The organism is Streptomyces sp. NPDC014889, from assembly GCF_043081205.1.
Lineage (GTDB): Bacteria > Actinomycetota > Actinomycetes > Streptomycetales > Streptomycetaceae > Streptomyces.
On the sequence record NZ_JBIBWH010000011.1, the window covers coordinates 57,672 to 115,342 of the forward strand.

General features: G+C 72.0%; 47 protein-coding genes and 2 pseudogenes (2 of these 49 cut by a window edge). 38 read left to right on the top strand and 11 right to left on the bottom strand.

Annotation, left to right across the window (positions count from 1 at the left end; translation table 11 throughout):
- A protein-coding gene (locus ACF09J_RS22580; protein WP_392307238.1) for a DUF4190 domain-containing protein crosses the window boundary here: on the top strand, positions 1 to 31 show its 3' portion. It extends 263 nt beyond the left edge of the window; 31 of the gene's 294 nt are visible here — the last part of the coding sequence; its start codon lies beyond the left edge, outside the window; it ends in the stop codon at positions 29 to 31.
- 58 nt (positions 32 to 89) lie between these two features.
- A complete protein-coding gene (locus tag ACF09J_RS22585) occupies positions 90 to 1,259 on the top strand; it encodes a cysteine desulfurase family protein (protein ID WP_392307239.1) in 1,170 nt (389 codons plus the stop codon).
- A gap of 19 nt (positions 1,260 to 1,278) precedes the next feature.
- On the opposite strand, the gene ACF09J_RS22590 is transcribed toward ACF09J_RS22585, so the two are convergent.
- Positions 1,279 to 1,938, bottom strand: a complete 660-nt coding sequence (locus ACF09J_RS22590; RefSeq protein ID WP_392307240.1) for an N-acetylmuramoyl-L-alanine amidase — start codon at positions 1,936 to 1,938, stop codon at positions 1,279 to 1,281.
- Positions 1,939 to 1,997: 59 nt separating this feature from the next.
- Between ACF09J_RS22590 and mnmA the strand changes: the two genes are divergently transcribed.
- Positions 1,998 to 3,134 (top strand): tRNA 2-thiouridine(34) synthase MnmA, encoded by a 1,137-nt coding sequence (gene mnmA, locus ACF09J_RS22595; RefSeq protein ID WP_392307241.1) that lies wholly within the window; start codon positions 1,998 to 2,000, stop codon positions 3,132 to 3,134.
- Between the two features lie 52 nt (positions 3,135 to 3,186).
- Here mnmA and ACF09J_RS22600 read toward each other — a convergent pair whose 3' ends face one another.
- From ACF09J_RS22600 to ACF09J_RS22615, 4 genes are all read right to left on the bottom strand, one after another.
- On the bottom strand, positions 3,187 to 3,720 hold the full coding sequence (locus ACF09J_RS22600; RefSeq protein ID WP_392307242.1) for an SRPBCC family protein: 534 nt from the start codon (positions 3,718 to 3,720) through the stop codon (positions 3,187 to 3,189).
- Between the two features lie 87 nt (positions 3,721 to 3,807).
- Positions 3,808 to 4,755 carry a ketopantoate reductase family protein gene (locus ACF09J_RS22605; protein ID WP_392307243.1) on the bottom strand — a complete coding sequence of 316 codons (948 nt, stop codon included), beginning with the start codon at positions 4,753 to 4,755 and terminating at the stop codon, positions 3,808 to 3,810.
- 127 nt (positions 4,756 to 4,882) lie between these two features.
- Entirely contained in the window at positions 4,883 to 5,662 is a 780-nt protein-coding gene (locus tag ACF09J_RS22610; protein ID WP_392307429.1) for an alpha/beta fold hydrolase, read from the bottom strand.
- A 56-nt stretch (positions 5,663 to 5,718) separates the two neighbouring features.
- Entirely contained in the window at positions 5,719 to 6,042 is a 324-nt protein-coding gene (locus ACF09J_RS22615; RefSeq protein WP_392307244.1) for a DUF427 domain-containing protein, read from the bottom strand.
- Between the two features lie 75 nt (positions 6,043 to 6,117).
- On the opposite strand from ACF09J_RS22615, the gene ACF09J_RS22620 reads away from it, so the two are divergent.
- The 16 genes and pseudogenes from ACF09J_RS22620 to ACF09J_RS22695 form a co-directional block, all read left to right on the top strand.
- Complete coding sequence (locus ACF09J_RS22620; RefSeq protein ID WP_392307245.1) at positions 6,118 to 6,657, top strand: TIGR00730 family Rossman fold protein; 540 nt, start codon at positions 6,118 to 6,120, stop codon at positions 6,655 to 6,657.
- A 15-nt stretch (positions 6,658 to 6,672) separates the two neighbouring features.
- Positions 6,673 to 7,371: an SDR family oxidoreductase gene (locus tag ACF09J_RS22625; protein WP_392307246.1), complete on the top strand. Its 699-nt coding sequence runs from the start codon at positions 6,673 to 6,675 to the stop codon at positions 7,369 to 7,371.
- A 102-nt stretch (positions 7,372 to 7,473) separates the two neighbouring features.
- Complete coding sequence (locus tag ACF09J_RS22630; protein ID WP_392307247.1) at positions 7,474 to 8,481, top strand: methionine synthase; 1,008 nt, start codon at positions 7,474 to 7,476, stop codon at positions 8,479 to 8,481.
- Between the two features lie 15 nt (positions 8,482 to 8,496).
- Complete coding sequence (gene ligA / locus ACF09J_RS22635; protein WP_392307248.1) at positions 8,497 to 10,692, top strand: NAD-dependent DNA ligase LigA; 2,196 nt, start codon at positions 8,497 to 8,499, stop codon at positions 10,690 to 10,692.
- Between the two features lie 260 nt (positions 10,693 to 10,952).
- Positions 10,953 to 13,199, top strand: a complete 2,247-nt coding sequence (locus ACF09J_RS22640) for a putative bifunctional diguanylate cyclase/phosphodiesterase (RefSeq protein WP_392307249.1) — start codon at positions 10,953 to 10,955, stop codon at positions 13,197 to 13,199.
- Positions 13,200 to 13,322: 123 nt separating this feature from the next.
- On the top strand, positions 13,323 to 13,814 hold the full coding sequence (locus tag ACF09J_RS22645; RefSeq protein WP_392307250.1) for a cupin domain-containing protein: 492 nt from the start codon (positions 13,323 to 13,325) through the stop codon (positions 13,812 to 13,814).
- A 105-nt stretch (positions 13,815 to 13,919) separates the two neighbouring features.
- Entirely contained in the window at positions 13,920 to 14,216 is a 297-nt protein-coding gene (gene gatC, locus ACF09J_RS22650; protein WP_392307251.1) for an Asp-tRNA(Asn)/Glu-tRNA(Gln) amidotransferase subunit GatC, read from the top strand.
- A gap of 5 nt (positions 14,217 to 14,221) precedes the next feature.
- Positions 14,222 to 15,724, top strand: coding sequence for an Asp-tRNA(Asn)/Glu-tRNA(Gln) amidotransferase subunit GatA (gatA, locus tag ACF09J_RS22655; RefSeq protein WP_392307252.1), 1,503 nt, complete (start codon positions 14,222 to 14,224; stop codon positions 15,722 to 15,724).
- Complete coding sequence (locus ACF09J_RS22660) at positions 15,721 to 15,963, top strand: hypothetical protein (RefSeq protein WP_392307253.1); 243 nt, start codon at positions 15,721 to 15,723, stop codon at positions 15,961 to 15,963. The genes gatA and ACF09J_RS22660 overlap by 4 nt, the downstream gene beginning before the upstream one ends.
- Before the next feature lie 16 nt (positions 15,964 to 15,979).
- Complete coding sequence (gene gatB / locus ACF09J_RS22665) at positions 15,980 to 17,491, top strand: Asp-tRNA(Asn)/Glu-tRNA(Gln) amidotransferase subunit GatB (RefSeq protein WP_392307254.1); 1,512 nt, start codon at positions 15,980 to 15,982, stop codon at positions 17,489 to 17,491.
- Between the two features lie 120 nt (positions 17,492 to 17,611).
- The gene (locus tag ACF09J_RS22670) at positions 17,612 to 18,082 is read left to right on the top strand and encodes a hypothetical protein (RefSeq protein ID WP_392307255.1); all 471 of its coding nucleotides are present in this window, start codon (positions 17,612 to 17,614) and stop codon (positions 18,080 to 18,082) included.
- Between the two features lie 255 nt (positions 18,083 to 18,337).
- A complete protein-coding gene (locus ACF09J_RS22675) occupies positions 18,338 to 20,575 on the top strand; it encodes an MMPL family transporter (protein WP_392307256.1) in 2,238 nt (745 codons plus the stop codon).
- A complete protein-coding gene (locus tag ACF09J_RS22680; protein ID WP_392307257.1) occupies positions 20,553 to 21,116 on the top strand; it encodes a GNAT family N-acetyltransferase in 564 nt (187 codons plus the stop codon). The genes ACF09J_RS22675 and ACF09J_RS22680 overlap by 23 nt, the downstream gene beginning before the upstream one ends.
- A 230-nt stretch (positions 21,117 to 21,346) precedes the next feature.
- On the top strand, positions 21,347 to 21,532 hold the full coding sequence (locus ACF09J_RS22685; protein WP_392307258.1) for a hypothetical protein: 186 nt from the start codon (positions 21,347 to 21,349) through the stop codon (positions 21,530 to 21,532).
- Between the two features lie 113 nt (positions 21,533 to 21,645).
- Positions 21,646 to 24,701 (top strand): annotated as a pseudogene (locus ACF09J_RS22690) (AAA family ATPase).
- Positions 24,702 to 24,734: 33 nt separating this feature from the next.
- Positions 24,735 to 24,890: pseudogene (locus tag ACF09J_RS22695) on the top strand (DUF6191 domain-containing protein); the annotation flags it as partial.
- Positions 24,891 to 25,355: 465 nt separating this feature from the next.
- On the opposite strand, the gene ACF09J_RS22700 reads toward ACF09J_RS22695, so the two are convergent.
- Entirely contained in the window at positions 25,356 to 26,513 is a 1,158-nt protein-coding gene (locus ACF09J_RS22700) for a PQQ-dependent sugar dehydrogenase (protein ID WP_392307259.1), read from the bottom strand.
- 150 nt (positions 26,514 to 26,663) lie between these two features.
- Positions 26,664 to 27,662 (bottom strand): aldo/keto reductase, encoded by a 999-nt coding sequence (locus ACF09J_RS22705; protein ID WP_392307260.1) that lies wholly within the window; start codon positions 27,660 to 27,662, stop codon positions 26,664 to 26,666.
- Between the two features lie 78 nt (positions 27,663 to 27,740).
- Between ACF09J_RS22705 and ACF09J_RS22710 the strand changes: the two genes are divergently transcribed.
- The 6 genes from ACF09J_RS22710 to serA all read left to right on the top strand — a co-directional run bounded on the left by ACF09J_RS22710 (position 27,741) and on the right by serA (position 37,857).
- The gene (locus ACF09J_RS22710; protein ID WP_392307261.1) at positions 27,741 to 28,691 is read left to right on the top strand and encodes a 2-hydroxyacid dehydrogenase; all 951 of its coding nucleotides are present in this window, start codon (positions 27,741 to 27,743) and stop codon (positions 28,689 to 28,691) included.
- A gap of 372 nt (positions 28,692 to 29,063) precedes the next feature.
- The gene (locus ACF09J_RS22715; RefSeq protein ID WP_392307262.1) at positions 29,064 to 32,201 is read left to right on the top strand and encodes a putative bifunctional diguanylate cyclase/phosphodiesterase; all 3,138 of its coding nucleotides are present in this window, start codon (positions 29,064 to 29,066) and stop codon (positions 32,199 to 32,201) included.
- 242 nt (positions 32,202 to 32,443) lie between these two features.
- Positions 32,444 to 34,291 carry an acetolactate synthase large subunit gene (locus ACF09J_RS22720; RefSeq protein WP_392307263.1) on the top strand — a complete coding sequence of 616 codons (1,848 nt, stop codon included), beginning with the start codon at positions 32,444 to 32,446 and terminating at the stop codon, positions 34,289 to 34,291.
- A 20-nt stretch (positions 34,292 to 34,311) separates the two neighbouring features.
- Positions 34,312 to 34,836 (top strand): acetolactate synthase small subunit, encoded by a 525-nt coding sequence (gene ilvN, locus ACF09J_RS22725; RefSeq protein ID WP_392307264.1) that lies wholly within the window; start codon positions 34,312 to 34,314, stop codon positions 34,834 to 34,836.
- A gap of 117 nt (positions 34,837 to 34,953) precedes the next feature.
- Positions 34,954 to 35,952 (top strand): ketol-acid reductoisomerase, encoded by a 999-nt coding sequence (gene ilvC, locus ACF09J_RS22730; RefSeq protein WP_141358082.1) that lies wholly within the window; start codon positions 34,954 to 34,956, stop codon positions 35,950 to 35,952.
- Between the two features lie 315 nt (positions 35,953 to 36,267).
- The gene (serA, locus tag ACF09J_RS22735; protein WP_392307265.1) at positions 36,268 to 37,857 is read left to right on the top strand and encodes a phosphoglycerate dehydrogenase; all 1,590 of its coding nucleotides are present in this window, start codon (positions 36,268 to 36,270) and stop codon (positions 37,855 to 37,857) included.
- Between the two features lie 107 nt (positions 37,858 to 37,964).
- Here serA and ACF09J_RS22740 read toward each other — a convergent pair whose 3' ends face one another.
- The gene (locus tag ACF09J_RS22740; RefSeq protein ID WP_392307266.1) at positions 37,965 to 39,536 is read right to left on the bottom strand and encodes an MFS transporter; all 1,572 of its coding nucleotides are present in this window, start codon (positions 39,534 to 39,536) and stop codon (positions 37,965 to 37,967) included.
- A 97-nt stretch (positions 39,537 to 39,633) separates the two neighbouring features.
- Here ACF09J_RS22740 and ACF09J_RS22745 point away from each other — a divergent pair, with 97 nt between their 5' ends.
- Positions 39,634 to 40,227 (top strand): TetR/AcrR family transcriptional regulator, encoded by a 594-nt coding sequence (locus tag ACF09J_RS22745; protein WP_392307267.1) that lies wholly within the window; start codon positions 39,634 to 39,636, stop codon positions 40,225 to 40,227.
- Here ACF09J_RS22745 and ACF09J_RS22750 read toward each other — a convergent pair.
- The gene (locus tag ACF09J_RS22750; RefSeq protein ID WP_392307268.1) at positions 40,224 to 41,600 is read right to left on the bottom strand and encodes a PucR family transcriptional regulator; all 1,377 of its coding nucleotides are present in this window, start codon (positions 41,598 to 41,600) and stop codon (positions 40,224 to 40,226) included. The genes ACF09J_RS22745 and ACF09J_RS22750 overlap by 4 nt on opposite strands.
- Positions 41,601 to 41,781: 181 nt before the next feature.
- Here ACF09J_RS22750 and ACF09J_RS22755 point away from each other — a divergent pair, with 181 nt between their 5' ends.
- From ACF09J_RS22755 to ACF09J_RS22775, 5 genes are all read left to right on the top strand, one after another.
- The gene (locus ACF09J_RS22755; protein WP_392307269.1) at positions 41,782 to 42,708 is read left to right on the top strand and encodes a proline dehydrogenase family protein; all 927 of its coding nucleotides are present in this window, start codon (positions 41,782 to 41,784) and stop codon (positions 42,706 to 42,708) included.
- Between the two features lie 50 nt (positions 42,709 to 42,758).
- On the top strand, positions 42,759 to 44,399 hold the full coding sequence (gene pruA / locus ACF09J_RS22760; RefSeq protein WP_392307270.1) for an L-glutamate gamma-semialdehyde dehydrogenase: 1,641 nt from the start codon (positions 42,759 to 42,761) through the stop codon (positions 44,397 to 44,399).
- Positions 44,400 to 44,791: 392 nt separating this feature from the next.
- Entirely contained in the window at positions 44,792 to 44,923 is a 132-nt protein-coding gene (locus ACF09J_RS22765; protein ID WP_107469616.1) for a hypothetical protein, read from the top strand.
- A gap of 98 nt (positions 44,924 to 45,021) precedes the next feature.
- Positions 45,022 to 46,065, top strand: coding sequence for a 3-isopropylmalate dehydrogenase (locus tag ACF09J_RS22770; RefSeq protein WP_392307271.1), 1,044 nt, complete (start codon positions 45,022 to 45,024; stop codon positions 46,063 to 46,065).
- A gap of 252 nt (positions 46,066 to 46,317) precedes the next feature.
- Positions 46,318 to 47,406 carry a branched-chain amino acid aminotransferase gene (locus ACF09J_RS22775; protein ID WP_392307272.1) on the top strand — a complete coding sequence of 363 codons (1,089 nt, stop codon included), beginning with the start codon at positions 46,318 to 46,320 and terminating at the stop codon, positions 47,404 to 47,406.
- Between the two features lie 119 nt (positions 47,407 to 47,525).
- Here the strand turns inward: ACF09J_RS22775 and ACF09J_RS22780 are convergent, their stop codons facing one another.
- Positions 47,526 to 48,962 (bottom strand): cytosine permease, encoded by a 1,437-nt coding sequence (locus ACF09J_RS22780; RefSeq protein WP_392307273.1) that lies wholly within the window; start codon positions 48,960 to 48,962, stop codon positions 47,526 to 47,528.
- A gap of 143 nt (positions 48,963 to 49,105) precedes the next feature.
- Between ACF09J_RS22780 and ureA the strand changes: the two genes are divergently transcribed.
- The 7 genes from ureA (at position 49,106) to ACF09J_RS22815 (ending at position 57,054) form a co-directional block, all read left to right on the top strand.
- Positions 49,106 to 49,789, top strand: a complete 684-nt coding sequence (ureA, locus tag ACF09J_RS22785; RefSeq protein WP_392307274.1) for an urease subunit gamma — start codon at positions 49,106 to 49,108, stop codon at positions 49,787 to 49,789.
- Entirely contained in the window at positions 49,786 to 51,474 is a 1,689-nt protein-coding gene (locus ACF09J_RS22790) for an urease subunit alpha (protein WP_392307275.1), read from the top strand. The genes ureA and ACF09J_RS22790 overlap by 4 nt, the downstream gene beginning before the upstream one ends.
- Before the next feature lie 28 nt (positions 51,475 to 51,502).
- A complete protein-coding gene (locus tag ACF09J_RS22795) occupies positions 51,503 to 52,552 on the top strand; it encodes an agmatine/peptidylarginine deiminase (protein ID WP_392307276.1) in 1,050 nt (349 codons plus the stop codon).
- A gap of 110 nt (positions 52,553 to 52,662) precedes the next feature.
- A complete protein-coding gene (locus ACF09J_RS22800; RefSeq protein ID WP_392307277.1) occupies positions 52,663 to 53,289 on the top strand; it encodes a TetR/AcrR family transcriptional regulator in 627 nt (208 codons plus the stop codon).
- Between the two features lie 64 nt (positions 53,290 to 53,353).
- Positions 53,354 to 54,655: an MFS transporter gene (locus ACF09J_RS22805; protein WP_392307278.1), complete on the top strand. Its 1,302-nt coding sequence runs from the start codon at positions 53,354 to 53,356 to the stop codon at positions 54,653 to 54,655.
- A gap of 285 nt (positions 54,656 to 54,940) precedes the next feature.
- Entirely contained in the window at positions 54,941 to 56,545 is a 1,605-nt protein-coding gene (cimA, locus tag ACF09J_RS22810; RefSeq protein WP_392307279.1) for a citramalate synthase, read from the top strand.
- Positions 56,546 to 56,598: 53 nt separating this feature from the next.
- Complete coding sequence (locus ACF09J_RS22815) at positions 56,599 to 57,054, top strand: VOC family protein (protein ID WP_392307280.1); 456 nt, start codon at positions 56,599 to 56,601, stop codon at positions 57,052 to 57,054.
- A 14-nt stretch (positions 57,055 to 57,068) separates the two neighbouring features.
- Here ACF09J_RS22815 and ACF09J_RS22820 read toward each other — a convergent pair whose 3' ends face one another.
- Positions 57,069 to 57,671, bottom strand: partial view of a GPP34 family phosphoprotein gene (locus tag ACF09J_RS22820; RefSeq protein ID WP_392307281.1) — the 3' portion only. The gene runs 3 nt beyond the window's last position; the window shows 603 of its 606 coding nt (coding positions 4–606); its start codon lies off the right edge, out of view; the stop codon is at positions 57,069 to 57,071.

The window sequence follows — 57,671 nt, forward strand, 5'->3', positions numbered from 1 at the left end:
GGCGGACCACACGCTGTCCTGGAGCGTGTGACACCTGGCCCGTCCTGACCTCCGGGCCGGCCGCGGGCGCCCGTAGAATCGGCCTCACCATGGCTTACCTCGACCACGCCGCGACCACCCCGATGCTCCCGGAGGCGGCAGAGGCCCTGACCGCGGCACTGGGTGTCACCGGCAACGCCTCCTCCCTCCACGCGTCCGGGCGCGCGGCCCGCCGCAGCGTCGAGGAGGCCCGCGAAACCCTCGCCGAGGCCCTCGGTGCCCGTCCGAGCGAGGTCGTCTTCACCTCCGGCGGCACCGAGGCGGACAACCTCGCCGTCAAGGGCCTGTACTGGGCGCGACGTGCCGCCGACCCGGCCCGCACCCGCGTCCTGTCCAGCCCCGTCGAGCACCACGCCGTCCTCGACGCCGTGCACTGGCTCGGCGAGCACGAGGGCGCGACCGTCGAGTACCTGCCGGTCGACTCCTGGGGCCGCGTCCACCCCGAGGCGCTGCGCGAGGCCATCGCCCGCGATCCCGGCGACGTGGCCCTGGCCACCGCCATGTGGGCCAACAACGAGATCGGCACGCTGCTGCCGGTGCGCGAACTGGCCGCCGTGGCAGCCGAGTTCGGGGTCCCGCTGCACTCCGACGCGGTGCAGGCCTTCGGGCAGGTCCCGGTCGACTTCGCCGCCTCGGGACTGGCCGCGATGACGGTCTCCGGCCACAAGATCGGCGGGCCGTACGGTGTCGGCGCGCTGATCCTGGGCCGCGAGTACGCGCCCGTGCCCGTCCTGCACGGCGGCGGCCAGGAGCGGCACGTCCGCTCCGGCACCCTCGACGTGCCCGCGATCGCCTCCTTCGCCGTGGCCGGCCGGCTCGCCGCCGAGCGGCGCGAGTGGTTCGAGCGTGAGATCGGCGCGCTGCGCGATGAGTTGATCGCCGCCGTGCGGTCGGCGGTCCCGGACGCGATCCTCGGCGGCGACCCGGCACCCGAGGGCCGCCTTCCGGCCAACGCCCACTTCACCTTCCCCGGCTGCGAGGGCGACTCCCTGCTGCTCCTGCTGGACGCCCAGGGCATCGAGTGCTCGACCGGCTCCGCCTGCACCGCGGGCGTCGCCCAGCCCAGCCACGTCCTGCTCGCCACCGGCACCGACCCGGACCTGGCCCGCGGCACCCTCCGCTTCACCCTGGGCCACACCTCCACCCGGTCCGACGTCGACGCGGTCGCCAAGGCCATCGGCCCGGCGGTGGAACGGGCCCGCGCGGCGGGACTGACGTGACGCGCCGGGGCCGCGTGCTTCAGGTCCGGGCGGTTCCGGCCGCGCGGACCAGACGTATGTAGCGGTCCCAGTCCCAATGGGGGCCCGGGTCCGTGTGGTCGGTGCCCGGGACCTCCACGTGTCCGATGATGTGCTCCCGGTCGACGGAGATGCCGTACCGGCGGCAGATCCCGGCCGTCAGCCGCGCCGAGGCGGTGTACATCGCGTCGGTGAACGAGGAGGCGTCGTCGACGAAGCCCTCGTGCTCTATGCCGATGCTCCGCTCGTTGTACGCCCGGTTGCCCGCGTGGAAGGCCACGTCCAGCTCGCGGATCATCTGTGTGACATGCCCGTCCGCGCCCACTATGTAGTGCGCTGCGGCCCCGTGCCCCGGGTCCTGGAAGACCTTCACCGCGCTCGCGTAGCTGCCCTGCGTGACGTGGATGACGACCCGGTCGATCCGGTAGTCGTCCGGGCGGTCCGCCGGCCGGTAGTTCGCCGGGGAGGCCGCCACCCACCGGGCGCCCGCGAAGTCGACCGCGCCCTCCACCCGCGGCTTCTGCGCGCCGGGCAGCCGCCACCACAGCCGGGCCAGCCCGCTGCGCTCCACCGCGGCGCCGCCCACCACCAGCGCCACCCCGCCGAGCAGCAGGGCCCGCCGCCCCGTCCGCCGCTGCCCGTCCGCCTTCTTCTCCCCCATGCGATCTTCAACGCATCCCGGGCTGCCCTGGTTCCCGCGCCCCGTACCCTGGAAGGGCTATGACTGACACCCCGCAGCGCTCCCGCCCCCTCCGCGTCCTCGCCGCCATGTCGGGCGGGGTCGACTCCGCCGTCGCCGCCGCGCGCGCCGCGGAAGCAGGCCACGACGTCACCGGCGTCCACCTCGCGCTCTCCGCGAACCCGCAGTCCTTCCGTACGGGCGCGCGGGGCTGCTGCACCATCGAGGACTCGCGCGACGCCCGCCGCGCCGCGGACGTCATCGGCATCCCGTTCTACGTGTGGGACCTCGCCGAGCGCTTCCGCGAGGACGTCGTGGAGGACTTCGTCGCCGAGTACGAGGCGGGCCGCACCCCGAACCCGTGCCTGCGCTGCAACGAGAAGATCAAGTTCGCCGCGCTCCTCGACAAGGCGCTGGCGCTCGGCTTCGACGCGGTCTGCACCGGCCACTACGCCAAGGTGATCGTGCACGAGGACGGCACCCGCGAGCTGCACCGCGCCTCCGACATGGCCAAGGACCAGTCGTACGTCCTCGGCGTCCTCGACGACCAGCAGCTCGCGCACGCCATGTTCCCGCTCGGGGACACGCTCACCACCAAGGACGAGATCCGCGCGGAGGCCGAGCGCCGGGGCCTGGCCGTCGCCAAGAAGCCCGACTCGCACGACATCTGCTTCATCGCCGACGGCGACACCCAGGGCTTCCTGGCCCGCCGCCTGGGCAAGGCCGAGGGCGACATCGTCGACGAGTCGGGAGCGGTCGTCGGCAGCCACGAGGGCGCGTACGGCTTCACCATCGGCCAGCGCAAGGGCCTGCGCATCGGCACCCCGGCGCCCGACGGCAAGCCGCGCTACGTCCTGGACATCTCCCCGGTGGACAACACGGTGACGGTCGGCCCGGCCTCCGCCCTGGACGTCACGGCCCTCACCGCGATCAGGCCCCGCTGGTGCGGCACCGCGCCCTCCGGCCCCGGCGTCTACACCGCCCAATTGCGCGCCCACGGCGGCGAGACCGAGGTCACCGCCGAACTCGTCGGCGGTGAACTCCGAGTCGCCTTCACCGAGCCGGTCCGCGGCGTGGCCCCCGGCCAGGCGGTCGTGCTGTACGACGGCACGCGCGTCGTCGGTTCGGCGACCATCGCCACGACGATCCGGGCGACGGAGCCGAGCACGGCGGTCTGACGCACGGACCGCCCCAGGACCGGGGACGGGGCGGGCGGCGCCGGTCGCCCGGCTAGGACCGGCCTTCCGCCGTCTCCTTGATGCCGGTCAGGGTGGCGTCCATGCCCTGGCCGAGCTGGTCCAGGCGGTAGGCGATGATCGCCTCCTCCTTTTCGGGGGCCTGGTCGATGAACGCGCTGAGGCCGGAGCGGCCGGGGCCGATCGTGACCGACTGGCGCACGACGGTGCCGCCCTCCGGTGCCGGGGTGAGGGCGAAGGACCAGGTGGCCATCCGGTCCGCCGGGTCTTCGGATGCCTTGCCGTACCGTCCGGTCGGGTCCATCACGCACCAGGTGAGGGTACGGTCCGGGACCGCCTCCGTGATGTGGGCGAGGGTCCGCCACTCGCCCACGAACGGATTCTGGTTGTGCCCGACGTAACGGGCGCCCGGCGCCGGCCGGTCGGCGCCGTCCTGCCACTCCACGCGCACCAGCTCCGGACTCCAGCCGGCCATCGCCTCGACGTCGGTGACGACTTCCCATACCCGCGACGGTTCGGCCGCGATGTGCACCTCGCGGTGGGTACCGGGCTGATCGGCGTAACGCATGGCTGCTCCCCGCGCGGGCACGGTCGTTCGCCGCCCCCGCGCAGGGATTCTAGATACGCCAACTCCCCCTGAAAGATGTTGAGTCGGTCACACGGGGGCCAGTTCGGACACCAGCCGGGCGGCCGTCGGCGCCGGCACGCCGTACCGCTGGGCGGCACGCAGCACGGCGCCGCCGATCGCGTCGAGTTCCAGGGCGCGGCCCGCCTCGGCGTCACGCTGCATCGAGGACTTCATCCCGGCCGGAAGAGCGTCGTACATCGCCAGGGTCCGGTCCGCGTCGAGCGGCGCCCCGGCCGCGCGGCCGACGGCGCTGATCTCGCCGACGAGGGCGCGCAGTTCCTCGCGGTGGCCGGTGCGGACCGTGCCGATGGCGGCGTCGTGGCGGGTGGTGAGCAGGGCGAAGGGGGCGAGGAAGGCCAGCTTCGCCCAGAGGACGGCGGTCTCGGACTCGGCCACACGGGTCCGCACCCCGGCCGACTCCAGCACGGCGGCCAGGCCGGTGAGCTGGTGCGCCCTCGCGCCGGCCAGGTCGATCTCGGTGAACGGGCTGCCGTGCTCGATCACCCCGGGCGCGACGCGGGTCGACTCGACGCGGATGACGCCCGCGGCCACCCGGTCGTCGCCGTAGCGGCGGCGCAGGGTCCCGGGGTGCTCGACGCCGTTGAGGAGCGGCAGGACGAGGCCGTCCGCGCCGAGCACGGCCGGCGGGACCCGATCGAGGGCGGCGTCCAGGCTGGTGTGCTTGACGGCCACCACACACAGGTCGACCGGTTCCCGCAGCTCGGTGTCCGCCTCGACCTTGGCGGTGAAGTCCCCGAACTGGCCGCTGCGCACCTGTATCCCGCCCTCGCGCAGGGACCGCGCCGTCGCGTCCCCGGCCAGGCAAATCACCCGGTGACCTGCCCGGGACAGCAGCGCGGCGAGCAGTCCTCCGACGCCGCCGGGGCCGAGCACGGCCACGGTCCAGGGGCGGGGAGCGTTCTTCTTGGAGGTGGCTTCGGTGGCTTCGGAGGCGTCGGGCGCGGTGCTGGGCATGGCTGCGGTGTCCCTTCCGGTCGCGGCGAGCGGCACCCGTGGCGGGCCCGTCTCGGTGGAGGCCAACAACGCGGTGGCCCGGCGCATTTCCGGCCCCGGCCGGGACAGGGACCCGCAGCCGTCCTGTTCAGGAGGCGAAGAACTCCGCCAGCACCGGCGCAAGCGCCTCCGGTTCCACGGCGTGGGTCTGGCCCTCCAGGGTCCGGTACGTGCCCCGTGGCGTGGCCTCGGCGACCGCTCTGGCGGCCTCGCGCAGCCAGGACGGGCTCGCGCCGCCCGCCACGGACAGGACCGGCACGGTCACCGAGGCCAGCAGGCCGCGGGGGACCAGCCCGTCGCCCATCACCGCGTCGTCATGGGCGAGCGTGGGCGCGATCGCCTCCATGCCCGCCCACATGGGGGACTGGCGGGCGCTGGCGATCATCTGCGGGGCCAGCCCGGTCAGCAGCAGGAACAGCTCCACCGCGTCCCCGCGCCGGCCCTCGGCGAGCGCCGCCGTCAGCTTGGAGGTGTACTCGGCGCGCTCCCGTGCGCCGCCCTCGTACACGGCGAACGGCGGCTCGTACACGGCGACCTGACGGACCGCCAGCCCGCTCGCCGCCGCCCGCAGGGCCAGCGCGCCGCCGGAGGAGACGCCGTACAGCGCCGCCTCGCCGCCCACCGCGTCGATCAGCGCGGCCAGGTCCTCGACCTCGCGTTCCACCGCGTAGGGCGCCGTGTCCCCGCTCCCGCCGCGGCCCCGGCGGTCGTAGACGACGGTGTCGCAGCGCCCCGACAACACCGCCGCCAGCGGCGCCAGCGTGGCCCCCGCCGACATAGCACCACTGACGAGGACGACCACCGGGCCCTGCCCGGTGCGGTGGTAAGCGAGGGAGGTGCCGTCACGCGAGACGGTCTTCTTGTCCATGCCCGACATGCCAGTCATGCCACTGAAGACTGCCACGCGGCGGCGGCCTCATCGGGTCAAAACACCTCCACGTCGTAGAAGCACAGGTGGTCCTTGATCTCGGCGACACCCGGCTTCGGGTCCGGGTAGGCCCACACCAGGTCCGCCGCGCCGGGCAGGGACCAGTAGGACGCCGTGCCCTTGAAGGGGCAGTACGTCTGCGTGTCGGACGCCGTCAGGAGGTCGCGGCGCACGTCCTCGGGCGGCAGGTAGTAGCGCGGCGGGCACCCCGTCTCGCGCAGTACCAGGGCGCGGCCGCTCTCCGCGAGGACCTGGCCGTCGCGCACCACACGCACGCGTTCGTCGCTCTTGTCGATCGTGATCGTGTGTCCTTGGGTCATAGCCGGTACAGCACCCGCGGGACCCCGCTTCTTCCCGCCCCCGGGGCCGGTGTCCGCGCCGCGTACCGTGGGCGCATGAACATCTGCGTCTTCCTCTCCGCCGCCGACCTCGACGACCGCTACACCCGCCCCGCGCGGGACTTCGCCCGGCTGATCGGCAAGGGCGGGCACAGCCTGGTCTGGGGCGGGTCCGACACCGGTCTGATGAAGGTGGTCGCGGACGGTGTGCAGGAGGCGGGCGGGCGGCTGATCGGGGTGTCGGTCGACTTCCTGTCGGCGAAGGCGCGGCCCGGCGCGGACGAGATGGTGATCGCCCGGGATCTCGCCGAGCGCAAGAAGCTGCTCCTGGAGAAGGCCGACGCGGTCGTGATCATGGTGGGCGGCACCGGGACGCTCGACGAGGCCACCGAGATCCTGGAGCTGAAGAAGCACGGCAGGACCGAGAAGCCGGTGGTGCTGCTGAACACCGACGGCTTCTACGACGGCCTCAAGCAGCAGTTCCGCCGGATGGAGGAGGACCGGTTCCTGCCCCGGCCGCTCGCCGAGCTGGTGTTCTTCGCCGAGGAGCCCGCGGGCGCGATGACGTATCTGGACGACGCGCTCCGCGCGGGCTGAACCGGTGATGCGAGCATGGCGGGCATGGCTACTCATGTGATCACCGGGGCCGGCTCCGGCATCGGCGCGGCCGTCGCCCGCCGCCTGCACGCGCGCGGGGACGAACTCGTGCTGCACGCGCGCGACGCCGGACGGGCCAAGGAACTGGCCGCAGCGTTCCCCGGCGCCCGGACGCTCGTCGGCGACCTGGCCGAACCCGACCGGCTGAGCTGGGCGTTCTCCCACCAGACGCTGCCCGACCGGGTGGAATCCCTGCTCCACATCGCGGGCGTGGTCGACCTCGGTCCGGTCGGCGAACTCACCCCGAAGACCTGGCGGCACCAGCTCGACGTCAACCTGATCGCCCCCGCCGAACTCACCCGCCACTTCCTGCCCCAGCTCCGCGCCTCGCGCGGCCACGTGCTGTTCGTCAACTCCGGCGCGGGCCTGAGCGCCCACGCCGACTGGTCCGCGTACGCCGCCTCCAAGCACGGCCTGAAGGCGCTGGCGGACTCGCTGCGCCACGAGGAGCACGGCAACGGCGTCCGGGTCACCTCGGTCTACCCGGGCCGCACCGCCAGCCGTATGCAGGCCAAGGTCCACCAGCAGGAGGGCAAGGAGTACGACCCCGGGAAGTGGATCGACCCCGACTCCGTCGCCACGACCATCGTCATGGCGCTCGACCTGCCGCGGGACGCGGAGGTGAACGACCTGACGGTGCGTCCGGGCCGCTGACGCCGGGCCGGGGGCGCCGGTGACGCGAGGCCGGGGGCGGTCCCCGGGGGCCGCGGCCCCCTGAGGCGGCCCCGCCCCCGGCGGGTTGCGTAGGCTTCCCGGGTGAGCGACAACAGCCAGTTCAGGTTCGGTGCCGCCACCGGCGTCGGATCCATGCCCGGTGGGGACGCCCGGGAGGCGGTCAAGACCGTCACCGGCACCTTCGAGGACTTCCCCTTCCTGCCCGAGCTGCCCGCACGCGGCCCCGGCGCCGACATGATCGGTCGCACCGCGGGGATGCTCGTCGAGCTCTACGCGCGCGTGGAGCCCAGCGGCTGGCGGCTCGGGGACCGGCCGGGCCGGGACACCCGGCGGGCGCGGTCCTGGCTCGGGGAGGACCTCGACGCCCTGGAGGAGTACACCCAGGGGTACGAGGGTGCGCTGAAGGTGCAGGCGGTCGGGCCGTGGACGCTCGCCGCCGCCCTGGAGCTCAGGAACGGCGAGGCGGCCCTGTCCGACCCCGGCGCCTGCCGGGACCTGGCCGGCTCCCTAGCCGAGGGACTGCGGCTCCATCTCGCGGAGGTGCGCCGGCGCGTTCCCGGCGCCCGGCTCGTCCTCCAGCTCGACGAGCCGTCCCTGACCGCCGTCCTGCGCGGGCAGGTGCGCAGCGCCAGCGGCTACCGGACCCACCGCGCCGTCGACCGGCAGATCGTGGAGGCCACCCTTCGGGACGTCTTCGGGGCGCACACCGAGGGGCCCGTCGTGGTCCACTCGTGCGCTCCGGAGGTCCCGCTCGCCCTGCTGCGCCGCGCGGGCGCCGCGGCGGTCTCCCTCGACGTCTCGCTCCTCACCGAGCGTGACGACGAGGCGATCGGGGAGGCGATCGAGGCGGGCACCCGGCTCTTCGCCGGTGTCGTCCCCGGCACGGACGGCCCGTTGTCGGACCCTGCCGGTAGCGTCATGGGTGTCAGGACGATGTGGCGCAGGCTGGGGCTGCGGCCGGAGCTTCTCGCCGAGGCGGTCACGGTCACCCCGGCGTGCGGACTCGCGGGCGCTTCCCCCGCGTACGCGCGCCAGGCGCTCGCCCACTGCGTCCGGGCGGCGGGATCGCTCGCGGACAACCCAGAGTAACGGGAGGACAACACGGTGGCCGGCGACAAGCAGCAAGCGGAAACAGCGGTACCCGTCGAGGCACGGGAGAAGCACGCGCGGCTCGCGGAGCAGGTCGAGGAGCACCGCTTCCGGTACTACGTCAAGGACGCTCCCGTCATCAGCGACGCCGAGTTCGACCAGCTCCTGCGCTCACTGGAGGCGCTGGAGGAGGAGCACGCGGAGCTGCGCACGCCCGATTCGCCGACCCAGAAGGTCGCCGTGGCGTACGAGACCGACCTCGCCGAGGTCGAGCACCGGCAGCGGATGCTCTCCCTGGACAACGTCTTCGACGACGAGGGGCTCGCCGCCTGGGCGGACCGGGTCGCCAAGGACGTCGGTACCACCGGTCACCACTTCCTGTGCGAGCTCAAGGTCGACGGCCTCGCGGTCAACCTGACGTACGAGGACGGCAGGCTGACCCGCGCGGCCACCCGTGGCGACGGCCGCGTCGGCGAGGACATCACGCCCAACGTCAAGACGATCGCCGAGATCCCGCACCGGCTGAACGGCGACCGGGTGCCGAGCCTGGTGGAGATCCGCGGGGAGGTCTACTTCCCGATGGAGGCATTCCAGGGCCTCAACGCCCGCCGCGTCGAGGCCGGCGAGAAGCCCTACGCCAACCCCCGCAACTCCGCCTCCGGTTCGCTGCGCCAGAAGGACCCCAAGGTCACCGCGACGCTGCCGCTGCACATGGTGGTCCACGGCATCGGCGCCCTGGAGGGGTACGAGGGACTGACCCGCCTCTCCGAGGCCTACGACCTGCTCAGGTCCTGGGGCCTGCCCACCTCCCGGCACAACAGGGTCGTCGACGACCTCGACGGCGTCCGCGCGTTCATCGCCCACTACGGCGAGAACCGCCACTCCGTGGAGCACGAGATCGACGGCGTGGTCGTCAAGCTGGACGAGATCCCGCTCCAGGGCCGGCTGGGCTCCACCTCCCGCGCGCCGCGCTGGGCGATCGCGTACAAGTACGCGCCGGAGGAGGTCAACACCAAGCTCGTCAACATCCGGGTGGGCGTGGGCCGGACCGGCCGGGTCACGCCGTACGCGCAGGTCGAGCCGGTCACGGTGGCCGGCTCCGAGGTGGAGTTCGCCACCCTGCACAACCAGGACGTCGTCAAGGCCAAGGGCGTGCTCATCGGCGACACGGTGGTGCTGCGCAAGGCCGGTGACGTCATCCCGGAGATCCTCGGACCGGTCGTCGACCTGCGCGACGGCAGCGAGCGCGAGTTCGTGATGCCCTCCGAGTGCCCCGAGTGCGGTACGCCGCTCAGGCCGATGAAGGAGGGCGACGTCGATCTGCGCTGCCCCAACGCGCGTGCGTGCCCGGCCCAGTTGCGTGAGCGCCTGTTCTACCTGGCGGGCCGCAAGGCACTGGACATCGAGCACTTCGGCTATGTCGCCGCGGCCGCCCTCACCAAGCCGCTGGAGCCCGCCGGGCCGCCGCTGAAGGACGAGGGCGACCTGTTCGACCTGACGGTGGAGCAACTCCTCCCCATCAAGGCCCACGTCCTCGACCAGGACAGCGGTCTGCCCAAGCGCGACCCGAAGACCGGCGAGGAGAAGGTCGTCACGGTCTTCGCCAACCAGCAGGGCGAGCCGAAGAAGAACGCGCTGGCGATGCTGGAGAACATCCGGTCCGCCAAGCAGCGCCCGCTCGCCCGCGTCCTCACCGGCCTGTCGATCCGTCATGTCGGACCGGTCGCGGCCCAGGCGCTGGCCCGGGAGTTCCGCTCCATCGACCGCATCGAGCAGGCCGGTGAGGAGGAGCTGGCGAACACGGAGGGCGTCGGCCCGATCATCGCCGCCTCGCTCAAGGAGTGGTTCGCCGAGGAGTGGCACCAGGAGATCCTGCGCAAGTGGCGGGAGGCCGGCGTCCGCATGGAGGAGGAGCGCTCCGGCGAGGACGAAGGCCCGCGCCCGCTTGAGGGGTTGACGGTCGTGGTGACCGGCACCCTGGAGCAGTTCACCCGCGACGGGGCCAAGGAGGCGCTGCAGACCCGCGGCGCGAAGGTGACCGGTTCGGTGTCGAAGAAGACCTCCTTCGTGGTCGTCGGCGACAACCCCGGTTCGAAGTACGACAAGGCGATGCAACTCAAGGTGCCCGTCCTGAACGAGGACGGTTTCCGCGTCCTTCTGGAGCGCGGACCGGACGCGGCGGCCGAAGTCGCGCTTCCGGCCGACGAGTAGCGGTTGAACTCCGCCTGTTCGGCGCATACCAGATGCATACGGGTGGCCGGGGCGCATTCGGGCAACCGTCGACGACCGCTGCCCGTGGAAGCCTTCTGCGGCCTACTGTTGAGCTGTGCGCCCGCCGTGCCCAACCGCGGCCGGGGCATTCCCGTGCTCGTCAGGAGTGCGTGGAAGGTTTTCCAGCGCGGTGCCGTCCAGGGGTCGTGGGGCATCGGGCCGCGTGGCGTGGGCAACCGCCGGCTGTGAGAGGGACGGGAATGGAACCGACCGAGAGCGCCGCCCCGCACTCACGGCTGCGCCGGATGGCCGGCGCATGGCGGGGGAGACAAGAGCGGACACCGGCGCGTCCGGGCGCGACGGAGCACCCCGGACGCGTTGCGGGACAGTACACCGTCGCGCGCGCCCGCGCCTCCGCACACACGGCCGTCGAACGCTTCTCCGGGCTGCACGGCGCCGAACCCGAACGGCACCTGCCCGGCGTCATGTTGCCCGCGGCGATCGTCGCGGCGGCCGCCTCCGAGCTGGGCGTCGGCGTGTACCGGGCGTTCACCGACCACCACGCGCTCTTCCCGTCCGGCACGGCCGGCTGGTGCCTGGCCCTGCTCACCGGCGTCATCGTCGGTCACCTGGTCATGCTCGGCCGGGCCCGCTGGTGGGGCGGCACCGGCTCCGGCGCCACCCTCACCGTCGCCGTGCTGCTGCTCTACGGCTGGGTGCCCGCCGGCATGGTCAGCCTCACCGTCGTCGTCCTGGTCGCGGCGGCCCGGCGCCACCGCTGGCGGCAGGGCGTGCTGCACGGGGCGGTGGACATCCTCGGCATCGGCGCCGGCGGCCTGGTGCTGGGCGCCTTCGGCCGCGTACCGACCGTGGAGAGCCCCTGGAGCCCGGCTGGTTGGACCACCTCCACCGCGGCCCCGGTCGTGCTGGCGGCCGGTGCCTACCTGCTCGTCACCCGCGGCCTGCTCTGGTTCGTGCACCACTCCCGCGGCCCCGGAGTGGCCACCGTCGCCCGCACCGCCGTGATCAGACAGGGCCTGGTCGCCGTCGCCCTGCTCGGCATCTCGCCGCTGGTCTGCGTCGTGGCCGTGGCCAAACCCGTCCTGCTGCCGCTGTTCGCCGTTCCGCTCATCGCCCTCGACTCCACCCTGTGGATAGCCCGCGCCCGGGCCGAGGAGCAGCTCCGCGACCCGCTGACCGGACTGCCCAACCGGCAGTGGCTCCTCGAACGCATCTGGACCGCTCTGGACGACGCCGAACGGATCGGCGCCCGGTCCGCGCTGATGCTGATCGACCTGGACCGGTTCCGTTCGGTCAACGACACGCTCGGTCATCTCGCCGGGGACCGGCTGCTGTTGCAGATCGCCGACCGGCTGCGGCAGGCACTGCCGCGCGGTGCGGAGGCGGCGCGGCTCGGCGGTGACGAGTTCGCCGTGCTGCTGCCGGTCGCCGACTCCACGACGTCCGCCACCCGGATCGCGCGCGCCCTGGTCACCGTCCTCAGCTCCCCGCTCGACCTCGACGGACTCACCCTGGTGCTGGAGGCAAGCGCGGGCGTCGCCGTCTTCCCCGACCACGCCCTGGACGCCGAAGGCCTGCTGCGCCGGGCGGACGTGGCGATGTACCAGGCCAAGCGGGACCGCACGGGCGTGGAGGTCTACGAGTCCAAGCGGGACTCCAACACCCCCGACCGGCTGGGGCTGCTGGGCGATCTGCGCCGGGCCCTCGACGCCCACGAGGTCCAGTTGCACTACCAGCCGAAGGTCCGCTTCGACGGACAGGTCGCCGGCCTGGAGGCGCTGGTCCGCTGGGTGCACCCCGAGCGCGGCAAGGTGCCGCCGGACGAGTTCATAGCGATCGCCGAGTCCTCGGGCCTGATGCCCCATCTGACGGAGTACGTGCTGGAGACCGCGCTCGCGCAGGTCGCCCGGTGGCGGGCCCAGGGACTGTACGTCCCGGTCGCGGTCAACGTCTCCCCGCGCGATGTGCACATACCCGGGTTCGCGGGTTCGGTGGCCGCGCGGCTGGCGCGGCACGGCGTGCCGGCCGGGGCGCTCCAGCTCGAGATCACCGAGCACGTCCTGCTGGAGGACCCGCAGCGGGCCGCCGACACCCTGCACGCCCTGACCGGGCACGGCGTGAAGATGTCGCTGGACGACTTCGGCACCGGCTACTCCTCGCTGGTGCACCTGCGCCGGCTGCCGGTGAGCGAGCTGAAGATCGACCGCTCGTTCGTGGCCCGGCTGGCGGTCGACACGGAGGACGCCGAGATCGTGCGCTGCACGGTCGACCTCGCGCACTCCCTCGGCCTGCTGGTCGTCGCGGAGGGCGTCGAGGACGACGAGACCTGGGAACGGCTGCGGGACCTCGGCTGCGACGCCGTACAGGGCTGGCTCGTCGCCGCCGCGATGCCGCCGGAGGAGACGACGGCGTGGCTGCGGGCGCGCGGGTCGCGCGGCTGGCAGCGGCCCGCCGCGGCGCTGCCCGCGGCGGCGGCCGACGAGTGACGGTCCTCTCCCGCCGTCCACCCGCTCGTCTTGCCGGGTGCGAGGGCCGGAGGGTTGTGTGGAGACGTCCGCTCACCGATCGCGTCGGTCCGCATGCGTACGCAAGGGCCAGGGGGTTTGGAGATGTCTCTGTTCGTCCCGAAGTTCGACGGCACCGTGCTCGTGCGCGACGCCGAGGCCGAGGTGGTCGGCGGGGACCCCGTCGGCGTCAGGCTGCTGGCCGACAGCAGCGCGACCGGCGGCGCGCTGTCCACCGTGCGCGTCACCCTGGCCGAGGGCGCCGACGGGGCCCGGCCCCACTGGCACGACGACTCCGCCGAGATGTTCTTCGTCCTGGACGGGACCGCGGAGCTGCTCTCCGGCGACGACGTGATCACCGCCGAGCGCGGCGGCCTGGTCGTCGTCCCGCCGGGCCGGCCCCATGCCTTCGCCGCCGCCCCCGGCCGCGGGGCCGACCTCCTCATCGTCATCACGCCGGGCGTCGAGCGCTTCGCGTACTTCCGCCACCTCCAGCGCATCCGCCTGGGCGAGGTCGGTCCGGAGAGCCTGCTGGAGGTGCAGGACCTGTACGACAACCACTTCCTGAGCAGCCGCGTGTGGGACGCGCGCCGCTGAACGCCGGCCCCGTGGGGCGGGGTCAGGGAAACCGTTTCACGGCCACCCCGTCCGGCCCCCTAGGATTGGGCCAAAGCACACACACTCACCCCAGAGGATCGCTGCATGCCTGGCATCACGCGCGAGGAGGTCGCCCACCTCGCCCGGCTGGCGCGTCTGGAGCTGAAGCCCGAGGAACTCGAACACCTCGCGGGACAGCTCGACGACATCATCGGCGCGGTGGCCCGCGTCAGCGAGGTCGCCGACCAAGACGTACCGCCGACCTCCCACCCGCTGCCGCTGACCAACGTCATGCGCGCGGACGAGGTCCGTCCGTCGCTCACCTCCGAGCAGGCGCTCTCCGGCGCCCCGGCCCAGGAGCAGCAGCGTTTCAAGGTGCCGCAGATCCTGGGCGAGGAGTGAGAGCCGTGACGGACATGAACAGCATCATCAGGCTCACCGCCGCCGAGACCGCCGCGAAGATCGCCTCCGGCGAGCTCACGGCCGTCGAGGTCACCGAGGCCCACCTGGCCCGCATCGAGGCCGTCGACGAGAAGGTGCACGCCTTCCTGCACGTCGACCGTGAGGGCGCGCTGGCCCAGGCCCGCGCCGTCGACGCGAAGCGGGAGCGCGGCGAGAAGCTCGGCCCGCTGGCCGGCGTGCCGCTCGCGCTCAAGGACATCTTCACCACCGAGGGCGTGCCGACCACGGTCGGCTCCAAGATCCTCGAGGGCTGGATCCCGCCGTACGACGCGACGCTCACCAAGCGGCTGAAGGACGCCGACGTGGTGATCCTCGGCAAGACCAACATGGACGAGTTCGCCATGGGGTCCTCCACCGAGAACAGCGCCTACGGGCCCACCGGCAACCCCTGGGACCTCACCAGGATCCCGGGTGGCTCCGGCGGCGGTTCGAGCGCCGCGATCGCCTCCTACCAGGCTCCGCTCGCCATCGGCACCGACACCGGCGGCTCCATCCGCCAGCCGGCGTCCGTCACCGGCACGGTCGGCGTGAAGCCGACGTACGGCGCGGTCTCCCGTTACGGCATGGTCGCCTTCTCCTCCTCCCTCGACCAGGGCGGCCCCTGCGCCCGTACGGTCCTGGACGCGGCCCTGCTGCACGAGGTGATCGCCGGGCACGACCCGCTCGACTCCACCTCCATCGACGAGCCGGTCCCGCCGGTCGTCGAGGCCGCCCGCAACGGCAGCGTCGCCGGCATGCGCGTCGGCGTCGTCAGGCAGTTCCGCGGCGAGGGCTACCAGGCCGGTGTCATCCAGCGGTTCGACGAGTCCGTCGAACTGCTCAAGGAGCTGGGCGCCGAGATCGTCGAGCTGGACTGCCCGTCCTTCGACCTGGCCCTGTCGGCGTACTACCTGATCGCGCCGTCCGAGTGCTCGTCCAACCTGGCCCGCTTCGACGGCCTTCGCTACGGCCTGCGCACCGGCGACGACGGCACGCACTCCGCCGAGGAGGTCACCTCCCTCACCCGTGAGGAGGGTTTCGGCGCCGAGGTCAAGCGCCGGATCATGCTCGGCACGTACGCGCTCAGCTCCGGCTACTACGACGCGTACTACGGCAGCGCCCAGAAGGTCCGCACCCTGATCAAGCGGGACTTCGACACGGCGTTCGAGCAGGTCGACGTGATCGTCTCCCCGACCACCCCGACCACCGCCTTCGCGATCGGCGAGCGCGCCGACGACCCGATGGCGATGTACCTCGCCGACCTGTGCACCATCCCGACCAACCTGGCGGGCAACGCGGCCATGTCGCTGCCCTGCGGTCTCGCGCCCGAGGACAACCTCCCGGTGGGCCTGCAGATCATCGCCCCGGTGATGAAGGACGACCGGCTGTACAAGGTGGGTGCCGCCGTCGAGGCCGCCTTCGTGGAAAAGTGGGGGCACCCGCTGCTCGAGGAGGCTCCGTCGCTGTGAGTAAGGCACTCGCCAAGGCCAAGGGCTTCAAGAAGTCCAAGTCCGGTACGTACGTGTCCATGGCCACCACCGCGTTCGGCGCGGTCGGTGTCGCCAAGCAGATCAAGAAGGCCCGCGCCGAGCACGACACGCTGCGCCTGATCGACGCCACCGTGTCCGCCGTAGCGATCGTCACCGGCCTCGCCATCCTCTACCGCGAGCTGAAGCGGCTGGGCGACGACGACGTCCTGCTGGGCTGAGAGGGAAGTTTTCACCGTGACCACCACGACCGACCTGGTGTCGTACGAGGACGCGCTGGCGTCGTACGACCCCGTCATGGGCCTCGAGGTCCATGTCGAACTCGGCACCGCCACCAAGATGTTCTGCGGCTGCTCGACCGCGCTCGGCGCCGAGCCGAACACCCAGACCTGCCCGACCTGCCTCGGCATGCCCGGCGCGCTCCCGGTCGTCAACGCGACCGGCGTGGAGTCCGCCATCAAGATCGGCCTCGCGCTGCACTGCGAGATCGCCGAGTGGTGCCGCTTCGCCCGGAAGAACTACTTCTATCCGGACATGCCGAAGAACTTCCAGACCTCCCAGTACGACGAGCCGATCGCCTTCAACGGCTACCTCGACGTGCAGCTGGAGGACGGCGAGACCTTCCGCGTGGAGATCGAGCGCGCCCACATGGAGGAGGACACCGGCAAGTCGACGCACGTCGGCGGCGCCACCGGCCGCATCCACGGCGCGTCCCACTCGCTGCTTGACTACAACCGCGCCGGCATCCCGCTGATCGAGATCGTCACCAAGCCGATCACCGGCGCCGGCGAGCGGGCCCCGGAGGTGGCCAAGGCCTACGTCCGTGAGCTGCGCGAGCTCATCCGGGCCCTCGGCGTGTCCGAGGCCCGCATGGAGATGGGCCAGATGCGCTGCGACGTCAACCTGTCGCTGATGCCCAAGGACGCCGACAAGTTCGGCACCCGCTCCGAGACGAAGAACGTCAACTCGCTGCGGTCCGTGGAGCGCGCGGCCCGCTTCGAGATCCAGCGCCACGCCGCCGTGCTCTCCGGCGGCGGCACGGTGATCCAGGAGACCCGCCACTTCCACGAGGACACGGGGTCCACGACCTCCGGCCGCGTCAAGGAGGAGGCCGAGGACTACCGGTACTTCCCCGAGCCGGACCTGGTCACGGTGGCGCCCTCGCGCGAGTGGGTCGAGGAGATCCGCGCCGCGCTGCCCGAGCTGCCGCTGGTGCGCCGCAACCGGCTCCGCGAGGAGTGGGACGTCTCGGCCACCGAGATGCAGGCCATCCTCAACGCCGGCGCCCTGGACCTCATCGTCGCCACCATCGACGCCGGTGCCGACGCCGCATCCGCCCGCAAGTGGTGGATGGGCGAGCTGGCGCGTGCGGCCAACGAGTCCGGCAAGGCGCTCGACGAGCTGTCGATCACGCCGGCGCAGGTCGCCCGGGTCACCGAGCTGGTCGCCGGGGGCGAGCTGAACGACAAGCTGGCCCGCCAGGTCATCGAGGGCGTCCTCGCCGGGGAGGGCACCCCGGACGAGGTCGTCGACAAGCGCGGCCTGAAGGTGGTCTCCGACGAGGGCGCGCTGACCGCCGCCGTCGAAGAGGCGATCGCCGGGAACCCGGCCATCGCGGACAAGATCCGCGGCGGCAAGGTGGCCGCGGCAGGCGCCCTGGTCGGCGCGGTCATGAAGGCCACGCGCGGCCAGGCCGACGCGGCCCGCGTCAAGGAGCTGATCCTGGAGAAGCTCGGCGTCGAGGGCTGAGCCCGCGAACCGTCTCGGGGGGTGCACCGGATCCGGCGCACCCCCCGCGTCATGCCCGCACGGGGTCCGCGGCCCACCCCCTGTCGGTGCCGCCGGACGGAGGCGCTACGCTCGCGCGCCATGAGTGGACGCGCCGATTCCGAAACGCACCCCGGCATATCCGGGGCCGACGACGTCGAGGCGGCCGGGCCGGAGGACCACGCCGAGGGATACGTCGACGCGGACGCGGGCGTGGGCGGGGGCGGTACGGTGGGCGAAGGCGACGCCGGGGCTCCGGACGACGCCGGGGCTCCGGACGACGCCGGGGCTCCGGACGACGCCGAGGACGAGTGGGAGGACCCCGCCGAGGTCGCGCGCCGTGCCCGGTGGACCGCCGCCGGGGCCGGCGCCCTGCTGACGCTCGCCGGACTCGCCGCGTCGCTGCTGCGGCTGACCCGCGCGGCCTCCGCGCTCGTCCCGGCCGCCTACGCCGCCGGCGCCGCCGTCTGCGCCGTGGCGGCCCTCATCGGCTCCCGGGGACGCACCCGGCGGGCACTGTGGCTGCTGATCGCCGGGACGATGGTGATGGCGCTCGGCGACCAGCTCGACTGACCGCGCGGCGGACACGCGATGGATCCACGGTGGAATCGCGGGGCCGGCACGGCGAACGTCCGGCGGGACGACAGACTTCCTCTGATTGTCCTGTGAATTGGGTCGCACTGATGTGAATCGGCCCACGAACGGGCTAAACGATCAGATTTGCCTGCAAGAGTGTCTTCAGATTGCTCATGCGTTCTTTGCGGGCTGTTCCGATCATGGACGACTGTTCCCGGTCAAAGATCCACAAATCCCCCAGGGAGCACGTTCGTGGCAGCCCTAGCGCGCTGGTGTGTCCGGCACCGCCTCGTCGTCGTACTGCTCTGGCTCCTTGCCTTCGGCGGGGTCACCGCTGCCGCCTCGGTCACCGGCTCCGCGTACTCCAACGACTACGAGGTCCCCGGCACCGAGTCGGGACGCGCCACCCAGCTGCTCAAGGAGGGCTTCCCCGGACTCGGCGGCGACAGCGACACCGTCGTCTGGCACACCGCGTCCGGCACGGTGCGCGCCGCGGACGTCGAGCAGACGATGACCCGCACCCTGGACAAGATCGCCGCGCTGCCCCAGGTGGCGTCCGTGACCAGCCCCTACAAGGACCAGGACGTCCAGGGCTCCGACCAGATCAGCCCCGACGGGCGCACCGCGTACGCCACCGTCACCTTCACCCACCCGTCCCAGGACATCACCAAGCCCCAGGCCGAGGCCGTGGTCGAAGCGGCCAAGGCGGCCGGAACCGACGGGCTCCAGGTGGAACTCGGCGGCAGCGCGATCAGCCTCACCGCGGCCTCCGGCGACCACACCGCCGAGATCGTCGGCGTGCTCGTCGCGGCCGGGGTGCTGCTCATCGCCTTCGGCTCGCTCGCCGCGGCCGTGCTGCCCATCGCCAGCGCGCTGCTGAGCGTGGGCACCGCCCACGCCGCCATCGGACTGCTCGGCCACGCCATGACGGTCGCCGACTTCGCGCCCATGCTGGGCATGCTGATCGGACTCGGCGTCGGCATCGACTACGCGCTGTTCATCGTCACCCGGCACCGGCGCGGACTGAAACGCGGACTCACCCCCACCGAGGCGGTCACGAACGCCGTCGCCACCACCGGACGCGCCGTCGTGTTCGCGGGCGCCACGGTGTGCATCGCCCTGCTCGGCATGCTCATCCTGCGGCTGGGCTTCCTCAACGGCGTGGCGGTCGCCGCCTCCCTGACCGTCGTCCTCACCGTCGCCGCCTCGGTGACCCTGCTGCCCGCGCTGCTCAGGATCGTCGGCCTGCGCGCCCTCAGCCGCCGCGAACGGCGCCGCCTGGCCGAGCACGGGCCCGTACCCGAGGTGCCCACCGGGTTCGCCGCCCGCTGGTCGGCCTTCGTCGAACGCCACCCCAAGGCACTCGGCGTCGTCGCCCTCGCCGTCATCACCGTGCTGGCGCTGCCCACGCTCTCCCTCCACCTCGGCACCTCCGACCAGGGCAACGACCCCAGCACGGCGACCACCCGGAAGGCGTACGACCTCGTCGCCGAGGGCTTCGGGCCGGGCGTCAACGGGCCGCTCACCCTGGTGACCCGGGTGGACGGGGCCGAGGGCAGACTCGCCCTGGACAGCCTCGACACCACCCTGCGCGCCACCGAGGGCGTCGCCGCGGTGACTCCGGCGACCTACAACGCCGGCGGCACCGTGGCGTACCTGTCCGTGGTCCCCGACTCCGCGCCGCAGTCCCAGCGCACCAGCGACCTCGTCCACCGGTTGCGCACCGAGGTGCTGCCGCGCGCCGAGACCGGCACCACGCTCGACCTGCACGTCGGCGGGGTCACCGCCGGATACGACGACTTCGCCGCCGTGATCATCGGCAGACTGCCCCTGTTCGTCGGCGTGGTGGTCGGACTCGGCTGCGTCCTGCTGCTGCTCGCCTTCCGGTCCCTCGGCATCCCGCTCAAGGCCGCCGCGATGAACATAGCCGCCGTCGCCGCCGCGTTCGGCGTCGTCGTCACGATCTTCCAATGGGGCTGGGGCAGCGAGTTCCTCGGCCTCGGCCGGGCCGGCCCCATCGAACCCTTCCTGCCCGTGATCATGGTCTCGGTGCTCTTCGGGCTCTCCATGGACTACCAGGTCTTCCTGGTCAGCCGGATGTACGAGGAGTGGCTGGAGACCGGTGACAACCGGCGGGCCGTCCGCGTCGGCCTCGCCGAGACCAGCCGGGTGATCAACTCCGCCGCGGTCATCATGATCTCGGTCTTCCTCGCCTTCGTGCTCAGCGGCGACCGCGTGATCGCCATGTTCGGCATCGCGCTCGCCTCCGCCGTCGCGCTCGACGCCTTCGTGCTGCGCACCCTGCTCGTGCCCGCCCTGATGCACCTGCTCGGCCGCGCCAACTGGTGGCTGCCGCGCCGGCTCGACCGCGTGCTGCCCCGGATCAGCATCGAGCCGCCCGAGTGCCGCGCCGCGCATGAGAGGCTCACGGACGTCGTGAGCGAACTGGCGAAGGAGACACAGCAGGATGTACGCGATACCCCTGGGTGACGGAGCCGAACTGCGCCCCCTGGAGCCCTGGCACGCCGAGGAGTTCCTAGCGCACCTGGAGCGGGGACGGGAGTTCATCACCCGGCACGTCCCCTTCGGTGCGAAAGCCACGGACGTGGAGTCCGCACGGGCCATCCTCCAGTCGTTCGCCGACAAGCGCGCCGCCGACAGCGGCTTCCTGCACGGGCTGTGGCTGGAGGACAAGCTGGTCGGCGGGCTGCTGTTCCGCGTATTCGACGCGGCCACCGGCACCTGCGAGATCGGCTGCTGGCTGGAGCCGGCCGGCACCGGACGCGGACTCGTCACGCGTGGCGCGCGGGTGCTCATCGACTGGGCGTTCGACGAGCGGGACATGCACCGCGTGGAGTGGCACGCCTCCTCGGCCAACGAGGCGAGCGTCAACGTGGCGCGCCGGCTGGGGCTGACCCGCGAGGGCGTCCTGCGCGAGAGCTTCCCCTACCGGGGCGTGCGCCAGGACACGGAGGTGTGGGCGGTGCTCGCCCCCGAGTGGCGTGAGGCACGCGCGCGCGAGGGCCGCTGAGCCGGCAGGGGCCGACGTCCCCTCCCTACGCGCGGTCCCGGGCGGGCCGTAGCCGCCTTACCCGTCTCCACCGGTGCCTTACGGCCCTTCCGCGGCCCCCGCACGCGCGCCTAAGGCACCCCGCACGGGGAAGATGCGGCACTCTCCCGATGTGGCCGGACCCCCTGGGAGACGACAGTGGAGGCATCGCGGAAAGCGACGCCGAAACCACCGCTCACCAGGGAGACACCGTGTTCCACTACGAACTGCACCAGCTGCGCTCCGCCGAACTCGGCCGCATCGCCGAGCACGACCGCCTGGTCCGCGACGCCCTGCGTGCCCGCCGCGCCGCCCGCCGCCCGGCCGGTGGACGGACCGCCGAGGCGGAGTCCCATACCCACCGCCCGCACCGGCACCGGTTCACCCGAGCGGCGTGAACACGGGCCGGCCGGACCCCGGCGGACAGGGAGGTCCCGGCTCCACGGGGGTGGACCGGGGCCTTCCGCCCGCCGTGCGGAAAACAGGTGCCGCGCCGGCGGACTTGCGTGCGATGCTCGGGCATGTGGAGACCAGGTCCGTCAGTCCGGTGTTCGTCGGCCGCGCCGACGAGTTGGGCACGCTGCGCGACGCGCTCACCCACGCGGCACGGGGAGAGCCGCAGGTCCTGCTGCTCGGCGGTGAGGCGGGCGTCGGCAAGACCCGGCTGGTCGAGGAGTTCGCCGGCGCCGCCGTTCGCGCCGGCGCCGTCGTGGCACTCGGCGGCTGTGTGGAGATCGGCGCCGACGGACTGCCGTTCGCCCCCTTCTCCGCCGCCCTGCGCGCCCTGCGCCGCGAACTGCCCGGCGAACTCGCCGCCGCGGCCGCCGGACAGGAGGAGGAACTCGCCCGGCTGCTGCCCGAACTCGGCGAACCGGCCACCGCCCGAGGTACCGGCCGGCACGACGAGGAGGGCATGGCCCGCCTCTTCGAACTCACCGCCCGCCTGCTGGAGCACGTCGCCGCCGACCACACGGTCGTCGTCGCCCTGGAGGACCTGCACTGGGCCGACGCCTCCACCCGGCACCTGCTCGCCTACCTGCTGCGCACCCTGCGCACCGGCCGCCTCGTCGTCCTGGCCACCTACCGCTCCGACGACATCCACCGCCGTCACCCGCTGCGGCCGCTGCTCGCCGAACTCGACCGGCTCCGCACGGTCCACCGGCTCGAACTCGCCCGCTTCACCCGGCAGGAAGTGGGCCGCCAGATCGCCGGCATCCTCGCCACCGAACCGGACCCGGTCCAGGTCGACGAGATCTTCGAACGCTCCGACGGCAACGCCTTCTTCGTCGAGGAACTCGCCGTCGCCGCCCACGAGGGCTGCCGCACCAGCCTCAGCGACTCCCTGCGCGACCTGCTGCTCGTCCGGGTGGAGAAGTTGCCCGAGTCCGCCCAGCGGATCGTCAGGATCGCCGCCGAGGGCGGGTCCACCGTCGAGCACCGGCTGCTCGCGGCCGTCGCCCGGCTCGCCGAGGACGACCTCATCGAGGCGCTGCGGGGCGCCGTGAACGCCAACATCCTCATCGCCGCCCCCACCGGCGACGGCTACCGCTTCCGGCACTCCCTGGTGCGTGAGGCCGTCGGCGACGACCTGCTGCCCGGCGAGCGCACCCGCCTCAACCGCCGCTACGCCGAAGCCCTGGAGGCCGACCCGACCCTCGTCCCGGCCGACGAGCGGGTCACACGGCTGGCCAGCTACTGGTACCACGCCCACGATCCGGCCAAGGCCCTGCCCGCCGTCCTGGACGCCTCCGTGGCGGCCCGCGCCCGCCACGCCTACAGCGAGCAACTGAGGCTGCTGGAACGGGCGATGGAGCTGTGGGACGCCGCGCCGCACGAGGTGCGGGCCCGGCTGCGGCCCGTCGACTACACCGAGATCTACCCTCCCTGCGGCTGCGATCCGGCGACGGCCCCGCTGACCTTCCTCGACCTGATGGCCGAGGCCGCCGTCGCGGGCCGCTTCTGCGGGGAGCGGGACCGCGCCCTGAAGATCACCAAGCGGGCACTGCGCCTGGTGGAGGAGGAGAACGACCCGCTCCGGGCCGCCTGGTTCTGGATCCAGCGCTCCAAACTGGTCCAGTCGAAGGCCCACGGCGACGGCTGGCAGGAACTGGGGACCGCGCAGGAACTCGTGCGCGGGCTGCCCCCGTCCGAGGTGCACGCGGAGGTGCTGGCCAACGTCGCCCAGTGGTCCATGGTGCACGTGCCGGGCCCCGACGCCCTCTCGGCCGCCGAACGGGCCGTGGAGTACGCCCGCATGGTCGGCGCCCGCGAGATCGAGATGACCGCGCGGCTCACCCTGGGCGGCCTCATGGTCCAGGCCGGCGACGTCGAGGCGGGCCTCGCCGAGATGTACGAGGTCAACAGACGCACGGTCGGCGACGGCATCGCCGCCGTGGCCGGCCGCTCCTACGTCAACCTGCCCTCCGAGCTGGAGTCCGTCGGCCGTTCCCGCGAGGCCGTGCCGCTCATGGAACAGGGCATCGCCTTCACCCGGTGCTTCGGCCTGCTTGAGAGCGAGGCCTGGGTGTGGGGCAACCTCGCCGAGTCGCTGTTCACCCTGGGGCGTTGGGAGGAGGCCGCCGAGGCCGCCTCCCGGTCCCGGCGCGTCGGCCAGAGCGCCAAGCCGCGCGGCTTCCACGCCCGTATCCGCGCCGAACTCGCCCTCGAACGGGGCGACCTGGCCGAGGCTTCCGATCAACTGGCCGACGCCCTCGACAACTTCGGCACCCACGACAACGCCCCCCAGCACGCCCTGCCGCTCGCCCGCATCGTCATCGGGGTCGCCGCGGGCGAGGGCCGCCTGCTGGACGCCCGCGCCGAACTTCAACGCGTCCTGGACGACGGCTTCCCACCCGGCACCCAGCGCTACGGCTGGCCGCTGCTGCTCACCGCCGCCACGGTCGAGACCCGTGCGGCAGGGCTGCCCGCCGCCGGCCCCGGACGCGCCGAGACCCTGGAGCGCATCCGCGCCGCCGCCAAGTCGCTGACCACCAACGTGCCCGTCTGGCAGGCGTACGAACGCTGGGTGCGCGCCGAACTGCTGCGCGCCGAGGGCCGCGGCTGCCCGGAGGAATGGGCCGGGATCGTCGCCGCCTTCGAGACGCTGGAGCGCCCCTACGACCTCGCCCGCGTCCGCTGCCGGCTCGCCGAGGTCCTGCTCGGCACCGACGAGGACCAGCGGGACCGGGCCACCGAGCTGCTGCGCCTGGCGCACGCCGTCGCCGAGCACACCTGCGCGCCCGCCCGCTCGCCGACTCCGTCGCCCTGCTGGCCCGGCGTGCCCGCCTCGCCCTGACCGGCGCCCCGCAGAACCCTTCCGCCTCGGCCGACCCCGTCGAGTCCCTGGGGCTCACCAGCCGGGAACGCGACGTCCTGCGGCTGGTCTCCGCCGGCCGCACCAACCGGCAGATAGCGGAGGAACTCTTCATCTCGCCGAAGACGGCCAGCGTCCACGTTTCGAACATCCTGGCTAAAATGGGTGTTTCGGGCCGTGGTGAGGCGGCGGCACTGGCCCACCGGCTGGGCATGTTCCCCCCGGGGGCCTCGGACCGGCTGGTCGCGGGATGACGGCGAGGCACCGACCCGACCGGGAGGAGAGCCGTGTTCAACGTCTTCGAGGAACTGTTCGCGCCCGGCCGCAAGCACACCCGGGACGAGCAGAACCGGCTGGAGCTGACCCGGGAGGACGTCGGGGACAACGATCCCGGGCGCGGGCCGATCGACCTAGTGCCCCGACAGGCAACGTTCGCCCCGTCGCGACGCCCGGCACGCACTTTCGCCGCACCGGCCGAAAGCCCAAGTACGTCCAGTACGAGGACTTCCGGCCGGCACTCCCCCAAGCTCTTCGAGCAGGGGGGACCCCCAGAGCACGCACCGGACGCCGCTCCTTCACGGGCAAACGTTGCCTGCCGCGGCACTAGGGCGTGTTTCGAAAGTGGCGCCGTCCGCCCGGAGGGCGGGCCCCACGGCGTCTGGTGCGGTGCATCGCAAGGCGGAGGGTCGCCCGCGTACTGGGCTTACGCGGGCGACCCCGACAACGCGGCGAGGCGCCGTGCCAGGCGTTGCGGGGCAGGCGGGACTTTCGAAACACGCCCTAGCTTCCGGGAAGGTCGTCGTACGCCCGCCCGAGCCCTTCGAGGAGGAGGCCGCAGCCGGCGGGGAGGAGTGAGGGCCGGGGCCTAGACCTGGAACCGGGGCCAGGATCAGGGCCGGGGACGGGGCCTACGTCACCTCCAGTTCCAGGATCCGGTCGTCGCCCTTCTTCGGAGTGCCACGGCCGTCGGTGTTGCTGGTGACCAGCCAGAGCTTGTCGCCGCCCGCCGGGACCACCGTGCGCAGGCGGCCGTAGGTGCCGGTGAGGAAGGCCTCGGGGGCCGCCGAGAGCTTGGTGCCCCTCAGGGGGACGCGCCACAGGCGTTCGCCCCTCAGGCTCGCCATCCAGATGGAGCCCCGGGCGTAGGCGATGCCGCTGGGGGAGGCCACGTCCGTGTGCCACTGGGTCACCGGGTTGTGGAACTTCGGGTCGTTCGACCTGCCCTCCGCGTCCGGCCAGCCGTAGTTGTCGCCCGGCTTGATCGCGTTCAGCTCGTCCCAGGTGTCCTGGCCGAACTCCGAGGCGAAGAGACGCTGCTTGTCGTCCCAGGCCAGGCCCTGCACATTGCGGTGGCCGTACGAGTACACAGGGGAGTCGGGGAACGGGTTGCCCGGGGCGGGCCGGCCGTCCGGGGTCAGCCGCAGGATCTTGCCGGCCAGGGACTTCCTGTCCTGGGCCAGGCCCCGGTCACCGGTCTCGCCCGTGCCCGCGTAGAGCATCCTGTCGGGGCCGAAGGCGATCCGGCCGCCGTTGTGGATGACGCCCTTGGGGATGCCCTTGAAGATCGTGTCGGGGGCGCCCAGTTGCATGCCGGGCGGCTTCTTGTCGTCGTACAGCATCCGGACGATGCGGTTGTCCGAGGCCGAGGTGAAGTAGGCGTAGATCAGGTGGTCGGAGGCGTAGTCCGGGGAGAGCGCGATGCCCAGCAGGCCGCCCTCGCCCTCCGGGGACACCCCGGACACCTTGCCCAGTTCGGTCTTCTGCCCGGTCCTCTCGTCGATCCGAGTGATCGTCGCCTGGTCGCGGGAGGAGACGAGGAGACCACCGCCGGGGAGCGGGGCCAGTCCCCAGGGGCTGTTCAGGCCCTCCGCGACCGTGCGCAGGACCTTCACCGAGCCCTTGGCGGGCGGCGCGGTCTCCGTGGGGGCCTGCCCGGACGGCGAGGCCACCGCCGTCGTACGGCCGGGCGCCATGCCGTCCCCACCGGCCGACGAGGCCCCGGAGGAGCAGCCGGCCGTCAGCACTAGGGCGGCGGCCAGCACGCCCGTCACAGCTCGACGTCGCACGATCTTCGTCCTTTCACACGGCGGGTTCCACCTGTCTTACACCGCCCACGCCTCCCAGGTTCCCGATCACCCGAAACCCACGCGCGGCGGCGGGAGTCGGCCAAGGTCGTTCCCGGGCCCGGCCGGTCGCCAACCAGCGCGGGGCCCGGCTCAGTCCCACGAGCCCTGGGCCCGTGGCAGGCGGCTCAGTTCCGTCAGGTCCTCGGGGGTCAGGCGCAGTCCCGCCGCGTTCGCGTTCTCCGTGACCCAGCGCTCCTGCTTGGTGCCGGGGACCGGGATCACGTGGGGGCCCTGGGCCAGGACCCAGGCCAGGGCCACCTGGGCGGGGGTGACGTCCTCACCGTGGCGGGCGGCTGTCCGCCGCAGGCCGGCCACGACCGGCTGGTTCGCGGCCATCATCTCGGCGGTGAAACGGGGGTGCCGGGCCCGTACGTCCTCCGGCTCGAAACCCTGGCCCGGGGTGAGCGTGCCGGTCAGGAAGCCGTTGCCCAGCGGCATCGCCGCCAGGAAGCCGACCCCGCGCTCCGCGCACCACGGCAGCAGCGACTCCAGCGCCTCCGGCGACCACACCGACAGCTCCGCCTGGACCGCGCTGACCGGGAAGACCTGCTGCACCCGCTCGAGTTGGCGGACCGTTCCGTCGTGCAGCCGCGCGCCGGACCGGCGCCGGCCCCGCGCACCCACCGCGCACAGGCCGAGCGCCCGCACCTTCCCGGCCCGCACCAGCTCCGCCATCGCCCCCCAGGTCTCCTCGACCGGGACCTCGGGATCGGCGCGGTGCAACTGGTAGAGGTCGATCACGTCCGTCTGGAGCCGCCTGAGCGAGGCGTCGCACGCCCGCCGCACATAGCCGGGACGGCCGTTGGCCACGATGTGCTGCTCGCCCACCAGCAGGCCGACCTTCGTCGAGACGAAGGCGTCCGCCCGCCGCTCCTTCAGCACCCGCCCCAGCAGCAGCTCGTTGGTGAACGGGCCGTACATGTCGGCCGTGTCCAGGAGCGTCGAGCCCAGGTCCAGCGCCCGGTGCACGGCCCTGAGCGACTCCGCGCCCCGCTGCCGCGACGCGCTGTAGGCCCAGCTCATCGGCATGCACCCCAGTCCGACGGCCCCCACCGCGAGTGCCGTCGCGCCGATCGTCCTGCGCTCCACTTGGCCGTAACCCTCCCTCTCCCAGGGCCCACCAACCTAACCTCTGGCGCCGCGTGCCCCTGGCATAGCCTCCTGAGCATGACTGCTGACGTATGGCTGCCCATTCCGCCGGACGAGATCGCGGGGCTCCCGCAGGGGCCCTCCTATCGTTTCTGGGACGGCGCCGGGGAGTTCCCGGCGGACCCCGCCGACTGCGTCTTCTACGTCGTGCCGTACATGAAGCCCGGCGGCGTCGGTCTGCGCCCGATGCCCCGGATGAGTTCCGTACGGGTCGTGCAGACGCTGTCCGCCGGTACCGACCAGGTGGAGCCGGGCCTGCGGCACCTGCCGCCGGGCGTACGGCTGTGCAACGCGCGCGGGGTGCACGAGGCGAGTACCGGCGAGCTCGCGCTGGCGCTCATCCTGGCCTCGCTGCGTGGCATCCCCGACTTCGTCCGGGCCCAGGACCGGGGCGAGTGGGGCGGCGGCTTCCACCCGGCCCTCGCCGACAAGAACGTCCTCATCGTCGGCTACGGCTCGATCGGGGCCGCCATCGAGGACCGGCTCGTGCCCTTCGAGGTCGCGCGGGTGGCGCGCGTGGCGCGCTCCGCGCGCACCACGGAGCGCGGTCCGGTGCATCCGCTCACCGCTCTTCACTCCCTGCTCCCGCAGGCCGATGTCGTCGTCCTGTCCACGCCCTTGACGGAGTCCACGCGCGGACTGGTGAACGCGGACTTCCTGGCGCGGATGAAGGACGGCGCACTGCTGGTGAACGTCGCGCGCGGCCCCGTCGTCGACACCGGTGCGCTGCTCACCGAGCTGGACAGTGGCCGCCTGACCGCCGCCCTCGACGTCACCGACCCCGAGCCGCTGCCCCCGGGCCACCCGCTGTGGCACGCTCCGGGAGTGCTGATCAGCCCCCACGTCGGCGGCCCCACATCGGCGTTCCGGCCACGTGCCGAGCGGCTTCTGGCGGGCCAGTTGCGCCGTTTCGTGAACCAGGAGCCGCTCGCCAACGTGGTTCTGACGACGGGCAGGGAAAGCGCCTGATCCGCTTCGGGTACGGTCCGCGATCATCCAGATGCGTTCCGTGCCCGCATCGATGCTGGTCGTCACGGAGCGTAGAGAAGCTATGTCCCTGAGTGACGAGACTGGTGTATCGTCCCGACAGGGGCTGCGCCGCGCACCGTTCGGCGCCGGGGATGGACATTTCAGACTGCGAGGGGGGCGACGGGCGATGCACGGCCTATGGACGAACGATCCGACGCGGCGGGGCCGCCACCGGCGGCCCTGGCGCACGGCCGCGCGCAGACGCGGCCACCACACCCATCACCACCACCGCAGGCCCGGCGGCCGCCGGAGGCGTGCCCACCCGGCGCACCGGCAGCCGGGGGACCCGGGCGCACGGACCGGGAGGTCCCGGTGAGCCCGCCACCGCCCACCATGACCGCGTTCGACGGCGCGCTGCGGACGCCGCCCGCGCCGGGGACGCTGCTGTCCCGGCCGCCGGCCACCGACTGCCGGCCGAGACTGGCACCGCAGCTTCTGCTGGCCCTGGTGTGCGCGGGATACGCCGTCGGCGCCGCGTGCGGCTGGGGGTCCAGCGAGCTCGCCCTGTTCATGGGCGACTTCGGGCTGAGCGCCGCGGCCGGCGCCGCCGCCGTCTCGTGCGCGCTGTACGCCCGCGGCCGCCACGTCCGCTTTCGAACCGCCTGGCTGCTGTTCGCCCTCTCCTCGGCGATGGCGGCCCTGGGCAACTCGGTCTGGGGGTGGTACGAGGTCGTCCTCGGCGCGTCCGTGCCCAGTCCCAGCTACGCCGACCTCTTCTTCCTGTGCTTCGCGCCGCCCGCGATCGTCGGCCTGCTCGTGCTCGCCAAGCGGCCGGCGAACAGGGCCGGGTGGATGTGCCTGGCGCTGGACTCGTGGCTGATCGGCGGCTCGCTGCTCACCCTTTCCTGGAGCCTCGCACTCGCCCAGGCGGCCAAGTTCGACGGGTCGAGCGTCGCGCACACCGCGCTCTCGCTGGCGTACCCGCTGCTGGACATCGCCCTGGTCTCCATGGTGCTCGCGCTGCACTTCCGGCGTTCCTCGATCAACCGCACCGCCGTGAACACGGCGATCGGCGCGCTCGCCCTGACCGTGCTGTGCGACGCCCTTTTCACCTCGCCGCTGCTGCACAACAGCTACCGCTCGGGACAACTGCTCGACGCCGGCTGGTTCGCCGGCTCCCTGCTCCTGGCGTACGCCCCCTGGGCGGCGCCCCGTCCCGGCCGCCCGGCCCCCGGCCGGCACGACACGGAGCCGTACGAGACGGACCCGTCCCGGGGGGACCGGTCGGAGGGTCACCAGTTGGACGGGTGCGACCCGGGTCCGCGCTCCGCCGACGGCCACGCGCGCGTGGCCGACGCCTACGGGCACGGCCCCGAGGACCACGCGCGCGCGGTGGACGACCACGTGCCCGGACAGCAGTCGGCCGCCGCGCGTCCGGTGCCCGGCGGGCCGCCCGCACCGGGCGCGGACCACGACCGGTATCCGGCCGGCCGGCCCGTCGCCGGGTCCCTCGCCGCCCTCACCCCGTACCTCGCCGCGGCCGTGTGCACGCTGGGGGTCCTGTACAACGCGCTCGTCGGCCACAGCGTCGACCGCGTGGTGCTGATCACCGCCGGCGCCGTCGTGCTGGTGCTTGTGGTGCGCCAGGGCATCGTGCTGCGCGACAACATCGCCCTCGCCCAGGAACTGGCCCAGCAGGAGAACCACTTCCGCTCCTTGGTGCAGGGCTCCAGCGACGTCATCATGATCGCCGCGCCCAACGGCATCCTGCGGTACGTCTCCCCGGCCGCCGCCGGGGTGTACGGGCGGCCCGCGGAGGAACTGGTCGGCACCGAACTGGCCGGGCTCATCCACCCGGAGGACCTGGGCTCCGTGGTGCACGAGGTGCGCCGCTTCCTGGTGGCCAGCCCGCTGGAGGAGCCCACCGCGCGCATCGAGTGCCGCTTCCGGTCCGGCCACGGCGGCTGGCTCAACGTGGAGTCGACCGTCAACCGCCACCACGGCGGCCTCATCTTCAACAGCAGGGACGTGACCGAGAGAGTGCGCCTCCAGGCGCAGCTCCAGCACAACGCCGAGCACGACCCCCTCACCGACCTGCCCAACCGGGCGCTGTTCACCAGACGCGTCCAGCAGGCGCTGTCCGGCCGCCGTTCGACCGACCACGGCACGGCCGTGCTCTTCATCGACCTCGACGGCTTCAAGGCCGTCAACGACACCATCGGGCACCAGGCCGGTGACGAGCTGCTCGTCCAGGCCGCCCGCAGACTCCACGAGGCGGTACGGCACGGGGACACCGCGTCCCGGCTGGGCGGCGACGAGTTCGCGGCCCTGATCGTCGGGGACGGCACCCGCGACCGCACCGCCCGCGAACGGCACATCCTGGAGCTCGCCGACCGCCTCAGGGTGACGCTGTCGCAGCCGTACGCCATCGACGGCAGCGATGTCCGGGTGGCCGCGTCCATCGGCGTTGCCTTCGCCGAACCGGGCCTCGGCGCGGGGGAGTTGCTGCGCAACGCCGATCTCGCCATGTACCGCGCCAAGGCGGCGGGGAAGGGCCGGGTCGAGTTGTACAAGCCGCAGATGCAGCAGGACGTGGTCCGCAGGGCGGAGCTGACCACCCGGCTCAGAAACGCCCTGCACGAGGGCGAGTTCACCCTGCTGCACCAGCCGGTGGTCCGTCTGGACGACGGGCGGATCACCTCGGTCGCCGCCCAGGCGCGCTGGCGGTCCTCGCAGGGCGTGCTCTTCACCCCCGCCGAGTTCCTGCGGGTGGCCGAAGACAGCGACCGGACGGCCGAACTGGGCCGCTGGATGCTGGAGGAGGCCGTGGCGCAGGCCGCCGAGCGCGCCGCCGCGACCGGCCCGAGCGTGTCCGTGGTGGTCCGGATGGGTGCCCGCCGCATGGTGGACCGCTCGCTGCCGCCCGGCACCGTGGAGGCCCTGCTGACCCGGCACGGGCTGCCGTCCGGCGCCCTGGTGATCGAGTTGTCCGACGCCGACCCGCGGGTGCCGCTGGACGAGCTGGAGCGGCGCCTGGCCGCCCTGCGCAGGCTCGGTGTGCGCATCGCGCTGGACGGCTTCGGCAGTGGCCACGGGGCGGTCACGGCCCTCAGAAGGCTCCCCGTCGACGTGCTGAGGCTCGACCGCAGTCTGGTCGAGGGCGTCGTCGAGTCCGCCCGGCTGCACAAGATCACCAGTGGTCTGCTCCGGATCGCCGGCGACCTCGGGCTCCGCTCCGTGGCCGACGGCGTGGACCTGCCGGAGCAGGTCGTGGCCCTGCGCGCGATGGGCTGCACGCACGGGCAGGGCATGGCGTTCTCCGGCCCGCTGGACGAGTACCGGCTGCGCCGGGCGCTCACCCGCGGCCACTACCAGGTGCCGCACGGTCCGGCCGAGCCGGTGTTCGCCGGCGGAAGCACCGGGGCCTACACGGCGGCGGGAGTGCCCGTCGTCTTCGGAGGCGGGCCGGCCTTCCGCTCACATGATGAGACTCCCGTCCCACCCACTTGACACCGGGTGCGTGCCGGAGGGAGGGTCATTTCCATGCGCACCCGAATTCTCGTACTTGGACAGCGCGTCGGCTGAGCTGGGAATCACCGGACGACGATCCGGAACCCAGCGACCACACCGGCGCGCTTCCCCTCGCTTGCCTTGCGGCACGAGGGGTTTTTTGTTGCACGAGCACCTGGCGTGCGGCACCCGAACTCCGCCCAAACCTCGCATAAACCCTCAGCATCGAGAAGAGAATGCCGATGACCGAGCAGGCCACCGGGGCCCCTCATCCGCAGCCGCGGCCCCGATCCGGAGGACACCCGTCCGCGCCCGAGCGTGTCACGGGTGCGAAGTCCCTCATCCGCTCGCTTGAGGAGGTCGGGGTCGACACCGTATTCGGCATTCCCGGCGGCACGATCCTTCCCGCGTACGACCCGATGATGGACTCCAGCCGGGTGCGCCACGTGCTCGTCCGTCACGAACAGGGTGCGGGCCACGCGGCCACCGGTTACGCCCAGGCGACCGGCAAGGTCGGCGTCTGCATGGCCACTTCGGGCCCGGGCGCCACCAACCTGGTGACGCCGATCGCCGACGCGAACATGGACTCGGTGCCGCTGGTCGCGATCACCGGCCAGGTCGTCTCCAAGGCGATCGGCACCGACGCCTTCCAGGAGGCGGACATCGTCGGCATCACGATGCCGATCACCAAGCACAGCTTCCTGGTCACCAAGGCCGAGGACATCCCGAAGACGATCGCGGAGGCGTTCCACATCGCCTCGACCGGCCGCCCCGGTCCGGTCCTCGTCGACATTCCGAAGGACGTGCTGCAGACGCAGACGACCTTCTCCTGGCCGCCGGTCATGGACCTGCCCGGCTACCGCCCGGTCACCAAGCCGCACGCCAAGCAGATCCGCGAGGCGGCCAAGCTCATCACCTCCGCGCGGCGGCCCGTGCTCTACGTCGGCGGCGGCGTCATCAAGGCCGGCGCCACCGCCGAGCTGAAGGTCCTCGCGGAACTCACCGGAGCGCCCGTCACCACCACCCTGATGGCGCTCGGCGCATTCCCCGACAGCCACCCGCTGCACGTGGGAATGCCGGGCATGCACGGTGCGGTCACCGCCGTCACCGCGCTGCAGAAGGCCGACCTGATCGTCGCCCTCGGAGCCCGCTTCGACGACCGCGTCACCGGCAAGCTGGACAGCTTCGCCCCGTACGCCAAGATCGTCCACGCCGACATCGACCCGGCCGAGATCGGCAAGAACCGCGCCGCCGACGTGCCGATCGTCGGGGACGCCCGCGAGGTCCTGGCCGACCTGATCCAGGCCGTCCAGAAGGAGCACAGCGAGGGCCACCGCGGCGACTACACCGCCTGGTGGAACGACCTCGGCCGCTGGCGCGAGACCTACCCGCTCGGCTACGAGCAGCCCGCGGACGGCTCGCTCTCCCCGCAGCAGGTCATCGAGCGCATCGGGCAGCTCGCACCCGAGGGCACGGTCTTCGCCGCGGGCGTCGGCCAGCACCAGATGTGGGCCGCGCACTTCATCCAGTACGACAAGCCCGCCACCTGGCTGAACTCCGGCGGCGCCGGAACCATGGGCTACGCCGTCCCGGCCGCGATGGGCGCCAAGGCCGGGCAGCCGCAGAAGACCGTCTGGGCGATCGACGGCGACGGCTGCTTCCAGATGACCAACCAGGAACTCACCACCTGCGCGCTGAACAACATCCCGATCAAGGTCGCCGTCATCAACAACGGCGCCCTCGGGATGGTCCGCCAGTGGCAGACCCTTTTCTACAACCAGCGGTACTCCAACACGGTGCTGCACTCCGGCCCCGACGACGTCAACCCGGAGGCCAGGGGCACCCGCGTCCCCGACTTCGTGAAGCTGTCGGAGGCCATGGGCTGCTACGCCATCCGCTGCGAGTCCCCTGAGGACCTCGACAAGGCCATCGAGGAGGCGAACTCGATCAACGACCGCCCGGTCGTGGTCGACTTCATCGTCCACGAGGACGCGATGGTCTGGCCGATGGTCGCGGCCGGCACCTCCAACGACGAGATCATGGCCGCCCGGGACGTCCGCCCCGACTTCGGCGACAACGACGGCGACTGACAGAGAGCTGAGTGAGAACCATGTCCAAGCACACCCTCTCGGTCCTCGTCGAGAACACGCCCGGCATCCTCGCCCGGATCGCCGCCCTGTTCTCCCGCCGCGGCTTCAACATCGACTCCCTCGCGGTCGGCGTCACCGAGCACCCCGACATCTCCCGCATCACCATCGTGGTCAGCGTCGAGGACTTCCCGCTGGAGCAGGTGACCAAGCAGCTCAACAAGCTGGTCAACGTGCTGAAGATCGTCGAGCTGGAGCCGGCGCAGGCCGTGCAGCGCGAACTCGTCCTGGTGAAGGTGCGCGCCGACAACGAGACGCGCTCCCAGATCGTCGAGATCGTCCAGTTGTTCCGCGCCAAGACCGTCGACGTCTCCCCGGAGGCCGTGACCATCGAGGCCACCGGTTCCAGCGACAAGCTGACGGCCATGCTCAGGATGCTGGAGCCGTTCGGCATCAAGGAGCTGGTCCAGTCCGGCACGATCGCGATCGGACGCGGCGCCCGCTCGATCACCGACCGGTCGCTGCGGGCCCTGGACCGCTCCGCCTGATCCGGGTCGGGCGGCCGGGTGACACCGGCCGCCCGGATACCGAGACTTCCAGACCTCCCGTCCCCCCACCGGCATACGGTGGGAAGCACCAACTGCACACCAAGGAGAGAACCCAAAGTGGCCGAGCTGTTCTACGACGCTGACGCCGACCTGTCCATCATCCAGGGCCGCAAGGTCGCGGTCATCGGCTACGGCAGCCAGGGCCACGCCCACGCCCTGTCGCTGCGCGACTCCGGTGTCGACGTCCGGGTCGGTCTGCACGAGGGCTCCAAGTCCAAGGCCAAGGCCGAGGAGCAGGGCCTGCGCGTGGTCACCCCGGCGGAGGCCACCGCGGAGGCCGACGTCATCATGATCCTGGTGCCGGACCCGATCCAGGCCCAGGTCTACGAGGAGTCCATCGCCCCGAACCTGAAGGACGGCGACGCGCTGTTCTTCGGCCACGGCCTCAACATCCGCTTCGGCTTCATCAAGCCCCCGGCCGGCGTGGACGTCTGCATGGTCGCCCCGAAGGGCCCGGGCCACCTGGTGCGCCGCCAGTACGAGGAGGGCCGCGGCGTTCCCTGCATCGTCGCCGTCGAGCAGGACGCCTCGGGCAACGCCTTCGCGCTGGCCCTGTCGTACGCCAAGGGCATCGGCGGCACCCGCGCCGGCGTCATCAAGACGACCTTCACCGAGGAGACCGAGACCGACCTGTTCGGTGAGCAGGCCGTCCTGTGCGGTGGCACCGCCGCGCTGGTGAAGGCCGGCTTCGAGACCCTGGTCGAGGCGGGCTACCAGCCGGAGATCGCCTACTTCGAGTGCCTCCACGAGCTGAAGCTGATCGTCGACCTCATGTACGAGGGCGGCCTGGAGAAGATGCGCTGGTCGATCTCCGAGACCGCCGAGTGGGGCGACTACGTCACCGGCCCGCGCATCATCACCGACGCCACCAAGGCCGAGATGAAGAAGGTCCTCGCCGAGATCCAGGACGGCTCCTTCGCGCGCACCTGGATGGACGAGTACCACGGCGGTCTGAAGAAGTACAACGAGTACAAGAAGCAGGACTCCGAGCACCTCCTGGAGACCACGGGCAAGGAGCTGCGCAAGCTCATGAGCTGGGTGAACGAGGAGGCGTGAGCCTCGCGCCGAAGGGGCCGGAGCACTACCGCTCCGGCCCCTTCGGCGAACCCGGCGACGCCCGCGGTCCATGGCCGGTTCGCGGTGTCGTCCCGCCCGGCCGGCCACGGACGGGTGATCCTTCCGCGGTGGCGCAATACGATGCGGGCGACGCCATTACACTTCTGAACTACAACGCGTCAGGCCCACAGCGTCGTGCGTCTTTCACGCGGCTAGCCCCCTCCTCCGCCTGCGGCCGTCGGGACACGGCCGTCCGCATGCTCCCCCCTAGCTTTTCAAGGCATGGGAGGTGCCCCCAGATCTGTGAGGACTCACGTGAGCTCGAAACCCGTCGTACTCATTGCTGAAGAGCTGTCGCCCGCGACCGTCGACGCGCTCGGCCCGGACTTCGAGATCCGGCACTGCAACGGCGCCGACCGGGCCGAACTGCTCCCCGCCATCGCCGACGTGGACGCGATTCTGATCCGCTCGGCGACCAAGGTCGACGCCGAGGCCGTCGCCGCGGCGCACAAGCTCAAGGTCGTCGCACGAGCCGGCGTCGGCCTGGACAACGTCGACGTATCCGCCGCCACCAAGGCCGGCGTGATGGTCGTCAACGCCCCGACCTCCAACATCGTGACCGCCGCCGAGCTCGCCTGCGGCCTGCTCCTGGCCACCGCCCGCAACATCCCGCAGGCCAACGCCGCGCTGAAGAACGGCGAGTGGAAGCGCAGCAAGTACACCGGCGTGGAACTCGCCGAGAAGACCCTCGGCGTCGTCGGCCTCGGCCGCATCGGCGCCCTGGTCGCCCAGCGCATGTCCGCCTTCGGCATGAAGGTCGTCGCCTACGACCCGTACGTGCAGCCCGCGCGGGCCGCGCAGATGGGCGTCAAGGTGCTGACGCTGGACGAGCTGCTCGAGGTCTCCGACTTCATCACCGTGCACCTGCCCAAGACGCCCGAGACCCTCGGCCTGATCGGCGAGGAGGCGCTGCACAAGGTCAAGCCGAGCGTGCGCATCGTCAACGCCGCGCGCGGCGGGATCGTCGACGAGCAGGCGCTGTACTCGGCCCTCAAGGAGGGCCGTGTGGCGGGCGCCGGTCTGGACGTGTACGCCAAGGAGCCGTGCACGGACTCGCCGCTGTTCGAGTTCGACCAGGTCGTGTGCACCCCGCACCTGGGCGCATCCACCGACGAGGCCCAGGAGAAGGCCGGCATCGCCGTCGCCAGGTCCGTCCGCCTCGCCCTCGCCGGTGAGCTCGTGCCGGACGCGGTGAACGTCCAGGGCGGCGTCATCGCTCAGGACGTCAAGCCCGGCCTGCCGCTCGCCGAGCGCCTCGGCCGCATCTTCACCGCGCTCGCCGGTGAGGTCGCGGTCCGCCTCGACGTCGAGGTGTACGGCGAGATCACCCAGCACGACGTGAAGGTCCTGGAGCTCTCCGCGCTCAAGGGCGTCTTCGAGGACGTCGTCGACGAGACGGTGTCCTACGTCAACGCGCCGCTGTTCGCCCAGGAGCGGGGCGTGGAGGTGCGCCTGACCACCAGCTCGGAGTCGACCGACCACCGCAACGTCGTCACCGTCCGCGGCACGCTCGCGGACGGTGAGGAGGTCTCCGTGTCCGGCACGCTGGCCGGCCCCAAGCACCTGCAGAAGATCGTCGCGGTCGGTGAGTACGACGTCGACCTCGCGCTCGCCGACCACATGGTCGTCCTGCGCTACGAGGACCGCCCCGGCGTCGTCGGCACCGTCGGCCGCGTCATCGGCGAGGCCGGCATCAACATCGCCGGTATGCAGGTCGCCCGTGCGGCCGCCGGCGGAGAGGCGCTGGCGGTGCTGACGGTCGACGACACGGTGCCCGCGGGGGTCCTCACGGAGGTTGCCGAGGAGATCGGTGCGACGTCCGCTCGTTCGGTGAACCTGGTCTGAGGCCACCGTTCCCCGGGGGTTGCGCCCCCAGACCCCGCTTCGGCCTGAACGGCCTCGTCCTCAATCGCCGGACGGGCTCCTGGAGTCCGTCCGGCGATTGTGTGTTCTCAGGCCGCGGCCTCCGCCGCCTCGGACTCCGCGACCGGCGCCGCCGCTTCCCTGACGTGGATCCGGCGCAGTGTCGTCGCCGCTCCGATCGCCGCGAGGAGCAGGATCGCCGCGCCGGTGAGCGCCGCGCCGTGCATTCCGCTGGTGAAGGCCTCCCGGGCGGCGGTGGCCAGGGCGTCTCCCGTGCGTCCCGGCAGATGACCGGCGACGGCCAGCGCGCCGCCCAGGGTCTCGTGGGCCGCAGCCGGGGCGGAGTCCGGGATCCCGTGACGGTAGATCGCCGTGCCGATCGAGCCGAGGACCGCCATGCCCAGGGCGCCGCCGAACTCCGCGCCGGTCTCCAGCAGTGAGGAGGCCGCGCCCGCCTTCTCCACCGGGGCCGCGCTCAGCGCCAGGTCGGTCATCTGGGACAGCACCGCCACGATGCCCGAGGCGAGGACACCGGCCGCGACCAGCACCAGCCAGAGCGAGTCCGGGCCGGCCAGGGCCAGCATGCCGTAGCCCGCCGCGGCGACCGCGAAGCCCGCCGTCACGACGTAGGCCCGGTTGACGCCCTTCTGGACCAGCGCGGCGGCGACCGGCGCGGCCATCCCGATCGGCACGGACGGCAGCAGTGCCCACAGGGCCGCCTCCATCGCGCTCTTGCCGAGCACCGACTGCAGGTACTGCGTGGTGAAGAACGCCGAGCCCAGCATTGCGAAGGACGAGACGAGGTTGAGGACCACCGCGGGCGCGAAGCCACGGCCGCGGAACAGGGCCGGCGAGATCATCGGCGAGGCCGCCGTGCGCTGACGGTGGACGAAGAGGGCCGCGAAGAGCAGGCCGACGGCGACGGAGACGACGTACAGCGGGTGGACGCCCTCGGACGGGATCTTCTTCAGGCCGTAGATCACGGGCAGCACCGCTGCCATGGACATCGGCACGCTCAGCAGGTCGAAGCGGCCCGGTTCGGGGTTCCTCGACTCGGGCAGCAGGAGCGGGCCGAGCACCAGCAGCAGCACCATCGCGGGCAGGTTCACCAGGAACACCGAGCCCCACCAGAAGAACTGGACCAGCACGCCGCTCAGCACGGAGCCGAGCGCGATCCCCGCGGTCATCACGCCCGACCAGATGCCGATCGCCTTCGCGCGCTGGGCGGGGTCGGTGAACATTGTGCGGACCAGCGCCATCGTGGACGGCATCAGGGTCGCCCCGCCGATGCCGAGGACCGCGCGGGCGGCGATCAGGGTCCCGGCGCTGTCCGCGTACGCCGCCACCAGCGAGGCGGCTCCGAACGCGACGGCGCCGACCAGCAGCAGCCTGCGACGGCCGATGCGGTCGCCGAGCGAGCCCATCGTCATCAGCAGGCCGGCCAGGACGAAGGCGTAGATGTCGAAGATCCAGAGCTGCTGGGTGCCGCTCGGCTCCAGGTCCGCGCTGATCGCGGGGATGGCGAAGTACAGGACCGAGACGTCCATCGAGACCAGCAGCAGCGGCAGCATCAGCACGCCGAGAGCGGTCCATTCGCGGCGCCCGGCGCGCGGCGGGTTCACGGGCGGCGGGGTCGTGGTGGTGCTCGTCGAGTTCGTCATGCCCAGCAATGTACGCACGTCTTAAACGCTTGTCTAGGACGCTTGTATAAATCAGTTGTCTAGGACGGTTGTATGGATCACGGGTAAGGTGGCCGGCATGGGACACCGTGAGGACCTGCTGGAGGGCGCCAAGCGCTGCCTGCTGCAGAAGGGGTTCGTGCGCACGACCGCGCGCGACATCGTGAAGGAGTCGGGGACCAACCTCGCGTCGATCGGATACCACTACGGCTCGAAGGACGCGCTGCTGGTGCAGGCGTACGTCTCCCTCATCGAGGGGATGGGCGACCGGTTCGAACCCGGGTGGGGCGCGGGCGGGACCAGCCAGGCGCCTCCCGGCTCGCTCGAGCGCTTCCGCGAGGTGTGGGCGAACATCATCCGTTCGATGCCCGAGTCACGGGGGATCTGGCTGCTGGGCTTCGAGATCGTCCTCCAGGGCGACCGGCTCCCCGAGGTGCGCAAGATGCTGGTGGAGGCGGAAGAACAGGGTCGTTCCGGGCTGCTGCCGCTGTTCAACGGCATCCCCGAGGCCGACCAGAGCAAGGAGACCGTCGACAGCGAAGGCCGCCTCTACCAGACCCTGTTGCAGGGCCTGATGGTGCAGTGGCTCTTCGACTCCGACTCCGCGACCGACGCCGACCAGCTCACCGAGGGCCTGCGCCGGGTCATCGAAGGAACCGGACGCAACTCCTAGAGTCGTGCCGCCTTCAGGGCCATGTGCAGCAGCAGCCGGTCCTCGCCGTCGTCCAGGTCGAGGCCCGTCAGCTGTTCCACCCGGGACAGCCGGTAGTAGAGGGTCTGGCGGTGAATGCCCAGCTCGGCGGCGGTGCGCCCGGCCTGGCCCGCGCAGTCGAGGTAGACCTCGGCGGTGCGGGCCAGCTCCCGGTGGGCGGGGGAGAGCAGCGCGTGCAGGGCGGGGTCGTGTGCGGCCTCCGGGGGCAGCGAGGTGAGCAGCCGGTACGGGCCTATGGCCGCCCACTGCGCGACCGGCCCCAGCCGCGGCTCCGCCAGCGCGGCCCGCGCCGCCGCCGAGGCCTCCGCCCAGGCGGTCCCCAGCCCGGCGAGCCCCGTCCGCGCCGCGGCGATCCCGGCGGCCACCCCGCCGCCTCCGGCTCCGCCGCGTGAAGCTCCCCCGGCGATCCGGCCAGGGCCGCCGTTCCATCCGGCGGCCGCGTCCCGGGCGGCTCCGCCGCTTGCCGCACCGGTGCGGCCCACGCCGCCCTCGGGGTCTCCCGCCTGTCCGACGGCGACGCCCCCGGCGCCGGCGCGTGCGCTTCCCGCGGCCGTGCGGGGAGCGCCGCCGGACCGCCCCGCCGCCCGTTCCAGCAGGCGGGTCGCCGCCGTCACCGCCGGTGTCAGGGTGTCCGTGGAGCGCAGGCTGACCAGCAGCGCGAGGCTCTGGCCCGTCGTCCCCCAGGGGATCGCGCACAGGGCCCTGGCGCCGGGCAGGGTGCGCACCGAGGGCGCGTCGTCCGGGTCAGCCGAGGGCCAGGGGGCCACGCACACCACCGTGTGCGGGCCGTCCGCGCGGACACCCAGGGCCGTCCGCAGCTCGGCCACCGCCATGTCCCGCGGCCAGCCCGGCTCGGCGGTCAGCACCGCCCGCAGCTCCCGGGTGAGGTCCGCGCCGTGCTGGGCCTCGTCCGCCAGCAGCGCGCCGATCCGCCCGGTCACCAGCATGGCCGCGGCCAGTTGCTGCTCGGTGGGCCCGGGGTCGTAGTCCAGGAGCCAGACGTAGCCGAGGACGACACCGCGATGGCGGACCGGGAGGCAGATCCGCCCCCGGTACACGCCCGCCTCCGGGGTCCGCGGAATGCGCACCGGACCGGTCGCCCGGGTGATGCCGAAGCCCTCGAACCAGTGCCGGACGGCCGACGTGGAGCGGCGGGTGAGGATCGAGCGGGTGCGCACCGGGTCCAGGGCGGACGGATCCAGGTCGCCCTCGCTGTCGTAGGCGCCGAAGGCGATCAGCTCGAAGTTCCGGTTCTCCAGGGTGGCCGGCGCGCCGAGCAGCTCCGAGATCTCGTCGACCAGCTCCTGGTAGTCACCCTTGTAACTGGATGTCACTCGGGCATTCTCCCCCATTTCCGCCGGGCCTTCATACATCTGTCTGAGATCATGTGCGCGGATGCGTGACAGCTGTCGATGGCCGACGATCTGAGGAAACCTTTACTTTCACGGTGGTTCTCCGTGCCGCCCCCGAACCGTGGGGTCGCGGCCTTGTTGCTTGTTCGTGTGGAGGTGCCCCGTGCTGGGTCCCGTGATTCTCGCCGCGTCGCGCAGCGACCGGATGCGACGCCTGATCTCGGCGGCCCCGGGGACGAAGCAGGTCGTCGACCGCTTCATTCCGGGCGAGACCGTGGGCGACATCGTCCCGATCGTCGAGGACCTCACGGACCGGGGCCTGGAACTGACCATGGACGTGGTCGGCGAGGACATCACCACCCCCGAGCAGGCCGCCGCCGCACGGGACGCGTACCTGGAGCTGATCGACCGGATCAAGGACCTGGAGCTCGGCCCGAAGGTCGAGATGTCCGTGAAGCTGTCCATGTTCGGCCAGGCCCTGGAACACGGTCACGAGTTGGCGCTGAAGAACGTGCGCCCGGTCGTCGAGGCCGCCGCCGCCATCGGCACGACGGTCACCCTGGACGCCGAGGACCACACCACCCTCGACTCGATGTTCGCCATCCACGAGGAGCTGCGGAAGGACTTCCCGCAGACCGGCTGCGTCATCCAGGCCTACCTCTTCCGCACCGAGGCCGACGCCCGCCGCCTCGCCGCGAACGGCAGCCGGGTCCGCCTGGTGAAGGGCGCCTACAAGGAGCCCGCCGAGGTCGCCTACCAGAACAAGCACGAGATCGACAAGGCGTACGTCCGCGTCCTGCGCGTTCTGATGCGGGGCGACGGGTACCCGATGATCGGCTCCCACGACCCGCGCCTGATCTCGATCGGGCAGGAACTGGCCCGCACCGCCGGCCGCAAGCTCGACGAGTACGAGTTCCAGATGCTGTACGGCATCCGCAGCGACGAGCACCTGCGCCTGGCCGCCGAGGGCCACCGCATGCGCGTCTACACCGCCTTCGGCACCGACTGGTACGGCTACTTCATGCGCCGCCTCGCGGAGAAGCCGGCCAACCTGCGCTTCTTCGTCCGCTCGATGGTCAGCAAGGGCTGAGTCCCCGCACCCCGCTCGCAACACCGCTCAAGTCAAGGAGTTCGGAACTGATGGACGCTGTGACCCAGGTCCCCACCCCCGTCAACGAGCCGGTGCACGGCTACGCCCCCGGCTCGCCCGAGCGCGCCCGCCTGGAGGCCAAGCTCAAGGAGCTGGCCGAGAACCCGATCGAGCTGCCCTGCACCATCGACGGTGTCAAGCGCCTTGGTGGCGGCGAGTCCTTCGAGGTCGTCCAGCCGCACAACCACAAGGCCGTCATCGGCACGTACCGCAACGCCACCAAGGCCGACGCTCAGGACGCCATCGACGCCGCACTCGCCGCGGCCCCGGCCTGGCGCGCGATGTCCTTCGACGACCGCGCCGCGATCATCCTGCGCGCCGCCGAGCTGCTGTCCGGCCCGTGGCGCGAGACGATCGCCGCCTCCACGATGCTCGGCCAGTCCAAGACCGCACAGCAGGCCGAGATCGACAGCCCCTGCGAGCTGGTGGACTTCTGGCGCTTCAACGTCCACTACGCCCGCCAGATCCTCGCCGAGCAGCCCCCGGCCAACTCCCCGGGCGTGTGGAACCGCATGGACCACCGTCCGCTGGAGGGCTTCGTCTACGCGATCACGCCGTTCAACTTCTCGGCGATCGCGGCCAACCTGCCCACCGCGCCGGCCCTCATGGGCAACGTGGTGATCTGGAAGCCGTCCCCGACGCAGACGCACGCCGCCGTGCTGCTCATGCAGCTGCTGGAGGAGGCGGGCCTGCCCAAGGGGGTCATCAACCTCCTCACCGGTGACGGCATCGAGGTCTCCGAGGTCGCCCTGCACCACCGCGACCTGGCCGGCATCCACTTCACCGGTTCGACCAAGACCTTCCAGTACCTGTGGAAGACGGTCGGCAACAACATCGAGAAGTACCGCGCCTACCCGCGTCTGGTCGGTGAGACCGGCGGCAAGGACTTCGTGGTGGCCCACCCGTCGGCCGACCGCGCGGTGCTGAAGACCGCGCTGACCCGCGGTGCCTTCGAGTACCAGGGCCAGAAGTGCAGCGCCACCTCCCGGGCCTACATCCCGGCCTCGATCTGGAACTCCGGCTTCAAGGAGGAGTTCGTCTCCGAGGTCGACTCCCTGACGATGGGTGACGTCACCGACCTGTCGCACTTCCTCGGCGCGGTCATCGACGAGCGCTCCTTCGCGAAGAACAAGGCCGCGATCGACCGGGCGAAGCAGGACCCGTCCTGCACGATCGTCGCGGGCGGCACCTACGACGACTCGGTGGGCTACTTCGTGCGCCCGACCGTCATCGAGTGCACCGACCCGGAGAACGAGGTCTTCACGACCGAGTACTTCGGCCCGATCCTCGCGGTGCACGTGTACGACGACAGTTCGGCCGAGAAGTACGACGAGATGCTGACCCAGATGGAGTCGGTGTCGGACTACGCCCTGACCGGCTCGGTCATCGCGGGCGACCGCGCCGCCGCGGCGTACACGATGGAGAAGCTGCGCTACGCCGCCGGCAACTTCTACATCAACGACAAGTCGACCGGCGCCGTGGTCGGCCAGCAGCCCTTCGGCGGCGGCCGTGCCTCCGGCACCAACGACAAGGCGGGCGCCCCGCAGAACCTGATGCGCTGGACCCTGACCCGCGCCATCAAGGAGACCCTGGTCGCGCCGACCGACTACGGCTACCCGCACATGGGCTGACGCCCGCGCGGCACCCCCGAACTCCGCCCCCGCTCCGGAAGCACCCCTTCCGGACCGGGGGCGGTGCCATGCTCGACTGGCATGACGGGGCATTCTCTGATCCATCCGGGGCGAAAGAAAAGCGCAGGTCAGCGGGGTGTGGCCCGATCCACCGTCTCAGATAGTAGGAAGTCCGAGTAATTGTGGAGACAGATGCCCGGCCCTCACCTAACTTTGTAGGAACCGAACGCCTCGCTTGATCCAGCGCACGGCGGTCGTGAGCCGGGCCCGTGCAGGACACCCCTGCGGCAGGCTTTCCGCCCCTTCCGGGGGTGCCGCCCACGCCCATTAGGCAGTGGGGGAGTCCTCAGTCTTCTTTTCCGTACTCCGCGCTGTCGAAGGAGTCGATTCCCATGCCCGAGACGACCGTCCGCCGTCGCGTCCGCCACGTCCCCCGTACGAGCGAGTCCGACCGCAAGAACGCCGCCGCCGCCCTCCAGCGCGCCCTCGACCGCCGTGACAACGGCGGCGAGACGGGTCACTGAGCCCCCGAAGGCCGGCCCAGGACCCGGGAGTCACCCCAGGTGTGTCCGGATCGCGGACGCTCCGTGTCATCCCATGGGACGAGGAGTAGGGTGCCCGCATGTCTCGCAGCATCGATCTCGCAGTGATCCCCGGTGACGGAATCGGCCAGGAAGTCGTGGCCGAGGGACTGAAGGTCCTGTCCGCCGCCCTACCGCAGGATGTGAAGCTGGAGACCAAGGAGTACGACTTCGGCGCCCGGCGCTACCACGCCACCGGGGAGACCCTCACCGACAGCGACCTTGAGCAGCTCGGGCGGCACGACGCCATCCTGCTCGGCGCCATCGGCGACCCGTCGGTGCCCTCCGGCGTCCTGGAGCGGGGCTTCCTGCTCAAGCTCCGCTTCGCCTTCGACCACCACGTCAACCTGCGCCCGAGCAAACTCCTGCCCGGTGTCGCCACCCCGCTCGCGGGCGACCCGCGGATCGACTTCGTCGTCGTCCGCGAGGGCACCGAGGGCCCGTACACGGGCAACGGCGGCACCATCCGCAAGGGCACCGAGCACGAGGTCGCCACCGAGGTCTCCGTCAACACCGCCTTCGGGGTCGAGCGCGTGGTCCGCGACGCCTTCGCCCGCGCCCAGGCCCGTCCGCGCAAGAAGCTCACACTCGTCCACAAGAACAACGTGCTGACCTTCGCGGGCCACCTGTGGACGAACATCTTCAACAAGGTGGCCGAGGAGTACCCCGAGGTCGCCACCGAGTACATCCACGTCGACGCCGCCACCATCTACCTGGTGACCCAGCCCGAGCGGTTCGACGTCATCGTCACCGACAACCTCTTCGGCGACATCATCACCGACCTCGCCGCGGCCGTCTCCGGCGGCATCGGCGTCGCCGCGTCCGGCAACATCAACCCGAGCGGCGAGTTCCCGTCCATGTTCGAGCCGGTCCACGGCTCGGCCCCGGACATCGCGGGCCAGGGCAAGGCCGACCCCACCGCCACGGTCCTGTCCGTCGCCCTGCTGCTGCGCCACCTCGGCTACGAGTCCGAGGCGACCCGCATCGAGGACGCCGTCTCCGCCGACCTCGCGGAGCGCGGCGCGCTGCCCGCGCGCTCCACCGCCGAGATCGGCGACGCGCTCCGGGTACGAGTAGCGGGCTGACCCGGCCGCACTCGAAAACTTCGAAGCCGTCGGGTCGCATCCGCGCCCGGCGGCTTCCCCCTGTCCGCCGCCGGGTGCCACCATCAGTCCCTGGGCCGCATTCACCCCGTTTTCTTCCGCTGTCGGCTCCGCGCGATAATCGAACGCGGAGCCGCGGCATGAGGGAATGCTCGGACGTCCAAGCACAGGCCATCCGGCCGTACGGGCGTGAGCGCGGCCCGTCACAACACACTCGGTGAAGGACACTCACTCATGACGACGCCCACGATCGAGCTCAAGCCATCGTCCAACCCGCTCTCCGACGCCGAGCGGGAGGCCATCCTGGCCAACCCCGGATTCGGCCGCCACTTCACCGACCACATGGTGACGATCAGGTGGACGGAGGGCCGGGGCTGGCACGACGGCCAACTCGTTCCGTACGCGCCGATCTCCCTCGACCCCGCCACGCACGTCCTGCACTACGCGCAGGAGATCTTCGAGGGTTTGAAGGCCTACCGCCGGCCCGACGGCTCGGTGGCCACCTTCCGCCCGGAGAAGAACGCCAAGCGCTTCCAGGCGTCCTCCCGCCGTCTGGCCATGCCCGAGCTGCCCGTCGAGACGTTCATCGAGGCCTGTGACGTGCTGGTCCGCCAGGACAAGGCGTGGGTGCCGGCGCACGGCGGCGAGGAGTCCCTCTACCTGCGCCCGTTCATGATCGCCACTGAGGTCGGTCTTGGCGTCAAGCCCGCCAACGAGTACCTGTTCCTCGTGATCGCCTCCCCGGCCGGCGCGTACTTCCCGGGCGGCGTGAGGCCCGTCTCCATCTGGGCCTCCGAGGACCGCGTCCGCGCCGTGCCCGGCGGCATGGGCGACGCCAAGACCGGCGGCAACTACGCGGCCTCCCTGCTCGCCCAGGCCGAGGCCGCGGCCGAGGGCTGCGACCAGGTCTGCTACCTCGACGCCGTGGAGCACAAGTGGGTCGAGGAACTCGGCGGCATGAACCTGTACTTCGTGTACGGGGACAAGATCGTCACCCCGTCCCTGAGCGGCTCGATCCTGGAGGGCGTCACCCGTGACTCGCTGCTGACGGTCGCCCGTGACCTCGGCTACGAGTCCGAGGAGGCCCGCATCTCCCTCGACCAGTGGCAGCGCGACTCCGAGAACGGCACGCTGACGGAGGTCTTCGCCTGCGGCACGGCCGCCGTCATCACCCCGGTCGGCACCGTCAAGCGCGCGGGCGCCGAGTGGAAGCAGTCGGGCGGCGAGCCCGGCGAGGTCACGATGAGGCTGCGCCAGGCCCTGCTGGACATCCAGCGCGGTGTCACCGAGGACAAGCACGGCTGGATGCACGCGCTGGCGTAGGCGTCCGCCGTCCCCCGCCCGCCGGCATCGCGAACCGGCGGGCGGGGGACGGCAGTTGGTGACGCGCGGATCGGCCTCTTGGCCTGAACTGGAGCGTCGCCCTTTCCGAAGGAAAGACCCTAGATCCCGACCTCGGCGCGCGCCGGCTCCTTGCCGGCCTCGACGCGGGCCGACGGCTGCGGCCGCGGGCTGAGCAGCAGGTGGACCAGGCCGCCGACGGCCCCCGACAGCAGGAAGCTGCAGTCGACGCCGCCGGTCAGGGACAGCAGCGGTCCCTCGTACGACGGCAGGGACACCGCCAGCAGGCCGACACCCGCGCCCACCGCCCACGAGACGGTGGCCTGCACGTTCCAGCCGGACCGGTACCAGTAGACGCCGCCCCGGGAACGCCGGTTGAAGACCTGGAGGGCGTCGGCGTCGTACACCCCGCGGCAGCGGACGAAGCCGATGAGGGTGATGACCGCCCACGGGGCGCCGATCGCGGTGAGCAGCAGGACGAAGGAGGTCATCGCCGACTGCGCGTCCCAGGCGAAGTGGCCGGCGAAGACGCAGCCCGTGGCGACGACGGCGACCGTGTAGGTGGCCCGGGCGCGGGAGGCGCGCGGCAGGATGGCGTCCAGGTCGAGGCCCATCGAGTACAGCATCAGACCCGCGTTGCCGACCGAGCCCGCGGAGGCGGACAGCAGCAGCGGAACCAGGTACCAGGTGGGGGAGGCGTCCACCAGCGGCCCGGCGTAGTCGAGGGCGGCGCGGGCGCCGTAGGCCGTGAAGGTGCCGAACAGCTGCGGGACCAGCAGGCCGAGGATCAGGCCGAGCCAGGTGGCGCGCAGCACCCGGCGCGAGGAGTACCGGGTGGGGGAGATGTAGCGGGTGTAGTCGCCGAGGAGGGTGATGAAGGCGATCGGACCGGACAGTCCCGCGGCCACCGTCGCCAGGAACCACGTCGGCCAGAAGCCCCCCAGCAGATAGCCGCCGGCCTCCGGCAGCGCGGCGGTGGTGAAGTGCGGGGCGTAGGCGATCACGCCGAGGATCAGCAGGGCGGTCATGCCGACCGCGAGCACGCGGGACATGGCGAGCAGCACCCGGTAGCCGTACACCGCGCCCGCGACGGTCGCCGCGGCGAGCAGGGTGTAGACCACGCCGTACGCCACCGCGCTCGGCGTCAGCCCGAACAGCCGGTGCAGGACGGAGACCATCACGTCGCCGCCGATCCACACGGTCAGGGCGGTGTAGCCGAGGGCGAGCAGCAGCCCGACCACCGAGCCGACCAGCCGGCCGCGCACGCCGAACTGGGCGCCGGAGGAGGTCGACAGATTGGTGCCGGTGCGCAGGGAGACAAGCGCCAGCGGGGCCGTGAACAGGGTGCCGACCACCGTGCCCACCACGATCGAGCTGAGCGAGGCCCACCAGCCGAGCCCGAACGACGGCGGCAGCCAGCCGAAGATGATCACACCGAGACAGAGGTTGGATCCCAGCAGGATCGACACCAGATCGCGTGGACCGCTGGTCCGTTCCGCATCGGGGATGGTGTCGACTCCGCGCTGTTCTATCGGCATGGCAGGTCTCCTTCGACGGCCGCCCGGGGAGTTAGAGCGACGTTCAATGTGACGGCTGAGTGGCTCACCCGTCAACGGTTCCTTTCTGTGAATTTCACGTTTAGAGTGTTGTTCTAATTTGCCGAGCAAGGAGGTGCCGCGGCGTGAGACTGACCCCCACCGAGCGTGACCGGCTGCTGCTGTTCAGCGCCGCCGAACTGGCCCGCGCCCGCAGGGCCCGCGGCCTGAGGCTCAACGTCCCGGAGGCCACCGCCCTGATCGCCGACACGGTGTGCGAGGCCGCCCGCGACGGCGCCCGGCTCGCCGAGGCGATCGAGCGCGCCCGTACGGTGCTCGGCCCGGACGACGTCCTGCCCGGCGTCGCGGACGTGGTCACCGAGGTGCATGTCGAGGCGGTCTTCGACGACGGGTCACGGCTCGCGGTGGTCTCCGACCCGATCGCCGGGGGCGGCCTTGCCGAGATGGCTCCGGGCGCGCTGCTGCCGGGCCCGGCACACGCCGAGCCGGCGGCGGCCGTACGGCTCACGGTCACCAACACCGCGTCCGTGCCGGTCTCCGTCACCTCGCACTTCCACTTCTTCGAGGCCAACCCCCGCCTGGACTTCCCGCGCGAGCGGGCCTACGGCATGCGGCTCGCGGTGCCCGCCGGATCGTCCGTGCGGTTCGGGCCGGGGGAGAGCGTCGAGGTCGGTCTCGTGCCGATCGGCGGCGAGCGGATCGCCATCGGCTTCGCGGGCCTCGTCGACGGGCCCCTGGACGCGCCGGGAGCGAAGGAAGAGGCCCTGCGCCGGGCCGCCGCCTGCGGATATCTGGGAGCCGACCGATGAGCATCGACCCGTACGCGTACGCCGCCACCCACGGCCCCCGGGCCGGCGACCGCGTCCGCCTCGGCGACTCCGGGCTCGTGGTCCGGGTCGAGTCCGACGCCCAGCGGTACGGCGACGAGTTCCTCGCCGGCTTCGGCAAGACCGCCCGGGACGGACTGCACCTGAAGGCGGCGGCGGTCCGTGAGACCTGCGACGTGGTGATCAGCAACGTCGTCGTCATCGACGCCGTGCAGGGCATACGCAAGGTCTCCATAGGCATCCGCGAGGGCCGGATCCAGTCCATCGGGCGGGCCGGGAACCCCGACACCCTCGACGGCGTCGACGTCGTCGTCGGCACCGGCACCACGATCGTGTCCGGCGAGGGGCTGATCGCCACCGCCGGCGCCGTCGACACCCATGTGCACCTGCTGTCGCCGCGCATCATGGAGGCCTCGCTCGCCTCCGGCGTCACCACCATCATCGGCCAGGAGTTCGGGCCGGTCTGGGGCGTGGGCGTCAACTCGCCGTGGGCGCTGCGGCACGCGTTCGGCGCCTTCGACGCCTGGCCGGTCAACATCGGTTTCCTGGCCCGCGGTTCGTCCTCGTACTCCGCCCCGCTCGTGGAGGCGCTGGCCGAGGGCGGCGCCTCGGGCTTCAAGGTGCACGAGGACATGGGCGCCCACACCCGCGCCCTCGACACCGCTCTGCGGGTCGCCGAGGAGCACGACGTCCAAGTCGCCCTGCACAGCGACGGGTTGAACGAGTGCCTGTCGGTCGAGGACACCCTGCGGGTCCTGGAGGGCCGCACGATCCACGCCTTCCACATCGAGGGCTGCGGCGGCGGACACGTCCCCAACGTGCTGAAGATGGCCGGGGTCCCGAACGTCATCGGCTCCTCCACCAACCCCACCCTGCCCTTCGGCCGGGACGCGGTGGCCGAGCACTACGGCATGATCGTCTCCGTCCACGACCTCAAGACCGACCTGCCCGGCGACGCCGCCATGGCCCGCGACCGCATCCGCGCCGGGACCATGGGCGCCGAGGACGTGCTGCACGACCTGGGCGCGATCGGCATCACCTCCTCCGACGCCCAGGGCATGGGCCGGGCCGGGGAGACCGTGCGCCGCACCTTCGCCATGGCCGGGAAGATGAAGGCCGAACTGGGACCGGTCGACGGGGACGGCCCGGACGACGACAACGCGCGCGTCCTGCGCTACATCGCCAAGCTGACGATCAACCCCGCCATCGCGCACGGCCTGTCCCACGAGGTCGGCTCGATCGAGACCGGCAAGCTGGCCGACATCGTGCTGTGGCGCCCCGAGTTCTTCGGCGCCAAGCCGCAACTCGTCCTCAAGTCGGGGTTCCCCGCGTACGGCGTGGTGGGCGACCCCAACGCGGCCACGGACACCTGCGAACCCCTCGTGCTGGGACCGCAGTTCGGCGCGCACGGCGCCACCCCCGCCGAGATCTCGGTCGCGTTCGTCGCCCAGGCCGCCGTCGACCAGGGCCACGACACGATGCCCACCCGGCGGCGCCGGGTCGCCGTGCGCGGCACCCGCGGCATCGGCCCCGCCGACCTGCGCCTCAACTCCCGTACCGGATCCGTCGACGTCGACCAGCGCACCGGCCTCGTCACCCTGGACGGCGACCCGGTCCGCTCGGAGCCCGCCGACTCGGTCTCCCTCAACCGCCTGTACTTCCTGTGACCTCCGTGACCCCTGCGAGGACCCCGAGATGAACACCCCCGCCGCCGACGGCTTCCGCATGCCCGCCGAGTGGGCGCCGCACGAGCGCACCTGGATGGCGTGGCCGGGTCCCAACCCGACCTTCGACACCGCCGACGACGTCGCCGCCTCCCGCGCCGCCTGGGCGTCGGTGGCCCGTGCCGTGCGCCGCTTCGAACCGGTGACGGTGGTCTGCGGCCCCGGCCAGTCGGCCGAGGCCAGCACCCTCCTGGGCGACGGCATCGGCACCGTCGAACGCGATCTGGACGACGCCTGGATGCGCGACATCGGCCCCACCTTCCTGACCGGTGACGCCGGTGAACTCGCCGCCGTCGACTGGACGTTCAACGGCTGGGGAGCCCAGGACTGGGCCCGCTGGGAGCACGACGCGAAGATCGCCTCGTATGTCTCGGACCTCGCGGGCGCGAAGACGTACGCCTCCGCGCTCGTCAACGAGGGCGGCGGGATCCACGTCGACGGCGAGGGCACGGTCCTGCTGACCGAGACCGTGCAGCTCGGCCCCGAGCGCAACCCGCACTGGACCAAGGAGCAGGTCGAGGCGGAGATCCACGCCCACCTCGGCACCCGCAAGGCGATCTGGCTGCCCCGCGGCCTGACCGGCGACTATCCTCCCTACGGCTACGGCACCCTCGGCCACGTCGACATCGTGGCCGCCTTCGCCCGCCCCGGCGTCGTCGTCGCCCACCACCAGCCGGACCCGGCCCACCCCGACCACGAGGTCACCAAGGAGGTCATCGGCATCCTGAAGTCGGCCACCGACGCCGAGGGCCGCCCCCTGGAGGTCGTCGAAGTCCCTGCCCCCACCGCCCTGGAGGCCGACGGGCACTGGGCCGACTACTCCTACATCAACCACTACCTCTGCAACGGCGGCGTCGTCCTGTGCGCCTTCGACGACCCGCGTGACGAGCAGGCGGCCGGCATCTTCCGCCGGCTCTTCCCCGACCGCACGGTGACCCCGGTCGACGCCCGCGCCATCTTCGCCGGCGGCGGCGGCATCCACTGCATCACCCAGCAGCAGCCGAAGACGGTCGTCAGGTAGCAGGCAGTCAGGTACAACGTACGAGTGAACGTACTGGTCTGCGTGCCCTGTGCCCGCCACCTCACCGAGCCGCGGCGCGCCCCGCTGGTGACCGGACCCGGGGACACGCCATGAGCACCACCCCGGCGCCCCGCAGGCGTACCCCCGCGCCGCCGCGTGAGGACGTGCTCGCCGCCGCCATGGAGATGATCGCCGAGCGCGGTCTGGAGCAGCTCACCATGGCGGCGCTCGGCCGCGAGGTCGGGATGAGCAGCGGCCATCTGCTGTACTACTTCCGCTCCAAGGACGAACTGCTGCTCCAGACCCTGGAGTGGAGCGAGAGCCGGCTCGGGGCCGAGCGCGGCCGGCTGCTGACCCGTGCCGCCCCGGTCCGCGAACGCCTCGACGCCTACGTGGACCTGTACGTGCCGGACGGTCACCGCGACCCGCACTGGACGCTGTGGCTGGAGGTCTGGAACCGTTCGCTGAACGCCGGCGAGGACGCCCGCGACCGGCAGGACGCCATCGAGGGCGCCTGGCACCGGGACCTGGCCGCTCTGGTCGCCGAGGGCGTCTCGCGCGGCGAGTTCCAGCCGGTCGACGCGGACCGCTTCGCCGCCCGGCTGCGCGCCCTGCTCGACGGCTTCTCCATCCACGTCGCGATCGGGCTGCGCGGCACCGACCGGCCCCAAGTCATCAGCCATGTAAGAGAGTTCCTCGACGACACGCTGGGCAGGCCGGGGTCCGCGCAGGTCTGAACCGACCACTCCGTTTGGCTGATTCCGGCGCGTTCCCACCGCCCGGCCGGGGCAGTGACGGCTCATGGGACGACAGCACTGGAAGAAGATCTGGATCGGCTCGGCCGGAAATATGGTGGAGTGGTACGACTGGTTCGTCTATGCCAGCTTCGCCACCTACTTCGCCGGGGCGTTCTTCCCCGACGGGAACCCGACCGCCCAGCTCATGAACACCGCGGGCATCTTCGCGGTCGGCTTCTTCATGCGCCCGGTCGGCGGCTGGCTGCTCGGCAGGGTCGGCGACAGAAGGGGCCGCAAGTCCGCGCTGACCCTGACCGTCACCCTCATGTCGGCGTCCGCCGTCCTCATCGCCGTGGCGCCGACCTACGCCGTCGCCGGCTACGGCGGCGCCCTGGTGCTGCTCGTCGCACGCCTGCTCCAGGGACTCTCGGTGGGCGGCGAGTACGCGGCCAGCGCCACCTACCTCACCGAGGCCTCCGCCCCGCGCCACCGCGGCTTCGCCTCCAGCTTCCAGTACGTGTCCATGACCGCCGGCCAGATCCTCGGCCTGGGCCTGCAGATCCTGCTCCAGCGCACCATGTCCGACGAGGCCCTGCACAGCTACGGCTGGCGCATCCCGTTCGTGGTCGGCGCGCTCGGCGCGGCCGTCGTCTTCTATCTGCGCCGCAGCATGCTGGAGACCGACGTGTACGAGGCCGACGCCACCGGCGGCGAGGAGCGCGGCACCCTGCGCGCGCTGTGGCGGCACAGGCGAGAGGCGTTCCTGGTGATGGCCCTGACCATGGGCGGCACCGTGGCGTACTACACGTACACCACGTACCTGACGAAGTACCTGTCGAACTCCGCGGGCCTGCCCAAGCAGACCGCGACCCTCGTCTCGTTCACCGCGCTGATCGTCTTCGCCTGCCTCCAGCCGCTCGCCGGGAGCCTGTCCGACCGGATCGGCCGCCGGCCGCTGCTGATCACCTTCGCCGTCGGCTCCACGGTCCTGACCGTGCCGATCATGACCCTGCTGCGGCGCGCGGACAGCTTCTGGCCGGCGCTCGGGCTGTCCCTGCTCGCCCTGGTCGTGGTCACCGGCTACACCTCGATCAACGCGTGCGTGAAGGCGGAACTGTTCCCCACGGGCGTGCGCGCGCTCGGTGTGGCCCTGCCCTACGCCCTCGCCAACGCCCTCTTCGGCGGCACCGCGGAATACGTCGCCCTGTGGTTCAAGAACGCCGGCGCCGAGTCCGGATTCTTCTGGTACGTGGCGGGCTGCGCGGCCGTCTCGCTCGTGGTGTACATCACCATGCGGGAGACCAGGGACCTGGACCTGACACGGGTGAAGGCCGAGGAGGCGTCCAGGCTGACGCCCGCATCCTGAGACGCGAGGTCCGCGGGGGACGCGACTGTGCCAGACTGCCCCCGTGCTCTCGTCCGCCATGATTATGGGCAGCAGGCGCGCCGGTCCGCAGTGACCGCCACGTACGACCAGGTACGGGCGGCCATCGTCGTCCTCGACCCGCGCGCAGACCTCTCGCACCCGCGAGGGGTCTTTCGTTTTCCCGGCCCACCCACAGCCGGGACCGCTGCGCGAGGGACCATTGGGGGGACGGTGGAGCCGGTCATTGACGGCAAGACCGAGATTGCAAACAGGAGCCTTGAGACCATGACCGCAACCAGCCAGCTCGACGATTCGTTCCACGTCTTCGACACCACCCTGCGCGACGGCGCCCAGCGTGAGGGGATCAACCTCACGGTCGCCGACAAGCTGGCCATCGCTCGGCACCTGGACGACTTCGGCGTGGGCTTCATCGAGGGCGGCTGGCCCGGCGCGAACCCACGGGACACCGAGTTCTTCGCCCGCGCCAAGGAGGAGATCGACTTCCGGCACGCCCAGCTCGTCGCCTTCGGGGCGACCCGCAGGGCCGGCGCGAAGGCGGCGGACGATCCCCAGGTCAGGGCGCTGCTGGAGTCCGGCGCCGAGGTGATCACCCTGGTCGCCAAGTCGCACGACCGGCATGTGGAGCTGGCGCTGCGCACCACGCTTGAGGAGAACCTGGAGATGGTCCGCGACACCGTCTCCCACCTGCGCGCCGAGGGCCGCCGGGTCTTCGTCGACTGCGAGCACTTCTTCGACGGCTACCGCGCCAACCCCCAGTACGCCAAGGCCGTCGTGCGCACCGCGGCGGAGGCCGGCGCGGACGTGGTGATCCTCTGCGACACCAACGGCGGCATGCTGCCCGCCCAGGTCCAGGCGGTCGTCTCCACCGTCCTTGCGGACACCGGCGCCCGCCTCGGCATCCACGCCCAGGACGACACCGGCTGCGCGGTCGCCAACACCCTCGCGGCCGTCGACGCCGGCGCCACCCACGTGCAGTGCACGGCCAACGGCTACGGCGAGCGGGTCGGCAACGCCAACCTCTTCCCGGTGGTCGCGGCCCTGGAGCTGAAGTACGGAAAGCGGGTGCTGCCCGAGGGCCGGCTGCGCGAGATGACCCGGATCTCGCACGCCATCGCCGAGGTCGTCAACCTCACGCCCTCCACCCACCAGCCCTATGTGGGTGTTTCCGCCTTCGCCCACAAGGCGGGCCTGCACGCGTCCGCCATCAAGGTCGACCCGGACCTGTACCAGCACATCGACCCCGAGCAGGTCGGCAACACCATGCGCATGCTGGTCTCCGACATGGCGGGCCGCGCCTCCATCGAGCTCAAGGGCAAGGAGCTCGGCATCGACCTCGGCGACGACCGCGAACTGGTCGGCCGGGTGGTCGAGCGGGTCAAGGAGCGCGAGCTCAAGGGCTACACCTACGAGGCGGCCGACGCGAGCTTCGAACTGCTGCTGCGCGCCGAGGCCGAGGGCCGGCCGCTGACCTACTTCGACGTCGAGTCCTGGCGGGCGATCGTCGAGGACCGCCCCGACGGCACCCACGCCAACGAGGCCACGGTGAAACTGTGGGCCAAGAGCGAGCGCATCGTCGCCACCGCCGAGGGCAACGGCCCGGTCAACGCCCTCGACCGGGCCCTGCGCGTGGCCCTGGAGAAGATCTACCCCGAGCTGGCCTCCCTCGGCCTGGTCGACTACAAGGTCCGCATCCTGGAGGGCAAGCACGGCACGTCCTCCACCACCCGGGTGCTGATCTCCACGTCGGACGGTCAGGGCGAGTGGTCCACGGTGGGCGTGGCCGAGAACGTGATCGCGGCCTCCTGGCAGGCCCTGGAGGACGCGTACACCTACGGTCTGCTGCGCGCCGGGGTGGAACCGGCGAAGTAGCCGAACGGACGCCCGGGACCGCCGTCCGCCGCCCGCCACGGCACAGTGGGGACATGGACACGGACGACATCGGCTCCCCGGGCACCGGCTCTTTGGACACCGGCTCTCTGGCGAGGGGGCGTGTGACGACCCGGCTGCCGGCCCGGGACCTGGACCGGGCCCGGCGCTTCTACGCCGACAAGCTGGGGCTGCGGCCCGTCGAGGAACGGCCGGGCGGGCTGCTGTACCGGTGCGGGGAGACCTCCTTCGTGGTCTTCCACTCCACCGGGGCCTCGCCCGGCACGTTCACCCAGATGGCGTGGGAGGTCGACGACATCGAGGCGGCCGTGGCGGAGCTGCGGCGGCGCGGCGTCGTCTTCGAGGAGGTCGACAGACCCGGATTCCGCACGCGGGACGGGATCGCCGAGGTCGAGGGGCACTACCCGAGCAAGGGTGCGCGCGGGGAGCGCGGCGCCTGGTTCCGGGACAGCGAGGGGAACCTGCTGGGCATCGGCCAGCCCATGCGGTGACCGGTCCGGCCCCGTCAGGGAGCGCGCCAGATGTTGTCGAAGGCCGCGTTCTCGATGCGCCGCCGCTGCCGCACGGCCTCCAGCTCCGTCACCGCGTCGTTGACGGTGGCCAGCACGGTGACCAGGGCCTCGTCGTCCGGCGCGGTGAGCGGGGCGCCCGGCTCCGCCTCGATGCCCACGGCGGCCGCGAGCCCGGCGATGACGGCGTCGCGGGAGGCCCAGCGCTCGGCCGCCGCGCGCCGCGCCGGTGTGTCCGCGGTGGCCTTCCGGTTGCCGCGCGCCGGCATCCAGCGGTGCCGCCGCCCGGTGAGCTGCCCCTCCGCGTCCAGGGCGTCGATGTAGGCCACGGCCAGGCCCTCGCCGCGGCGCCACAGCCAGTCCTCGACGGACTCGTGCGGCGGCCGCTCCTTCAGCGAGGCCGCCGCCTGGTCCAGCAGGCGGTTCCCGGTGTCCCGCCGGGGGAGCGGCACGATGCGGTCGCCGTCCAGTCCGGCGGCCCCGGCGGAGAGCAGGTCGGCCAGTTCGGCACCCGCCAGCGCGAGCGACAGATCGCCCTGTTCGACAGGGCGCTCGGACGGGACGTCCATGCTGATCAACAACAGGTCCCGAGGTGTGGT

Coding starts and splice junctions, on each gene's coding strand:
- ACF09J_RS22585 (WP_392307239.1), top strand. CDS start 90: ATGGCTTACCTCGACCACGCCGCGACCACCCCGATGCTCCCGGAGGCG.
- ACF09J_RS22590 (WP_392307240.1), bottom strand. CDS start 1,938: ATGGGGGAGAAGAAGGCGGACGGGCAGCGGCGGACGGGGCGGCGGGCC.
- mnmA (WP_392307241.1), top strand. CDS start 1,998: ATGACTGACACCCCGCAGCGCTCCCGCCCCCTCCGCGTCCTCGCCGCC.
- ACF09J_RS22600 (WP_392307242.1), bottom strand. CDS start 3,720: ATGCGTTACGCCGATCAGCCCGGTACCCACCGCGAGGTGCACATCGCG.
- ACF09J_RS22605 (WP_392307243.1), bottom strand. CDS start 4,755: ATGCCCAGCACCGCGCCCGACGCCTCCGAAGCCACCGAAGCCACCTCC.
- ACF09J_RS22610 (WP_392307429.1), bottom strand. CDS start 5,662: ATGGACAAGAAGACCGTCTCGCGTGACGGCACCTCCCTCGCTTACCAC.
- ACF09J_RS22615 (WP_392307244.1), bottom strand. CDS start 6,042: ATGACCCAAGGACACACGATCACGATCGACAAGAGCGACGAACGCGTG.
- ACF09J_RS22620 (WP_392307245.1), top strand. CDS start 6,118: ATGAACATCTGCGTCTTCCTCTCCGCCGCCGACCTCGACGACCGCTAC.
- ACF09J_RS22625 (WP_392307246.1), top strand. CDS start 6,673: ATGGCGGGCATGGCTACTCATGTGATCACCGGGGCCGGCTCCGGCATC.
- ACF09J_RS22640 (WP_392307249.1), top strand. CDS start 10,953: ATGGAACCGACCGAGAGCGCCGCCCCGCACTCACGGCTGCGCCGGATG.
- ACF09J_RS22645 (WP_392307250.1), top strand. CDS start 13,323: ATGTCTCTGTTCGTCCCGAAGTTCGACGGCACCGTGCTCGTGCGCGAC.
- gatC (WP_392307251.1), top strand. CDS start 13,920: ATGCCTGGCATCACGCGCGAGGAGGTCGCCCACCTCGCCCGGCTGGCG.
- ACF09J_RS22670 (WP_392307255.1), top strand. CDS start 17,612: ATGAGTGGACGCGCCGATTCCGAAACGCACCCCGGCATATCCGGGGCC.
- ACF09J_RS22680 (WP_392307257.1), top strand. CDS start 20,553: ATGTACGCGATACCCCTGGGTGACGGAGCCGAACTGCGCCCCCTGGAG.
- ACF09J_RS22710 (WP_392307261.1), top strand. CDS start 27,741: ATGACTGCTGACGTATGGCTGCCCATTCCGCCGGACGAGATCGCGGGG.
- ACF09J_RS22720 (WP_392307263.1), top strand. CDS start 32,444: ATGACCGAGCAGGCCACCGGGGCCCCTCATCCGCAGCCGCGGCCCCGA.
- ilvN (WP_392307264.1), top strand. CDS start 34,312: ATGTCCAAGCACACCCTCTCGGTCCTCGTCGAGAACACGCCCGGCATC.
- ACF09J_RS22740 (WP_392307266.1), bottom strand. CDS start 39,536: ATGACGAACTCGACGAGCACCACCACGACCCCGCCGCCCGTGAACCCG.
- ACF09J_RS22745 (WP_392307267.1), top strand. CDS start 39,634: ATGGGACACCGTGAGGACCTGCTGGAGGGCGCCAAGCGCTGCCTGCTG.
- pruA (WP_392307270.1), top strand. CDS start 42,759: ATGGACGCTGTGACCCAGGTCCCCACCCCCGTCAACGAGCCGGTGCAC.
- ACF09J_RS22765 (WP_107469616.1), top strand. CDS start 44,792: ATGCCCGAGACGACCGTCCGCCGTCGCGTCCGCCACGTCCCCCGTACG.
- ACF09J_RS22770 (WP_392307271.1), top strand. CDS start 45,022: ATGTCTCGCAGCATCGATCTCGCAGTGATCCCCGGTGACGGAATCGGC.
- ACF09J_RS22775 (WP_392307272.1), top strand. CDS start 46,318: ATGACGACGCCCACGATCGAGCTCAAGCCATCGTCCAACCCGCTCTCC.
- ACF09J_RS22780 (WP_392307273.1), bottom strand. CDS start 48,962: ATGCCGATAGAACAGCGCGGAGTCGACACCATCCCCGATGCGGAACGG.
- ACF09J_RS22790 (WP_392307275.1), top strand. CDS start 49,786: ATGAGCATCGACCCGTACGCGTACGCCGCCACCCACGGCCCCCGGGCC.
- ACF09J_RS22795 (WP_392307276.1), top strand. CDS start 51,503: ATGAACACCCCCGCCGCCGACGGCTTCCGCATGCCCGCCGAGTGGGCG.
- ACF09J_RS22800 (WP_392307277.1), top strand. CDS start 52,663: ATGAGCACCACCCCGGCGCCCCGCAGGCGTACCCCCGCGCCGCCGCGT.
- ACF09J_RS22805 (WP_392307278.1), top strand. CDS start 53,354: ATGGGACGACAGCACTGGAAGAAGATCTGGATCGGCTCGGCCGGAAAT.
- cimA (WP_392307279.1), top strand. CDS start 54,941: ATGACCGCAACCAGCCAGCTCGACGATTCGTTCCACGTCTTCGACACC.
- ACF09J_RS22815 (WP_392307280.1), top strand. CDS start 56,599: ATGGACACGGACGACATCGGCTCCCCGGGCACCGGCTCTTTGGACACC.